Here is a 55,406-nt window from a genome sequence, read left to right on the forward strand (position 1 = left end):
GCTCGCGCTCGCTGAGTCCGACAGCGCGGTGGCGGCGGCATCGGCGGTCGCGGCGCCCGCGTCGGCCTGTGGCTGGCCACGATCGCGGCCGACCAACAAGCACACGCCGCGGTGCACGGGCAGGTCGCCCGCGGCCGCGATCTGAAGACTCTGCTGTTCCGGACAAGCCCGTTGCTCACGGCCGCCATCGGGCCATTGCTGATGATCGGGCTGGCGGCCCTGGGGGTGCTGCCGCTGGTGACCGCCCTCTACCTCGCCGCCGCAGTCGATCTCGCGCTCATGTTCGTCTGGGGGTTCGGTCTCGGGCGCCGGATGGGAGCGGGCCTGCTGGCTGCGCTGCTGTCGGGGCTGGTCAACCTCCTGATCGGCCTGATGGTGGTGGGAGTGAAACTCGTGGCCGGCCACCAGCTCGTGCCGTATCCCGACCGGCGGCGTGGGCAGCCGGCTGATGTGGCCATCGAGCGGAGTCCGGGGATGACCCCGGAACACGCCCCGAGGTCTGCCACGATCGACGCCATGACCGGCGTGACCGGCGTGACCGTCGAGCTGACCCCAGATCGAGGGCGCACGACATGACGACGTTCGTGCTCAGACTCCAGGCTCCTCGTCCGAACTTCGCGCTCGACATGACCGACGAGGAACGCGAGATCATGGGTCGCCACGCGGCCCATTGGCAGCCCTACATCGACTCCGGCCAGATGGTGGTGTTCGGGCCCGTGCTCGACGAGACCGGCTCCTTCGGGCTCGGCGTGATCGATGCCGCCGACGAGGCGGAGCTGCGAGCGTTCGCTGCCGCCGATCCGGTGGTCACCACGGGAACCGCGCAACTGCTGATCGGCACGATGCTGGCCGGGTTCGTGCGGCCCGGTGAGCGGCAGTGTTGACACCCGCCGCACGGCATGGAGGCTGCCTCTGCCGGATCCTCGTCGGCCGAACGTCGGTACAGCCAGCTGCGGTGCGGCGGTATGCGCCTGGTGGCGGCGGTGCAACCAGCGGTAGGTGTCGTCCTCCCCATCGCAGATCAGGAACAGCTCGTCAAAGTCGGGCTGGCCGAGGTCCTGCCTGTTCTGATCGTCGACCGGGTGGGTCCGCGCTCACGTGAAAGGTCCTCCCACGAGCGGGGCTGAGTACCGGGGGTCCTGGTCCGTGACAACCCTCCGGGCGCGGCATCGCGCGGGCCACCGATGCCCTGACGTGGCCTCCTTCGTGGCCTCAAACCGCGTTAACCCGTGGGCTGGGGTGTGCACGGTGTGCCTGATGACGTGCACCGTTGGCCTCACCGAGCACGCCGTTGGTGGTGACGAGAGTTCTTGTAGTGCGTAGCTCAACGCTCGCTGGCTGGCCCCGGGGTGCCCAGCCACTTTCGAAGCTGCCGCTGACGAGAAGGAAGCCTGCCTCGAGTCGAACTGGCAGATGGGCGTTCTGGCCCCGCCGCCGAGAGCACAAGATCGCTCCGCGTGGTGCGGGTCGTGGTGCGAACTGAGGGCTACGAGCGGCTCGTGGAGCCCTCAGGGACACGCGAGCGAGAACAAAGGCCCTGGTAGGAGCCTAGAGACACACCTTCTCGCGTTCTTACAAGCCGTCGGTCGCAGGTTCGAATCCTGCCGCGCCCACGTTGTGGTGTCTCAGGACATCGGCATAGCCCCGAGCCCTCACGGGTTCGGGGTTTCGTGCTTTCTGGGTCGGGTTGGCTGGTGGTCGCGGTGGGGGTCGATGACCAGTTCGCGGATCAGTTGTCAACGGCGGCTGAATCTGGACCCCCTGGCGACGCCCGAAAGTGGACCCCTCTCGGTGGTTGTTGATGTTCAGTCGGTGGTCTTGTCGGCGGTGGGGACGCGGCCGAGGTCGCGGTCTTTGAGTCGGTAGCTGTCGCCCTTGAGGGAGACGACCTCGGCGTGGTGCACGAGGCGGTCGATCATGGCTGCGGCGACGACGTCGTCGCCGAAGACTTCGCCCCAGCGGCCGAAGGGCTTGTTGCTGGTGACGATCAGCGAGGCTTGTTCGTAGCGGGAGGAGACGAGCTGGAAGAACAGGTTCGCGGCTTCGGCTTCGAAGGGGATGTAGCCGACCTCGTCGATGATCAGCAGCGGGACCCGGCCGAGCTTGACCAGCTCAGCCTGGAGCCGGCCGGCGTGGTGGGCCTCGGCGAGGCGGGCGACCCATTCGGCGGCGGTGGCGAAGGCGGTGCGGTGCCCGCCTTGGCAGGCGCGGACGCCGAGCCCGATCGCGAGGTGGGTCTTGCCGGTGCCCGGCGGGCCCAGGAAGACCACGTTCTCGCGGGCGGTGATGAAGTCCAGGGTGCCGAGGTGGGCGAGGGTCTCGCGCTTGAGGGAGCGCTGGTGCTCGACGTCGAAGTCTTCGAGGGACTTGCGGGCGGGGAAGCGGGCGGCGCGGATGCGGCCCTCGCCGCCGTGAGCTTCGCGGGCGGCGACCTCGCGTTGCAGGCAGGCGGCCAGGAACTCCTCGTGGGTCCAGCTCTCGGTCCGGGCCCGTTCGGCGAGACGCTCGACCGCGGCCGCCAGCGAGGGCGCCTTGAGCGCCCGGGTCAGGAACGCCAGCTCCGAGGCCACGTTGCGGCTACTGGTCGCGGGGGCGCCTGCGTTCTTCGGCGGCATCAGACAGCCTGCGCGTCGATGTCGTTGTCGATGTCGTCGACCAGGCCGAAGAGGCGGTCGTAGTCGCCGAGGTCGCGGTAGGCGACCTCGTCGTGCGCGGCCGCAACCGGCTGATCGCGGCGGGCCTGACGCAACCGGGCCGCGGCATCGGCGTGAACTGGGTCGGTGATCGTCTGGTGGCGGGCCCAGCAGCGGTCGTGGCGGGCGACGCGGACAACCTCCCCAGCCGCGGCCCGACCCTCAGCGAGGGTCACCGTCACCTGCTCGAGGTCAGCGCTGACCACCACGCGACGCCCGACCGCGCTCGGGTGCACCGAGTAGTCATTGGCGTCGAGGCGGACGTAGTGATCCCGCGGCAGGCGCAGGCTGGTCGTCCAGCCCGAGGTTGCCCTCGCCGGCGCGAGCGGCGGCAGCGCCACCATCGCGTCTCGGTCGGCCTTCCAGCGGTCGAGCGGGCGGCTGAGTCGACGGTGGTGGCGCTGGTTAGCCCGGGCCAGCCAGACCCCGAGCTGACCGTTGAAGTCGCCCGGCGAGCTGAACCCGCGGCCCGGCAGGAACGAGGTCTCCAGGTACTTGTTGGCCCGCTCGACCAGGCCCTTGGCTTCCGGGTCGCCCGGGCGGCACTGCACGACCTTGATCCCCAGCGCGCCCCGGAACCCGCTCATCGCCTCGATCAGGGCCGGGCGCCCGGCGCGCCAGGAGCCGACCGCGGACTCGTTGTCCCAGACCAGCGCCCGCGGCACTGCACCCCAGCCACTGAGCAGATGCCAGTGCCCGGCCAGCAGATCCGGACCCTGCCGGGAGGGCAACATCCGCGCGGTCATGATCCGCGAGTAGCCCGACACCATCACCAACACCGGCGGCGACCCGACCTGCCCGGCTCCCAGCGGCACGCGCGCCGGCGGGAACCACAAGTCGCACTGAGCGAGCTCGCCGGGTCGGTACTCGGTCCGCGAGGCCGGATCCGGCGGCTGATACTGCGGGCGCAGCTCCCGAACCCGGTCCTTGAGCACCGTCAACGACCGGTCCCAGCCGATCCGCTCGGCGATCACCGTTGCCGGCATCGTCGGCCACTCAGCGAGCAGCTCCCGCACGCGCGGCTCGACATCGTCGACGATCGAGCCCCTCGCCGAACGCTGATACTTCGGCGGCGCGTCCGCGGCCAGCGCCCGACGCACCGTGTTCCGACCGACCCCGAGCTGGCGCACGATCGCCTTGATCGGCATCCCCTCAGCCCGGTGCAACCGGCGGATCTCCGCCCAGTCCTCCACGCTCAGCACCCCTCACTAACGGCAAAGGGGTCTAGATTCACCCGTCGCCACGGGGTCAGCTTTCAGCCGTCGTCAGCATCAGTGCGCCGGTGGTGGCGTTCGACCTTCTGCAGCTCACTCGGAACCACGATCACTCGTGGATGATCACCCCACGAATGAGGCGGCCCTCGGCCGGGTCTTCGTACCCTTCGTTCACCTGGTCGAGCTTCAGCTGGCCGTTGTTCCACAGGCGTCGCAGTCTCACGATGTCGCCGTGCGGGTTGCTGGATCCGAACTGCGCGCCCGAAGTCCGTGAGGTAGCCCCGGATGTGCCGGAGGAGCCGGAATCCCTTCGGACGCGCACCGCTGTGCTCGTCCGCGGAGCGGTGAACGCCGGTCGGGAAGACTCGGGTCGTAGCCTGTGCGTGGGTGGTCGAGATCGTCCCACCGTGAGCGGATGAGGTTGGATGGATGTCCGATCCGAACGAAGGCTTCTCGCAGGACCTCGGCCAGTTCTACGGCACGGCAGCGCAGGTCATCCCGGCGCTCCTGTTGATCCTCAGCGTCGAGACCGGCTTCCTGCGGCTCGCCGTGCGCGCACGGGTGGTCGACAGCGAGCGTCGTGTCGGCCTCGAGGTCGATGGGAGAGAGTGGAGCGTCCCGCGGAGCCGGCTCACGCGCGCCGTCCTGGCGGCCCTCACGGCTGCGGGTGGCGGCCTCCTCGGTGGCGGTGTCAACGCGATCAGGATCTACGTTCTGGTGTTCGCACCGCTGCTGGTCGTCGCGTCCGCTGCCGCGGAGTGCTTGGCGTTCTTCCAGCTCGCGGCGAGCTCGGCCGACCAGGTGGACGCCGGCTTCGCCGTGCCGTTCATCGGCATCGTCATCGGGATCCTGGTGCTCTGCGCCGCCGCCGGGATCTTCCTCGCGGTGCGGGAGGGTCCTGAGGCGCGGGCGACGGCCGCGGACGGCAGCGAGGACCGTTAGGAGGACGGCCCGACCCCGATGACCGTGGTGCAGTGTGCACCGTCGGTGACGCCCACCTGGTGCGCCTTCCGGTGGTACCCCGAGACGTCCAGCGGGTCAGGCCCCGGCCGCGTCGAGTCGCGCGCGGACCGCCTCCATCCGACGGGCCAGTTCCTCCTCGTCGATGACGTTCCGGGTCACCAGCGAGTGCGCCAGCGCCACGAGCTGGTTCTCGGGGTACGGCAGGGCGGTGTACACCTCGCGGGACATCCGGTCCTCGTCGTCGCGGCGAGTGAGCAGGGGCAGCGCGGCGCCCTCCTCGTCGAGCGCGTCGCACATGGCGTCGAGGCTGGACTTCCAGGGCGGCGCCGGATGGGTGACGTGATACCGCGCGGCCATCCGTTCCCACGTCTGTCCGCGCTCGACGATGTGCTCCAGCGTCGGCACCCGGGTGGGGGAGGTGTCGTGGTCGGTCGTCATGTCGGTCTCCCGTGCCCTAGTCGCCGTGGACCGGACGAATCGCGGGATGCACCGGTCGGCTCGCGGTCGACGTCACCCCCGGCCTGGGCAGGGCGACCCCGATCAGGCAGTCGCGGGTGACGATCTCGGCGAGCTGCTCCTCGCTCCACCCCTCCGTCCCGTCCGGCCGGACCGGGAGCACCATGAACCGGTGCTTCGAGTTCGAGTCCTCGACGCGGACCTCGACGTCCTCGGGCAGGTAGAGACCGAACTCCGCGAGGACCTGGCGCGGCCAGCGCACGATGCGACGCCGGTAGTTCGGCGTCCGGTACCACTCCGGTGACATGCCCAGCATCGGGCGGGGATAGCAGGAGCACAGGGTGCAGACGATCACGTGGTGGACCGTCGGGGTGTCCTCGAGCAGCTCGAACGCGGTGAAGTCACTGGGGGTGCCGAAGCCGGTCGGGTGGAGCCAGTCGATGCCCATCTCACGGGACGCGGCGATGGCGTCGTCCAGGGCCAGTCGCTTGAAGTCCGGGTCGAGCCAGGCCCTGGCGACGAACCGTGACCCGGCAGCCGGCTCGAGCTGCTCCACGTGCTCGGTGTAGCGGCGGTGATCGTCGGCGGTGAACAGGCCCTTCTCGATGGCGAGCTCCCGCAGCGCGATCTCCAGCACCTCGAAGTCGGTGACCTCCTCGACCACGGGCGCCGTGCCGGCGTGCTCGTGCGTGCCGTGCCCCGATCCGTCCCGGTCCGTGTCCGCCATCCCCGTCCCTCCTCGTCCCTGTGGCCGCTGTCGGTGGCTAGATCGCCGGTCGGAGCCAGCGCTCCGAGATCTCGGCCTGGAGCGTGTCGTTCGCGCACCCCGTGTACGCCTCCCAGAGGTCAGCCATGCGGAAGCGCACGATGTAGAACCATTCCGATTCCTGGTCCTCCCGATCGAATGCTTCGTCCTCGGGCGCCAGGCTCTCGTAGGAAACCTTGGCCACCGTTCCGCGCGCGCCCCGCAGGTATTCCTGGGTGCGCGTATAGAAGATCGTCGGCAGTTCGCGCACGGACACCGTGTCGCCCACCGCGAACGCGGGCGTGCCCGCCGTGCCGGCGAAGCACTGCGGATCACCCTTGCCGACCGCGTCGAGGTGGTGGCGGTTCCGGGCGACCGCCTCGACGTCCCCGGTCGTGCGGGGCGCGGCGTCGAGGGGTCCGCTGCCGTCGGCGTGACGATCCCGGACCTCGCTGACCCGCTCGATCAGCTCGCCGAGGGTGATGTGCCGCTTCTCCACCAGGACGCGGGCGACCGCCCACAGCCAGCGCCCGTAGTAGGGCAGGCCGAGGTAGTTCGTCCGCCCGAGGTCGACGTTCCCGATCCTCCGGCGTTCCTCCGAGGTCCAGATGCCCCGCCATCCCAGGACCTCACAGGTGACGAACGTGTTGAGCTCCCACTGCTCCTCCTCCTTGTCCTCGAACAAGGCGGGGGCGTCCGGCTCTCCGCCGACGTCGTGCGGGGTCTTCATGTAGGCCTGGTACAAACCGTGGTCGATCTGGTCGGGGTACGGCCAGTCCTGGACGCGGTGCAGCGCCACACGCAACTGGCTCGACAGGTCGCCCATCACTGAGTTGCCCACGACGATCCCCCTGATGACTAGGTAGCGCTAGTCTGAATGGACCAAGAGTAGGGCCACGGAGGCGACCGGGAAAGGGGCGACGCCCCGTTGTCGATCGGGACGATCCGGACCGTCAGCGAGCCGGCCTCACGGCGGCGAGCAGGTGGGCGGTGAGCCGGGCCGGGGCGTCCTCCTGCAGGAGGTGGCCGGCGTCCTCGATCCAGTGCAGCTCGGAGTGGGGCACGTGCTCGTGCAGCCAGGTGCCGTACTCGGGCGGGAGGATGCGGTCGTGGCGCCCCCACAGCAGGCGCACGGGGATCGTGATGTCGCCGAGCATCGGCTCGTAGGGGCGGGTGTCGGCCTCGGCGAGCTGGCGGTACTGCCGGTAGTAGGCGGCCTGGCCCTCGGCGCCGCGCCAGGGCGCGAGGTAGGCCTCGAGGGTCTCCGGGCGCAGGCCTCGGTGGCTGGCGTTGCGCAGGTGGGCGGCGACGAGCGCCTCGTGGGCGTAGCCGGGCAGGGCGGCGAACACGTCGGGGTGCTCGCGCATGAGTGCGAAGAGCCCACGTTCCCAGTGGCCGCCGCTCACGGCGTCGAAGATGGTGAGGTCGCGGTAGCGGGCGGACTCGAGCAGGTGCGCGCGCAGGACGACCGCGCCCCCGATGTCGTTGGCGACCACGCTGGGCTCGTCGAGGTCCCAGTGCTCCAGCAGCCGGGCGAAGCGCCGCGCCTGGGCCGCCAGGGTCAGGTCCTGTCCCTCGTGCTTGTCGGACTGCCCGTAGCCGAGGTGGTCGAACACGTAGACCGTCCGCGTCCGGGCGAGCGCGGGAGCGACGTCGCGCCAGAGGTACGAGGAGTAGGGGGTGCCGTGCACCAGCACGACGGGGTCCCCGCCCTCGCCCAGCCGCGCCCAGCGCACGACGCCGTCGTCGGTCTCGACGGTCTCCGGCAGGACCCAGGTGGTGCCGTCCGGCAGCTCGCGCGTCATGACCCGCCTCCTATACCGATCTGTGAAGTCGGCGCCGACGGTAGGTTCACAGACTTGTGAAGTCAAGTCGTCCTTCGGCCCCCTTCCTTGACCAATGGTCTACGACTTACCATTGGTCAATGACCGCGAGCGCACCCGTCACCTTCATCAACGTCTTCGAGATCGCCCGCGACGATCTCGAGGACTTCACGGCCGAGTGGCGCCGGCTCGGGGCGGTCATGGCGGCCGCGCCGGGCTTCCGCGGCGCCCGGCTCCACGAGGCCGTCTCCGACGAGACCCGGTTCCAGCTGGTCAACGTCGCGGAGTGGGACAGCGAGCAGGCCTGGCGCGACGCCGCCGCGAACCCGGAGATGCGGGACGCGGTCGCCCGGGCCGCCGAGGGGTCCGTGATGCGCCGGGCGGCGCACCACCCCGGCCTCTACCGGCAGACCGCCGCCTTCGAGGCGTAGGACTGCCGTGCGTCACGCCAGCACGGTGTCGAGCACCCGGTCGAGACCGAGCGCGAAGAGCTCGTCCTCGGTCCAGCGCGAGCGCTCGACGAAGCCCGACCCGTCGAGCGTCGGGTAGAGGTCCGCCCGCGCGGCGAGGTACTCCTGCACCCGGCTCAGCGCGGTCGGGTCCTGGGCGCGGCGCCAGGTGCTCTCGGTCACCGCGGCGCCGATGACGAACTGGGAGAGCAGGCTGCCCGCCGCCGCCAGGTCACGTCCGGCGAGACCGGCGCGCGTCAGGGTCGCCTGCAGGAACTCGGTGCGCGCGAGCATGTTCGGCCCCAGCAGCGGCCGTCCCAGCAGGGCGGGGGACCACGGGTGGGCGAGCAGCACCGCCCGCCAGTCACCGAGCAGCGCCCGCACCGCGGCCCGCGGGTCGTCGGCGTCCGGGATCGGGACCTCGCCGAGGACCTCGTCGAGCGCGAGGTCGAGCAGGTCGTCCTTGGTGGCGACGTGCCAGTACAGCGCCGTGGACGTCACCTCGAGCCGCTGGGCGAGCCGTCGCATCGTGAGCCGCTCCGCGCCGTGGACGTCGAGCTCGGCCACGGCCACCGCCACGATGCGCGCCAACGTGAGCGGTTCGGCCCGGCGACTGCCCCGCGGGGTGATGCCACGCAGCCACACGACGTCGCGGCCGCCGTCGTCGGCGGGGTCCATGCGCCGATGCTAGCCGCGGGGCGGCGCAGTCTTCCCCACCACGATCCCCTGCGGACCGTCCTGACGCCGGATGACCTCGTCCGACGTCGGTCTCGACTCCGAGGTCGGTGTCGCCCAGTCGAGGGCGCCGGCGCTCGTCGGCAGCGTCGACGGTGGTGGTCCCCGGAAGTCGGCCATGGCCGCGGGTCTCCGCGCGGTGGCCCGCCCGCCGGTCAGGACCCTGCTCTCGACCGCGCCCGTTCCCCGCCCCGGTCGTCCCTCGCGCCGCCGTCGGTGTCGTCCGAGGCGCGGTGACGCGCGGAGTCTCCGCGCGCGTCCGACGCCGTCGTGGAGCGGGCGTGCCGGCCGGAGGTGCGTTCCGCCGGCTCCGCACGGCGGGCGGAGGCCGGGCGGTCCCCGGACTCGTCGCGCTCCGACGGCTCCGCGGACGAGGTGGCCCGGTCGCGCGCCGGCGTGCTCGGCGCCCGCTCGCGCTCGGTGCGCTCGGTGCGCTCGGTGCGCTCGGTGCGCTCGGTGCGCTCGGTGCGGTCGGTGCGGTCGGTGCGGTCGGTGCGGTCGGTGGTACGCCCCGGCGACGTGGTGCGCGCGGAGGACGAGGCCTCGGCCCGGCCGTCGCGGTCCGGGTGGTCACGCGACGACGTGTCCCGCTCGACGGTCCGCGTGGGGCGGTCGTCGTCGCGGTCGGGCTCGGTCGTCCGGGCCGCGGGGCTCGGCTCGAATCGGGCCCGCCCGTGCTCGATGCGCCACGCGCTGAAGCTCACCGAGCTGGTCGTCGCGACGGTCCGGTCCCGGTGCAGGCCGACCTTGAGGTAGCTCTGCTGTCCTGGGTAGAGCGTGCCGCCCGGGGGGTGGTGGTCCTCGACGACGGTCCGGCCGTCGCGCCAGACGCTGACCTCGGCCTTGTCCGGGTCGGCGGAGAAGCGGATCTGCACCCGCAACTGCGTCCACTCGCCGATCGGGGCGTGCCCCAGCGTGCGGGTGAAGGTCCGGGGGCCCGAGGGATGGCCCTCGCCGCCGTGCAGGACGAGGTCGTCGCCGTCGACCCGCAGCTCGAGGGGCGCGCGTCCCGGGCTGTCGTTCTCCCACCGGGCGATGACCTGCCGGGCGCCGCTGTCCGGGGCGAACGCCCCGTCGAGCCGCACCGCGACCACGACGTCGTGCTGGTCGCCCTCGCGCACGGCGGGGACGGCGGGCTCGATCTCGCTGCGCTGCCCGCGACCGCTCAGGTGGACCGACACCTCGCCACCGTCGACGAGGGGCGGCGCGGCGTCCACCGAGTTCCACGGCGTGCTCCGGAAGGCGTCCCGGCCGTCGGCGACCCACACATCCGGGGCCGGGGCGGCCACCGGGGGCGCGGGATCGGGGGACGGGGCGGCGGCGGGCTGGACGGGCGTCGTCGTGGCGGGCGCCGGCGCGGAGGGCACGCCGGGCGCCGGGCTCGGTGCCGCGGGGAGCCCGCCGGGGGTGGTGTCCGGTCCGGGCGGCTCCTGACGGGACCACGGCGCGACGGTAGTGGCGATGGCGACCCCGCCGGCCAGCGCGCCGACGGTCACGAGGGAGACCGCCCGGGCCCGCGCCGGACCCGGCGGGCGGCGGTGTGAGCGCACCTCGCCCGCGGACACGGGCAGCACGGGACGCGTGCCCGCGCCCGAGTCGCGATGTCGTCCCATGATCGTGCCGGGAGCCCCCTGGTCCTCGCCGTGACAAGAGTTGCGTTGCCGATCGTTGCGCACAGAAACGTCTCTGTGGGGAGCTTGGTGCCGACGAACCAGCAGGTTGCGTTGCCTGCGGACCGCCGGGCCCTCCGCCCGGCGGTCGGGCCCGCAAGGCTCGGCCACCGCACCGCCCGATCGGGTCGCCGACCGGGACCCTGCGCCGAACGCTGCCCGCATGACCCCCGGGCGCGGGGAGCGGCGTCCGCATGAACCCGGGCGCGTGCCGCCGACCGGCGCAACATCGCCCCGCGTTCCCCGGATGTCGTAACCCCGGGCGCCGCTGCGCCGACACGGTGACGAACCGGTCCGCCCGTCGAGAGTGCGGGGGGTGGTCCACGCGGGACGGGCGCCGTGCCCGGCCCTGAGAGACCTGAGGTGGGGGATGGCGGTTCGTCTCGACATCGTGTCGACCGGGTTCACGGTCCGGTTCCGCGGGATCGACCTGGTCGCCGGTTGCGGGCGGGACCTGTTCGTGCCGTTCGAGCGGGTGGTGGGGACGCGGGTGCTCGCGCGGGCCGACGCCCTCGCTTCGAGTCCCCGTCTCGCCTCCCCGGGGCTGTGGTGGCCCGGCCGGCTCCGCACCGGGGCGTGGGGGATCGGCGAGCGCCGGCAGCTCTGGGCCGTCCGGCGGGGGGCCGAGCTGGTGGTGGTCTACCTCAGCGGGCGGCCGTTCCACCGCGTCGTCGTGGAGGTCGAGGAGCCCCGGTGGGCGCACCTCCGGCTCGAGGCGGCTCTGCGGCGCAGCAAGGAGACGGCTCCGCGCCGGTCGCTGGGCGGGGCGGGCACGGCCCGTCGCCGGGACACCGCCACCGATCGGTGGAGCGCACGCTGACGGCAGGACCGGTTCGAGGAGCTCACCGGGGCGTCGCCGGACTCCACCAGGCCGATCGTGGAGGTATCCCGGCCCGCGCCGACCGACACGGTCGGGCGGGCGGTCATGCCCCGCCCGCCGGCGGGACGACGAGGACGGGCCGGTGCCCGTGGTGCAGCACCGCGCGGGCCACGCTGCCGAGCAGCAACTCGCGCACGAGGGACCGGCCGCGCGAGCCGACCACGATGACGCCCGAGCCCCGTGCCGCAGCTTCGTCCGCGAGCGCGTCCGCGACGGCCCGTGGCCCGACGCCGTCGGCCCGCAGCGCCCGCGCTCCCGGCGGGGTCGCGGTCGTGCCCGCTCCCGGCAGCGAGGCGTCGACGTGCGCGGTGAGGTGCGTCCGTCCCGGGAACAGCGCGGCGGCCGCCGCGCGGGCGCGCTCGGCGCCGTCCGATCCGTCGTGGGCGACGAGCACCGGGCCCGCGACGGTGGCCGCGCGTTCCTCGGCGAGCAGCGGGGGCACGACCAGCACCGGGACGGGACTGAGCTTCGCCGTCACGGTCGAGACGCTGCGCAGCAACGCCCGGACGCCCCGCTCGCCACGGGAGCCCACGACCACGGCGGCGGGCTGCATCTCCTCGGCCAGACGCGCGAGCTGGAGGCCCTCGCCGCCGTAGACCCCGGCCACCTGCGGTTCGGCGGTCCATCCGGCCGCCCGCGCCAGGGCGACGCCGCCCGCCGCGATGTTCCTCGCGACGTCGGCGACCTCCCGCTCGACCCGCCGCGTCAGGTCGTCGGCGGTGCGCGCACGGGCCGCGAGACGGCGGTGCAGGTCCGACCCGGCGTCCGGGCGGTTCCACAGGTGGACCACCCGTGCGGTGCGGTCGGGCAGCAGGCGCGCGGCCACGGCGATGGCGCTCGCGGCCTCGCGGGACCCGTCGTACCCGGCGAGCAGCGACCCCTCCCCGTCACGGGCCGGTGGCGGATGGGGCGTCCGCCCGGGCAGTACGGCGATCATCGGGCGACCTCCGCCCGGCGGTCGGGCAGCGAGCCGGGCGCGGTGACGAAGTTGGCGCTGCCCAGGAAGACGAACTCGGCGAAGCCCCCGAGCGCGATCACCGCCGGCAGGAAGATGCCGGCCACGTTCATGTCCCACACGCCGTGGGGGTAGTACACCGCGCCGGACACGAACATCGCCGCGGCCACGGTCGCGGCGATCAGGGCGACGCGCCGCAGCGCGACCGGGCGCCGCAGGGTCACCAGGATGAGCGCCCCGAGCGCGGCGAGGCCCGCGAACTGCGGCAGGCCCAGCCGGATGCCCGCCGCCGTGGCGGTGGCGGTGTCCGCCACCAGCGCCGCGACGACCCCCGCGCCACCGAGCGCCAGGGCGACGGCGCCCTCCACGCCCATCACCATCTGCGTCCGGCGGGTGAACGTCCGGGTCTCGCGTTCCTGCCGCGCGATCGCCTCTGCCTGCACGTCCACTGCCTTCCTCCTCGATCGTGGTGGAGCGCCCGGCCGGGGCGCTCGACGTCCAGGGTGCGCCGGCGGGTGTGCCGGCCCGTTGTACAGGAGTGACAATCTCGGAGGCGGAGCTTGTCGCCCCACCATGGGTAACGGGAGGTCTGGATGATCACCCTGGACCGGTTGGTCAACGTCCTGGCCGGCAGCGGCGCCCGGCTGGTCGCCGGCGCCCGGTCGCGCGACGCGCTCCTGCGGAGCCTGGTGGTCCACGACCCGACGGAGACGCCCACCGCCTCCGGAGACGTCTTCCTGGCCATCGGGGTCGACTCGCCGGCGCACGCGGTCGACCTCGCCGCCCGGGCCGGAGCGACGGCGCTGCTCGTCCGCGCCCCGTCGCCGGTGGAGCCCGACATGGTCGCGGCGGCCGAGGCGGCGGGCATCGCCGTCGTCCTGGCCGACCCCGCGGTGTCCTGGAGCCACCTCACGGGCCTGGCCTACGGACTGGTCCTGGAGGGCCGGGAGACCGAGTCGGGCCGGGGGCCGACCGACCTGTTCGCGCTCGCCGACACCCTCGCCGCGGCGCTCGACGGCACGTCGGTGATGATCGAGGACCAGCTCTCGCGGGTGCTCGCGTACTCCAGCTCCGACGGGGCGGTGGACGCGGTGCGCTCCCAGACCATCCTGGGCCGGCGCCTGCCCGACCGTGCGCGGGCGGTGTTCGCCGAGCGCGGGGTGTTCCGCCACCTCGCCGCGTCCGACGCCCCGTTGTTCGTCGAACCCTCGCCCGCCGACGGGTTCGGCGGCCGCATGGTCGTCGCGGTGCGCGCCGGGCGCGAGCTCCTCGGCTCGCTCTGGGCCGAGACCGGCACCCCGTTCGGCGAGGCCCGCCGCCGGGTCCTCGAGGACGGCGCCCGCACCGCCGCGCTGCACCTACTGCGCTCGCGCGCGTCGGCCGACCTGGAACGGCAGGTGGAGTCCGACATGGTCGCCCGGTTGCTCGAGGGCAGCGGCGACGCCCACGCGATGATCAGCCGGCTGGGGCTGGGGCCGACCGGACTGCGGGTCGTGGCGCTGCAGGCCCACGTGGAGGACGAGCAGCACGCCGGCGTGCTGCTCACCTTCGAGCACGTCACCACCGGCTTCGGCTGGTCCCGGCCGGGCCGCAGCGCCCTGTTCGCCAACACCGTCTACACCGTGCTCCCGGCCTCCGACGACCAGGTGCACCGCGCCCGGGCCTGGGTGGAGTCGGTGCGCGCCGGCCTGCCCGGCCATGTCGGCCTCGTGGCCGGGGTCGGCGGCACGGCCGACGCGGCGTCGCTGCCGGCCAGCCGCCGGGAGGCCGACGAGTGCCTGGCCCTGCACGCCGCCGATCCCGACGGCCCGCCGGTCGCCTACGACGAGTCCTGGGACCGGATCGTGCTGCGCCGGCTGGCCGCGGTGGCCGCCGCCGGCCGCGTGCCCGACCGCGGCCCCGTCGCCGATCTCCGCCGCCACGACCGGGAGCACGGCACCCACTACGTCGAGACGCTGCGGGCCTGGCTCGGCGCCCACGGCGACGTCGCCGCCACCGCGTCGTCCCTCGAGGTCCACCCGAACACCGTGCGCTACCGGCTGCGGCGGATGGACGCCCTGTCCCACCTCGTCACGAGCAGCCCGGAGCAGCGCCTCGCGATGATCGTCGCGCTCGCCGCGCTCGACCAGGACCCGGCCTGACCCACCGCGTCGTTGTCGGGTCACGCCAAGTCGGCGTGACCGGATTGTCATCCGGCGACCACTCACGGCCGCACCGCGCGAGCGACCCTGGGGTCACGGAGAGGACTCCGCAGCGGACGGGTCGGGAGGAGCAGGGCGGTGGTCGCACGCGCGGTGCCCGGGCCTGCGGTGACGGCATCGGTCGTGCCGTCCCCGCTGGTGCCCCGGACGCGGTCGCAGGGCCCGGTCGTCGTCGGCGTCGACGGGTCGCTCGGCGTGCTCACCGCCGTGAGCTGGGCAGCCTGCGAGGCCGCTCGACGGGGCGTCGGGCTGCACCTGGTGCACGTCGGAGCCGGCGGCGAGCAGGGCGCCGGGCGCGGACCGACGGTCCTGCGCCGGGCCCGGCACACGGCGGCGGCCGTCGCGCCCGATCTGTCGGTGTCCGTCGCCCGCCCCGAGGGAGCGGCCGGGCCCGCGCTCGCGGCGCTCTCCGCGCGCGCCGACCGGCTCGTGGTCGGCGGGCGACGACCCGGCGACGATCCCCGGGCGACGCGGGACCACACGCTCGCGTCCGTGCTGGCGAGCGCCCGGTGCCCCGTCGTCGTGGTGCCCCCGCGGCGCACCGGCGCGTGGGCGTCGACGCCCTCGGCCCGCCCGGTGGTGGCGATGCTGCGCGGGACGGCCGGGGACGCGCGCGTCCTCGCCCTCGCCGCCGACGCCGCCCGCCGTCACCGCGTCGCCCTGCTGCGGGCGGTGCCGCGGACGCTCCGCCCGGCCACCGCCGTGGGCGCGCCCGACCCGGTCGTCTGGGACGACCTCGCCGGCGTGCGCCGTCTGGCGCTCGGGGCGCAGCTGCTCGTGGTCGGCGAGGTCGGGCCGCGGTCCGCGGACGAGATGCACGGCCTCCTGCGCCGCGGGCCGTGCGCGGTGATGGTGGCTCCGCCCGACCCGGCCTGAGCCCGGGAGATCCTCGTCAGCGCCGCACGGCGAGGTCGCTGCGGTCGGCGAGGTCGAGCAGCTCCTGGTGCAGCCGCCCCGGGAACTGCAGCGGCAGGAAGTGGCCGCCGAGCAGCGGGACGTACCGCGCGTCGGGGAGCGATTGCGCGGTCCGCTGGAGGTCGTCGGCGGCCGCGAGGTTGTCCAGGATGCCGGCGACGACGGTGACCGGGAAGGTCGCGAAGGCGGTGTCCATGGGCTCCTGGTCGCCCGCGGCGAGCACGAGCTCGGAGTACCAGGCCCACGGGTGGGTGGCGAACTCCCGGATCACGGCGCTGGTGGCCCGCAGTCCCGGCGGCGGACGGAGCCCGGAGAGGGCGAGGAGCGCCTCGGTGCCGTCCAGCACCGGGGGCAGCGTCGCGCTGACGCCGGCGACGACGGGCGGGCCCAGCCACCGCAGGGCCCAGGCGCCCGCCCGGCCGAGGGGTTCGCGCAGCTCGTGCAGCACGCCGGTGGGGCCGAACAGGATGTGGAACGGGTCGCCGGCGCGGCCCCCGACGGCGAGGATGCCGGCGACCCGCTCGGGGTGCCGGCGCGCGAACTCGAAGGCCACGTTCACCCCGAGCGACCACCCGAGCAGCAGCGCCCGGTCCATCCCGGCGTGGTCCATCACCGCCTCGAGGTCGGTGGCGTGGTCCTCGACGGCGATCCGGTCGAGGTCCGCGGGGACCTGCGAGGCGTCCAGGCCGCGGTGGTACCAGGAGACGGCGTGCACGCCGCACGCCGGGTCGGCGAGCAGCGGCCACGCCGACGGCGGCGCCCCCAGCCCGTTGCTGATGACCACCGGCAGGCCCGCCGCCCCGTTGTCCCAGGTCCGGATCCATGTGCCGTCGCTGCTGCGGATCCCGGGAGCCTCGCTCGGGCGGGGGTCGACCAGTGGTGCGGACATGACGATGCGGTGCCCTCCCTGGGGTCCGCGGGAACGCGATGCGCGCCATGTACCGACGAGCGGACCAGCGTGCGGCCCGCGACGGGAGCACCGCTGCCCCGCGACGGGGCGAGCCGCGCGGCTACCGCTCGAACTCCCAGACCAGCACCCCGGGCAGGCCGACGTAGGCGTCGCGGTTCGCGTCCGGGACGAGCTCGGCGGTGGGCGTGGCGGCGGCCTCGGCGGTCAGGCGCGGTTCCTCGTGGCCGCGGACCGTGAGACCCGCGCGCAGGGCCGCCGTGGCGTAGTCGGACGGCAGGTGGGCGTGCAGGCGCATGAAGGCACGGCCCTGGTCGGTCGGGAACTGGGCCTGCCAGCCCAGCATCACCAGGAACGGGTGGACGTCGCTGATGACGATCCGGCCCCCGGGCCGGACGACCCGGGCGAGCTCGCCGATCGCCACCCCGAGGTCCTCGACGTGCACGAGCGCGAGGGCGCAGACGGCCGCGTCCACCGAGGCGTCGGCGAGGGGCAGGCGGGTCAGCTCCCCGTCCAGGAACCGGGCGTCGGGGAGCTTGGCGCGAGCGCGGGCGAGCATGGCGGAGGACTGGTCGACGCCGGTGACCGTGTGGCCGCGGCCGGCCAGGTACGCCGACCACCGGCCCGTGCCGCAGGCGGCGTCCAGGACCGCCCCGGCGGGCAGCGCGTCGAGCAGCCGGCGCATCGGCGGCTCCTCGAGCCCGAAGAGGCGCAGCGGCCGGTCGTAGGTGGCCGCCCACCGGGCGTAGCCGTCGGTGAGGTCGAGCTCGACGCCGAGGCGCTCGGCGGCCCCCCTCTCGAGCACCGCCCGCGTCTCCGCGAGACGCGCCGCGCGCGCCTCGCCCGCGTCGGCGTAGAGCGTGCGGAGCAGGGCCAGGCCCTCGACGCCGACCATCAGCTCCTCGAGGGTGGGCCCCGGATCGGTCACCTCGGAGACGCTACCGGCGAGGACGATCGGCGCTACCGTGCTCCATGCGGATCCTGGTCGCGAGCACGGGCGGGGCCGGGCACGTCACCCCGCTGCTCCCGATCGCCGCGGCCTGCCGGCGGGCCGGCCACGAGGTCTCGCTGATCGGTCCGCCCGAGCTCGCCGCGACCGCGGAGCGCGAGGGCCTGCCCTTCGCGTCGGGCGACGTGCCGGACCCCGCGGAGCTCGGGCCGGTGTGGGCGCGGGTGCCGCACGTGTCCGTCGCCGAGGCCGAACGTCTGGTCGTCGGGCAGGTCTTCGCGACGCTGAACGTCCGCGCGATGCTCCCCGCGGTGCGCGAGACCGTGCGCACCTGGCGGCCCGACGTCGTCGTCCGCGAGCCCGCCGAGTTCGCCGCCGCGGTGGTGGCGGACGAGGAGGGCGTGCCGCACGTCCAGGTCGGCGTCGGGCTGATCTCCGCGCAGCAGCAGATGACGGAGCTCGCGGCGGACGCGGTCGAGGCGTGGCGCCCGGGGCTGACCGCGCGCATCACGGCGACCCCGTACCTGACCTTCTTCCCGCCGTCGCTCGACGCCGGGCACGGGCCGGACCCGTCGCCGACCCACCGCTTCCGGCTGCCCCGGGCCGCACCGGCGCCGTTGCCCGACCACTGGGCCGGCGACGACGGCCCCCTGGTCTACGTGACCTTCGGCAGCGTGGCCGCGGGCGTGCCCACCGCGGCGCCGATCTACGACGTCGCGCTGGAGGCGGTGGCCGACCTCCCGGCGCGCGTCCTGCTCACCACCGGCCACGGGATCGACGACGACCGGCCGGCCCCGCCCGGACCGCACGTCCACGTCGCCCGCTGGGTGCCGCAGGCCGACGTCCTCGGGAGCGCGCGCGTGGTGGTCTGCCACGGCGGGTCGGGGACGACGCTCGGGGCGCTGGCGGCCGGCGTCCCGCTCGTGATCACGCCGCTGTTCGCCGACCAGCCGGCCAACGCGCGCCGCGTCGCGGAGCGGCGCGGGCCTCGCGGTCGGTCCCCGCGACCCCGGCGCCCCGACCAGCGCGATCGACCCCGCCGACCTGCGGCGCGCGATCACCGACGTGCTCGCCGACCCCGCCCCGCTCGCCGTGGCGCGCGGCGTCGCGGAGGAGATCGACGCGCTGCCCCCGGCCGACGACGCCGTCGACGTGATCGTCGCGGCCGCGCGCTGAGGTTCAGCCGATCGCGCGGTCCCGTCCCGCCCAGTGCGGCGCGCGGAGCACCTTCTTGTCGACCTTCCCGAACGGGGTCACGGGGAGGTCGTCGACGAGCTCGACGGACTTCGGGCGCGCGTACGCCGGCAGCCGGCCCCGGCTCCAGGTCACGATCGCGTCCCGATCGGCGGCCCCCGCCGCGACGACGACCGCGTGGACGGCCTCGCCCCAGTCGTCGTGCGGCACGCCGATCACGGCGACCTGCGAGACCGACGGGTGCTCGGCGAGCACGTTCTCCACCTCGCGGCAGTACACGTTCATCCCGCCGCTGATGACCATGTCCGCGTGGCGGTCCCGCAGGTGCAGGTAGCCGGCCTCGTCGAGGAAGCCGACGTCGCCGGTCCGGATCCAGCCGCCCGGGAGGAACTCGTCCGCGGTCGCCGACGGGTCGTCGAGGTAGCCCTCGAGGACGTAGGGGGAGCGCAGGCAGACCTCGCCGGTGTCGCCCGCCGGCAGCGGCGCGAACCGCTCGTCGACGATCGCGACGTCGGCCATGATCGACGCCCGGCCGCACGAGTCGAGCAGGTCGGGGCGGGCCGGGTCGTGGTCGTCCTTCGCCAGGCGGGTGCCCCAGTTCGGGCACTCGGTCTGGCCGTAGAGCTGCACGAACACCGGCCCGAACACCTCCAGGGCGCGGGCGAGCCGGCCGGGCGTGATCGGCGCCGCGCCGTAGACGACGGTGCGCAGGCCGAGGTCCTCCGGGCCGTCCACGGCCCCGACCACATCGAGCAGGCGGTAGAGCATCGTCGGCACGAGGAAGGTCCAGGTGATGCCGCGATCCCGCAGCGCGGCGAGCACCCGGTCGGCGTCGAACCCGGGCTCGATGACGCTCGTCGCGCCGCGGAGCAGCGCGGACTGGGCGAACAGACCGGCCGCGTGGGCCAGCGGGGTGGTCAGCAGCAGCCGGTCGTCCTGCACGATCTCGGCCTCGAGCAGCTGGGCGTACTGCACGGCGACCGCCGAGGCCTGGGTGTGCACGACGCCCTTGGGGCGCCCGGTCGTCCCGCCGGTGAAGTAGATGGCCGCCCGCGCGTCGGAACCGATGGACAGCGCGGGGAGCTCGGGCGCGCCGTCGGTGGCGAGCTCGTCGACCAGGAGCACCGGGACGTCCGGCGGGAGCTCGACGCCCAGCGCCGGGTCGACCACCACGACGCGCGCCCGGGTGGCCGCGACGATGTGCCGGACCGTGTCCGCCGGGAGCAGCGGGTTCACCGGCACCTTCACCGCCCCCAGCCGCGCCACCGCCACGTCGACGACGACGAACTCGGCGCCGTTCTGCAGGTGGAGCGCGACCGCGTCGCCGGGCGCCACCCCGTGGGCCTGCAGCTGGGCGGCGACGGCCCGGGACCAGCGGTCGACCTCGCCGAAGGTCCAGCGGCGCCCGCCCGCCTCGACGGCGACGCGGTCCCGGTACCGGTGCAGCGCGGCCGCGAACTCGGCTCCCAGCGTTCCTCGCACCACGTGTTCCCTTCAGTGCATCGCCATGCCGCCGTCGACGCCGAGCGTGGTCCCCGTGATGTAGGAACCGGCGTCGGACGCCAGGAGCAGCAAGGGCCCGTCGAGCTCGTCGAGGCGCCCGACGCGGCCGAGGGGCGTGGCGGCGTGGACGCTCGCGGCGCCGCGCTCGTGCGCGAGCAGCGGGGCGGTCATCTCGGAGGAGAAGAAGCCGGGCGCCAGGGCGTTGACCCGGATGCCGCGACGGGCCCACTGGCGCGCCAGGTCGCGGGTCATCCCCAGCAGCCCGGCCTTGGAGGCCGAGTAGGCGGCCTGCGGGACGTCGGTCGTCGCGAGGGCCAGCGCCGAGGAGACGTTGACGATCGACCCGCCGTCACCGGCGATCATCGCCCGGCCCGCGGCGACGGCCATCTGGTAGGCGCCGAGGAGGTTGACCTCGAGGAGGCGTGCCGTCCGGGTGAGGTCGTCGCGCTCGCTGCGGCCGCCGTAGCCCGTGCCGGCGTTGTTGACCAGGACGTGCACGCCGCCGAGCTCGCGGACCGCGGCGTCGACGAGGGCGTCGCACTGGGCGGCGTCGGTGACGTCGGTCGGGACGGGCAGGCACCGGCGGCCCTCGGCGACGACGGCCTCGGCGACGGTGTCGAGCAGCTCGCGGCGGCGGGCGGCCACCACGACGTCCGCACCGGCGCGCGCGAGGACCGCGGCGAAGTGGGCGCCGAGCCCGGACGACGCCCCGGTGACCAGGGCGACGCGCCCGTCGAGGCGGAAGTCGGGACCGGTCACGACGAGGCCTCCGCGGCGAGCGGCTCGGAGACGGGCTCGGCGAGGGGCTCGGAGAGGGGCTCGGAGAGGGGCTCGGCGAGGGGCTCGGGGAGGGGCTCCGGCAGTGCGCCGAGCATGGCCCGCATGCTGCCGCCGGCGGCGAGCCCGCCGAGGGCGAGCGCGACGAGCTGGTCGGCCAGGCGGAGGTCGTCCTCCTCGCCGTGCGGGGTGAACCAGTGCTGCATCCAGTCGACCATGCCGACGATCGCCCGCGCGACGATGCGCGGCTCGGCGGCGAGCGAGAACTCGCCGGACGCGGCACCCTCGGCGACCAGGGCCTCGACCGCGGCCATGTACCGGGCGTCCATCTGTCGGAACTCGGCGAACCGGGCCGACTGCTCGAGGCGGCCGAGGTGCTCGAGGTACACGAACGCGGCCGGGTAGTACTCGCTGAAGATCCTGATCTGCATGCGGACCAGCTCGCGGAGCCGGACCGCGACGCCGCTGGCGGTGTCGGCGCGCAGCCGGTCGAGCTGGTCGAGCAGGGCTCGCGCGGGCTGCTCGACCACCGCCAGGAGGAGGTCCTCCTTGCTGTCGACGTAGTTGTAGACGCTGCCCTTGAGGATGCCGACGCGGGTGGCGATGCCCTCGAGGGTGGCGTTCTCGTACCCGTGCTCGCGGAACTCCTGGCCCGCGGCCTGCAGGATCTCCGGCCAGCGGCTGGGACGGGGCATGGGGGACTCCGGGTCGGCTGTGACGTCTTTCAGGGGGTGGAGAACTGCGCCGGGAAGCGTTGCATGCCGCGCGAGAGCAGGACGGGGTGCCATCGCAGCGGCTCGTCGGTCAGCCGCAGGTCGGGCAGGCGCGCGAACGCCCGGGGGATCGCGATCGAGGCCTCGAGGCGGGCCAGGGGAGCGCCCAGGCAGTAGTGCATGCCGATGCCGAACCCGAGCTGGCCGGACTTCTCGCGGGTGATGTCGAGGGTGTCCGGGTCGGCGAACACCGCGGGATCGCGGTTGGCCGACGACGGGCTGAGGAACACGCGCTCGCCGCGGCGCAGGTGCCGCCCGCGCAGCTCCACGTCGTCGCCCATCACCCGCGCGACCGTCTTCGCCGGGCCGTCGAACCGCAGGGCCTCCTCGACCATCCCGCCCACGAGCTCGGGCCGTTCCCGGAGGAGCGCGAGCTGGGAGGGGTGCCGCAGCAGCGCCAGGATCCCGCTGCCGATGAGGTTCGTCGTGGTCTCGTGGCCGGCGAACAGCAGCAGGACGCCGGTGGCGATGACCTCGTCGTGGCTCAGCGCGTCCTCGTCGTCGCGAGCGCTGATCATCGCGGAGATCAGGTCGTCGGCGGGCCGGCGCTCGTGGTCGCGGACCAGGCCCGACAGGTAGGACGTCAGCTCGGCCATGCCCTCGGCGCCGACGGCGTGCCGTGTCGCGTCGCCCATGCCGCCGAAGACGAGCCCGGTGATCTGGTCGGACCAGTCCTTGAACTGCTCGCGGTCCTCGCGGGGCACGCCGAGCATGTCGGCGATCACCGAGGCGGTCAGCGGGTACGCGAAGTCGCCGATGAGGTCGACCGTGCCGGTCCCGCGCGCGACGATCCCGTCGAGGAGCTCGGTGGCGATCTCCTCGACCGAGGCGGTCATCCGCGTGACCGCGCGCGGGGTGAAGGCGCGGCTGAGCAGGCGGCGCAGCCGCAGGTGGTCGGGCCGGTCCTTGAACACCATCCAGCCCTCGAGCACCTCGAACGCGGCGCGCACCCGCGGGTCGGCGTCGGGGCCCTCGAGCTTGGCGCGGCGGTAGGGCGTGATCCGGTCGGAGGAGAACCGCTCGTCGCGCAGGGCGGCGGCGACGTCGCCGTGGCGCGTGATGAACCACGAGCGGTACTTCGTGCTCCAGTGCACGGGGTCGTGCTCGCGCAGCGCCGCGAGCAGCGGGTACGGGTCGGCCACCGCCTCGTCGCCGAGCAGGTCGGCGCGCTCGAGGTCGATGTGCTGGAGCGTCCCTCCGTCGCTGCGCTCGCCCCGGCGGGTCACCGGGCCTCCAGCACCGTCACGACGCAGGAGTTGCCGTCGAGCACCGACACGCCGCCGCCCATGGTCTCGACCAGCCCGAGGCGCGCCCCGTCGACCTGGCGCGCCCCGCACCGTCCCCGCAGCTGCCAGCTGATCTCCGCGAGCTGCGCGAGGCCGGTGGCGCCCAGGGGGTGGCCGCGGGAGAGCAGCCCGCCCGACGGGTTGACCGGGTGCGCGCCCCCGAGCGCGGTGACGCCGCCGGCCGCGGCCTTGCCGCCGTCGCCGGGCGGCACGAGGCCGAGCGCCTCGGTGGTCACGATCTCGCCGATGGTGAAGGCGTCGTGGACCTCGACGACGTCGACGTCGGTCGCGGCGTCGAGACCGGCGGCGGTCAGGGCGTCGCGGGCGGTGTCCGCGACGACGTCGTGGCCCCAGACGTGGGGGGAGCGGTGGTTCCACGGCGCCCCGCTGCGCAGTGCCGCGCTGCGCACCACGACCTCGCCGGCGCCGCCGGTCGCCGCGGTGAGCACCGCGGCGGCGGCGCCGTCCGACGTGGGGCAGCACTGCAGCAGCGTCAGCGGGTCGGCGATCATGCGCGAGGCCAGCACCTCGACGACGGTGTAGCGGCCCGAGTACTGCGCGCGGGGGTTGTGCACGGCGTGCGCGTGGTTCTTCACCGACACCGCCGCGAGCTGCTCGGCCGTCGCCGCGCCGGAGTGCAGGTAGCGGGCGGCGCTCATCGCGTACATCGCCGGCATGGCGAGCCCCGCGCGGCCCTCGGGGTCGGTGGTCTCCGGGGTGATGGCGCCGGAGAACGCCGTGCTCATCTGCTCCAGGCCGAGCGCGAGGACCCGCCCGTAGCGCCCGGTGCGGACGGCCTCGTGGGCCTCGACGAACGCCGTCGTGCCGCTCGCGCAGGCGTTCTCCACGGTGATGATCGGGACGCCGGTGATGCCCATGGCACGCAGCACGCGCTGGGCCACCCCCGCGGGCGCGAACACGGTGCCGACCCAGACCGCGTCGACGGCCTCGACCCCGGCGTCGTCGAACGCCTCGCGCACCGCGTCCCACGCGAGCGCCACCAGGTCGCGCTCGGGCTGGCGGCCGAAGTGCGAGGTACCCACCCCGGCCACGGCGACGGACGCGCTCACCGGTCCACCTCCACCTGCAGGTCGCCGGCGTCCGAGGTGCCGACCAGCCACGCCGGCCGCCCGATCGGTGCCGGCTCGTCGCCGGCGACGTGGGCCAGCACCCGCGGCCCGTCGTCGAGGTCGACGTAGGCCAGCGAGTACGGCGGGGTGTGCCCGGGCACGGCGATCCGCACCACGGTGCTGCTCCAGACGGTGCCGCGGGGGCCGAAGTGCGCAGCTTCCACCGCGGCGGCGCACGCCGGGCACCGCGGCCACGCGTAGGCCACCGGCTCGGCGCAGGCCCGGCAGCGCCGGCCCACGACGACCCAGTCGCCCTGCGCCGTGCGGTGGATCTCCGGGCGCGGATCGCCGCCCGTCGGAGAGGACATGAGAACTCCTGCGTCTCGACTGCCGACCATGTAAGCAAACGATGAGTCGGCTAACAACTCCCACGACGGCAGGTTTCGTGCGGCGTCAGGAGGTTAACGACGGCCTGTCGGTCCGAGTCTTGACACTGCTGGTGAGGCAGACCACAGTGTGCTTCATCGCCGATGGCAAACCTTCGTTTGCCAACCCGCCCCCCGCCCTGCAGAGCGCGCTCGAGTCGACCAGGAGGACGATCGATGAAGTTCGGCTTTTTCACGATGCCGGAGCACCCGCCGATCGAGAACTGGACGTTGTCCTACGACCGCGACCTCGCCGCGATCGTCGAGGCGGAGCGACTCGGGTTCTCGGAGTACTGGATCGGTGAGCACCACACCGGCGGGTACGAGAACGTGCCGGTGCCGGAGTTCATGATCGCCAAGGCCTCGGCGCTGACGCACACGATCCGGCTCGGTACGGGCGTGGTGAACCTCCCGTACCAGGACCCCTTCATGGTCGCCGAGCGCCTGGCGTTCCTCGACCACCTCACGCACGGGCGGCTCGAGTACGGCTTCGGTGGCGGGGGGCTGCCGACCGACAAGGCGCTGTTCGGCCTGGAGCCCTCCGAGGCGGCGCCGCGCACCAACGAGGCCCTGGAGATCATCTGGCAGCTGCTGACCTCCGAGGACCCGGTCAGCTACGAGGGCGTGTACTGGAAGTACGAGGACCGCCAGCTGCAGGTCGGTCCGTACCAGGACGTGCCGCCGTTCGCGATCGCCGGCCTGACCGGCACGCACAACTACGCGAAGTGCGGCGAGAAGGGCTGGAAGCCGCTGTCGGTGCACTTCGCCCCGACCGACAACGGCACGTACATGGACGCCCCGGACCTCAAGGCGATGGGCGCCGCGATGCTGGAGGCCGGCAACCGCGCGGGCATCGCCGAGTCCGTGACCCGCGAGAACTGGCGCGTCGTGCGCGAGGTCTACGTGACCGACAACAAGGACCAGGCGCTCCGCGACATCCGTGAGGGCGTCAAGCTCTCCTACGACTACCTGTTCGGTCTCGGGCTCGGCGCCCTGATGAAGATCGGCGACGGGATGACCGACGCGGACCTGACGCTCGACTGGATGGTCGAGAACATCCCCTGGATCGTCGGCAGCCCGGAGGAGTGCACCCGCCAGATCCAGGAGCTGGAGGAGGAGACCGGCGGCTTCGGCACCCTGCTGATCAACTGCCGCGACTGGGTCACCACCGACAAGTGGAACCGCTCGCTGGAGATGTTCGCCCGCTACGTCATGCCGAACTTCCAGGCGAACCAGCGCATGGCCCGCCGCCAGAGGATGGCCAACGTCGCGCTGGGGATCGCCTGATGGCGCCCGGGATCACGCGCCTCGAGGGCCGCGTCGCCGTCATCACCGGCGGCGTGCAGGGGATCGGGCGTGCGGTGGCCCTGCGCTGTGCCGCCGAGGGCGCCACGGTGATCATCGGTGACCTGCAGGACGACGACTCCACCGCCAAGCAGATCGTCGCCGACGGCGGGCAGGCGTCCCACATCGTCATGGACACCCGCCAGCGCGACGACTGGAAGCGCCTCATGGACGAGGCGATCGGCGGGCACGGCCGGCTCGACATGCTGGGCAACATCGCCGGGGTCACCAACACCTTCGGCCCCGACAACGTCGTCGACCTCGACGACATCGGCTGGGACCACGTCGTGGGCACGGACCTGCGCGGGGTCTGGCTGGGCATGCAGGCCGCCATCCCGCGGATGCTCGAGCACGGCGGCGGGAGCATCGTCAACATCGGCTCGATGGCCGCGCTCAAGGGGCTGGAGAACCTCGCGGCCTACTCCGCGGCCAAGGGCGGCGTCGTGAGCCTGACCCAGCAGGCGGCGATGGAGTACGGGCCCCGGGGCATCCGCATCAACTGCATCTGCCCGGGCACGATCGACACCCCGATCCTCGCGGGGATCACCGACAGCATGAAGAAGAACTTCGAGGCCGCGCACATCATCCCGCGTCTCGGCAGGCCCGAGGACATCGCGGCGGCCGCGGCCTTCCTGTTCTCCGACGACGCCGCCTTCTGCACCGGCGAGATCCTCCCCGTCGACGGCGGGTGGAACACCAAGGGCAGCGCCGGCTGACAGCCGGCGTGAGCGTGGGGCCGGCGCCTCCCCCCGGCGCCGGTCCCGCGCGCCGTCGTGACGACCCGAAGGAGTCAGCGTGGACCTGTCCGGTCGGACCGCCCTGGTCACGGGCGCCGGCAGCGGCATCGGCAAGGGCATCGCGAGGGCGCTGCTCGAGGGCGGTGCGAACGTGGTCGGGCTCGAGATCGAGCCGGCCAACATCAAGTCGGCCGGTGAGGAGCTCGCGGGCGGCGATCGTCTCGCCTGGTCGGAGGGCTCGGTGACCGTCGCGGCGGACGTCGAGGCCGCGTTCGACCTCGCCGAGAGCCGCTTCGGCACGGTCGAGCACCTCGTCAACAACGCCGGTACCGCGTCGCTGTCGCTGGTGATCGACACGAGCGAGGACGACTGGGACCTCATCGTCGACACCTGCCTCAAGGGCACGTTCCTGTGCACCAGGGCGTTCGCCCGCCGGGCACTGGCCGCCGGTCGGGGCGGCTCGGTCGTCAACATCTCGTCGCTCAACGCGATCGCCGCGACCGACGGCCTGGGGCACTACTGCGCCGCCAAGGCCGGCGTCATGAACTTCACCAAGGTGTGCGCCGGGGAGCTCGGGCGCCACGGCATCCGGGTCAACGCGATCGGGCCCGGCACCGTCAACACGCCACTGGGCGCCGGCTTCACCGTCGGTCGGATCGGCCAGGAGTTCCTCGACCGCACGATGGTCGGTCCGCCGCGGCACCAGGAGCCCTCCGACATCGCCGACGTCGCGCTCTTCCTGATGTCCCCGGCGGCCGGGCGGATCACCGGCCACTTCATCCCCGTCGACGGCGGCCAGCACGTGCGCGGTCTGCACTCCTACTGGGACGTCGCCGAGGCGCAGGGCATCGTCGCGCGGCCGGCGCCGTGACCACCGAGGCACGGCCGCAGGCGGTCGCCGTCGACGACCGCGGGTTCCCGCGCTTCTGGGACGCCGAGCGCGAGACCCGCAACCCCGCCGAGCGCGACCGCATCGTCCTCGAGCGCATGCAGCACCAGCTGCACTACGTCTACACCGAGCTCCCGTTCTACCGGCGCCTCTACGACGCCCACGACTTCCACCCCGACCAGGTGCGCTCGCTCGAGGACTTCACGGCGAAGGTCCCGGTGATCACCAAGAAGATGCTCATCGCCGACCAGCGCGAGCACCCGCCGTTCGGCAGCTACACCCCCGAGTTCGCGCCGGGCCAGATCGCGCGGATCCACGGCTCGTCGGGCACCTCGGGGACGCCGACGATGTACGCGGTCTCCCACGGCGACTGGCAGCGGGCCGCCGACGTGCACGCCATGGCGCAGTGGTGCGCGGGCATCCGGCCCGACGACCTCGTGCAGGTCGGCTTCCCGTTCGGGCTGTTCTTCGGCGGCTGGGGCGTCGTGCAGGGCGCCGAGCGGATCGGCGCCACGGTCTTCCCGCTCGGGGTCACCGACTCCGAGCGGCACCTCGAGCTGATCACCGCGCTGGGCTCGACGGTCTTCAGCGCCACGCCGTCCTACTGCATCCACCTGCTCTCGGTCGCCGAGCGCCTCGGCATCGACCTGGCCGCGAGCAGCGTGCGGCGCATCCTGGTCGGGGGCGAGCCCGGGGGCAGCCTGCCGGGCACCCGGAAGATCATCGAGGAGGGCTGGGGCGCGATCGCCAGCGACGCCGGCTCCACCTCGGAGATGTACCCGTTCCAGACCAGCGTGGGCTGCGAGGCCGGGACCGGCACCCACCTGATCACCGACGAGGTGTTCACCGAGGTTGTCGCCGTCGACGACCTCAACACCGCCGTCCCCGTCGGCGAGCGCGGCGCGGTCGTCTACACCCACCTCTGGCGCGCGTCGCAGCCCATGATCCGGTTCGCGCCCGGGGACGAGACGTACCTGGCCACCGACCCGTGTCCGTGCGGGCGCACCTACCCGCGCCTGCCCGAGGGGATCCTCGGCCGCCTCGACGACATGCTCGTCATCCGCGGCGCCAACGTCTTCCCCAGCGCCGTCGAGACCGGCCTGCGCACCGTCCCGGAGCTCGGTCCCGAGTTCCGCATCCTGGTGACCAAGGCGGGCGCGCTCGACGAGATGACCGTCGAGGCCGAGCTCACGCCCCGTGCGGCGAGCGAGGCGGTCGACCGCGAGGAGCTCGTCGGCCGGATCGAGGACGCCCTGCGGCGCAGCGTCCACATCCGCGTGCCCGTGACGCTGCTCGAGCCCGGGACCCTGCCCGAGACCACGTTCAAGGCCCGCCGCGTCGTCGACCAGCGACCGCGGAGCTGACCCGGAAGGAACCGAGACGTGATCGTCCAGCTGTCCGCGGACGCGGCCCGCGTGGCCGAACCCGACGACTGCACCAGCCTCCACGTGGCGACGGCGCTGCCCGCCGACGCCGTCGACGCCGCCCTGCGCGGGACGGGGACGGGTCACCTCCAGACCGACGACGCCCTGCTCGACGTCGAGACCCTGCGCACCCGCGCCCGGGCCGGCGCCGACGCGCCGGACTGGGACGAGCGCTGGGCGAAGATGATCGACTACGCGCGGTCGAAGGGCTGGCTCACCGCGGACGACGCCGCCGTGCGGGCCCACGTCGAGTACGACGGAGGGCGCGCGTGACCGGCCCGGCGCGGGTCCGGGTGCCGCTGGCCGCCGACGACCTGCGCCAGGTCTACGGTCGCTTCCCGACCGGCGTGGTCGCCGTGTGCGCCGAGGTGGACGGCGCCCCCGTCGGGCTCGCGGTGAGCACCTTCGTCCCGGTGTCGCTCGACCCGCCGCTGGTCAGCATCTGCGTGCGGACCGCGTCGACGACCTGGCCCGCCCTCCGGCGGGCCCCGCAGCTCGGGATCAGCGTCCTCGGGGCGCACCACGAGGGCGTGGCCCGCGCGCTGGCCGGCCCCGCCGAGCACCGCTTCCGCGACGTCGCCACCGAGCGCCGGGACGGGGCCGCGCTCTTCGTCACCGGCGCCCCGCTGGCCCTCGCCGTGAGCGTCGTGGACGACGTCGTCGCCGGTGACCACCTCATCGCCGTGTGCCGGGTGAACGAGGTCCTCGTCGACGACGAGCACGGCCCGCTGGTGTTCCACCGCAGCGCGCTGCACCCGTGGGCCGCCTGAGGGAATCGTTGTCGCGCCGCGACCCCTCGCTGTCCTCGGAGCGCCCAGGCTGGCCCCCCGACCGAGCCCGAGGGGGGAGCCATGAGCACGCCGCACCAGTCGATCAGCCCGTGGACCTGGCAGGACCAGTTCGGCTTCGCCCAGGCGGTGGCCGCCGCACCCCCCTCGCGGTGGGTCTTCTGCTCGGGCCAGGCCTCGTCGGGCCCCGAGGGCGACACCCTGCACGTCGGCGACATGCGCGCGCAGGTGGCCCAGGCGTTCGACAACCTCGAGGCCGTGCTCGAGAAGGCGGGCGCCGACATGTCCCAGGTCGTGCGGCTGAACTACTTCACCACGGACGCGGACGCGCTCCTGGGCGCGTGGGACCTGGTCGTCGAACGCCTCGGCAAGGCCGGGATCCAGCCGGCCAGCACCTTGCTCGGCGTCGCCCGCCTCGCCTTCCCCGACATGCTCGTCGAGATCGAGGCGACGGCCCTCGTGCCCTAGTGACCGCGTCACCCCGCGATCCCGGCGGACGTCACCCTCCCGGTCACCTCCCGCAGGGTGGCCAGGAACCGTTGGGGTGCCGAGGTGCCGCTCTCGCGCCGGGAACCGGTCACCGTCAGGATGCGGGATCCGACGTCGACGGCGGTCGCGAAGATGCTCACGCCCGCGGTGTGCCCGTGCGACAGGGTGAGGTCGGGGACGATGGCCGCCCCCAGTCCCGCGGCCACGAGTGCCAGCATCGTCTGCGATTCCGTGCAGATGTGCTGGTGACCGGGTCGGATCGCGTACTCGCGACAGAGCCGGTCGAGCATCTGGCGCGTCGGTCGGTCGTTCGGTGACGTGACCCAGGTGCCGGCGAGGAGTTCCTCGATGCTGCCCGGGGTCGCCCACACCCCGGGCACGGCGATACGGAACTGTTCGCGGAACAGCTCGTCCTCGACGAGACCGGGGTACGGCGTCGCCGGGCTGGTCCGGTCGACGTAGCGCTCACCGATGAGCAGGTCGAGCTCGCCCGCGCGGAGCAGGTTGACGCCCTGGGTCTCGTTCACCTCGATCACCTGCACGCTGAGTGCCGCGTCGGTGATCGCGAGCTGCTGGAGGGTCGGGACGACGAGGTGGTGCAGCGCGGTGGCGAAGCCGCCGATGCGCACCGTGCCGGACGTGCCCTCCCGCAGGCGCTCGGCCTCGCGCTGGGCCTCGGCCAGGGCGACCGCGACGTCGTCGGCACGCTGGGCGAGCGCCAGACCGGCCTCGGTGAGCCGGACGGTCCGCCCGCCACCGCGCTGCGTGCGGTCGAGCAGGGTCAGTTTCGCCTCGGCCTCGAGCCGCACCAGGTGCTGGGACACCCCCGACGCCGTCAGGTGCAGGGCGGTCGCCGCCGCGTGCACGCTGCCGGTGCGGTGCACCGCGCGCAGGACGAGGAGGCGGTGCGGGTCGATCGGCATGAAGTGATGCTGAACCAGGACTGGAGCAGCTGTCACTGCCGTCGACGACCAGCGTCGTGCAGAATCGGTGCCGTCGGAGGAACGGTCGCATTCCCGTCTCCGTGGAGAATTGTCCTCTCGCCCTTCGCCGGTCCTTTCCGGACGGGGCGGCGATTCGACCCGGCCGCGATCGCCGGAACGGAGTCAGGGCGGATGGAAATCATCGCCTCGGTCATGACCTGCCCCGACGAACCGTTGGAGACGGTCACGCTGGAACTGTCGGATCCGCGGCCCGACGAGGTGCTCGTGCGGCTCGCGGCCACCGGCATCTGCGCCTCCGACGCGCACACCCACACCGGGCGCATCCCGTCGCCCGCACCGTGCGTGCTCGGCCACGAGGGCGCCGGTGTCGTGGAGCGGATCGGGGCGAACGTCACCCACGTGGCCGTCGGCGACCACGTCGCGCTCTCGTGGATGCCCAGCTGCGGGGTGTGCCGCCACTGCGTCTCGGGACGGCCGGTCCTGTGCAGCGCGGCGGCCCCCGCCCTGCTCGCCGGGACGCTGCTCGACGGCACCGTCCGCCTGCACCGTGGCACCGAGCCGGTGAGCCACTACTCGTTCCTGTCGACCTTCGCCACCCACACCGTGGTGCCCGGTTCCAGCGCCGTGCCCATCGGCCGCCACGTCCCGCTGGCCGTCGCGAGCCTGGTGGGCTGCGGCATCCTCACCGGCTACGGCGCCGTCGTGAACAAGGCCCGGGTCACCCCCGGCAGCTCGATCGTGGTGTTCGGCGCCGGCGGCGTCGGGCTGAGCGCGGTGATGGCGGCCCGCGTCAGCGGGGCCGGACAGATCATCGTCGTCGACCCGGTCGCGGCGAAGCTCGAGGAGGCGGTGGCGTTCGGGGCGACCGACGGGCTCGTCCCCTCCGACGACCTCGTCGAGCGCCTCCGCGACCTCAGCGGCGGCGGCGTCGACTACGCGATCGACGCCGCCGGGGGAGAGGGCATCCTCGGCCAGGCGTTCGGCGCGACCATCCCGGGCGGCACCATCGTGTGCGTGGGTATGCCGGACGTCGCCGCCCGGCCCTCGCTGCCCGGCCCGGAGCTCGTGCGCGACGAGAAGATCATCACCGGCAGCCTCTACGGGTCGTCCCGGCCCAGCATCGACATCCCGTCGATCCTGCGGCAGTACACGGCGGGGACCCTGCCGCTCGACCGCATGATCACCAAGGCGTACGAACTCGACCAGATCGACCGTGCCTTCGCCGACATGCGGGAGGGCCGGCTCAAGCGGGGCGTGGTCGTGTTCGACGAGCACCTGGCCGGGCTCGCGGGCCCGGCCGTCACGCTGGCGGCGTAGGCGACGTCGGCCCCGGCCGGAGAGGATCTCGAGGACCGGCCCGGGCAGCCCCGCCGCCACCACCACCACCACGCGACCAGCCCGCCCGTCGCACCTGCCCCGGCGAACACGGCGCACGGTGACCTGCGTCATGATGGCGCCGCGGACCTTCTGGATCGATGACGGGAGCACGGGCGGATGCGCGTGGGTGTGCTGACCGGTGGCGGCGACTGCCCCGGTCTCAATGCGGTCATCCGGGCCATCGTCCGGCGTGGTGTCCCCGAGTACGGGTACGAGTTCCTCGGCTTCCGAGACGGCTGGCGCGGTCCGCTGGAGGCCGAGACCCGGTCGCTGGACATCCCGGCCGTGCGCGGGCTGCTCCCGCGCGGCGGCACGATCCTCGGCTCGTCGCGGACCAACCCGTTCGCCATCGAGGACGGCGTCGAGCGCATCCGGCGCAACCTCCAGTCCCTCGGCGTCGACGCGCTGGTGGCCATCGGCGGGGAGGACACCCTGGGGGTCGCGAGCGAGCTCTACGAGAAGGGCGTCAAGGTCGTCGGGGTGCCGAAGACGATCGACAACGACCTCTCCGGCACCGACTACACCTTCGGCTTCGACACCGCGGTGAACATCGCGACCGAGGCGATCGACCGTCTCCACACCACCGCCGAGTCCCACCACCGCGCGCTGATCGTCGAGGTCATGGGCCGCCACGCAGGCTGGATCGCGCTGCACTCGGGCATGGCCGGCGGAGCGAACGCCATCCTCATCCCCGAGGTCCGGTTCGACCTCGGGCAGGTCTGCGCCTGGGTGGAGAGCCGCTTCCGGTTGGACTACGCGCCGATCATCGTCGTGTCCGAGGGTGCGATGCCCCAGGGCGGCGAGGCCGTGCTGGCCTCGGGCGGGAAGGACGAGTTCGGCCACGTCCGCCTCGGCGGCATCGGCGACTGGCTGGCCCACGAGATCGAGTCGCGCACCGGCAAGGAGGCCCGCACCACCGTGCTCGGCCACGTGCAGCGCGGGGGGACGCCCAGCGCGCGCGACCGCTGGCTCGCCACCCGCTTCGGCCTGCACGCGATCGACGCCGTCGCGAGCGGGCAGTGGGGCCAGATGACCGCGCTGCGCGGCAGCGAGATCACGATGGTGCCGCTGCGCGAGGCGACCGAGCAGCTCAAGCTCGTCGACCCCGCCCTCTACGCCGAGGCGGCGGTCTTCTTCGGCTGACCGACTCGTCACTCGGTCCCGACCAGGACCGGCCAGCCGACGCCCTCGGAGTGGAGCGTCACGCAGTCCGCCTCGGTCGGGCGGGGGAGCGGGCGGGTCCCGAGGGCCCGCAGGACGAGGCCCACCACCAGCCGCGAGCCGGGCAGCGAGGCGTGCGGCGTCCGCGCCGCCGGGCAGATCGCCTGCAGGCGGACCGCCGCGACGCCGGGCAGCGCCGCGGAGTCGGGCGGCACGACGACCTCGTCGGCGTCGGTCCACACCGAGAGCCACGGGACGGCCGGCCGCGGCCGCGTGGCGAGGTCGGTGAGCAGCGCGCTCCCCGGGGCGAGCTGGCGGCAGGCCTGCTCGCACGTCTCGGGGGCCAGGACCGTGGCCGCGGCGGCGACCTGTGTGCCCCGCAGCGGGGAGCCGAGGGTGACGACGCGGCGCACCGCCGGCGCGGTCCGCCCGGTCGCCAGGTACTGCCACACGGCGACGCCGCCCGAGGAGAAGCCGATGAGGTCGACGGTGGTGGCGCCGTGGCGCAGCAGGTCGCGGACCGTGCGGTCGATCGCGGCCGCCTGGGCGCGCAGGTCGCCGGTCCCGTGCTCCGGGAGCGTCATGACGACACTCGGCCGGCCCACGATGCGCAGCCGGAAGGCCAGGCCGTTCAGGACGTCGCGGGCCCCGCCGTGGCCGGGGACCAGGACGACCGGACCCTTGTCGAGCGGGTCCGCGGCGGCGGGCACGCCCCACTCGCGCACGACGACGCCCGTCACGAGCGTCGCCGTCACGAGCACGACCGCGGTCACCGCGAGGAGGAACCTCCGCCGCCGTGGCGAGCGGTCGGAGAACGGTGCCCACCGCATCCCGGCGGCCGGGGAGTCAGCCCGAGCGCGCGGCGTCGGCGTCGGCGGCGAGGGTCCTCACGATCTCGGCGGCGGGCCGGACGTCCGACACCAGCGAGCAGGACTCCCCGGCGTAGAGCACCGAGGCGTCCAGGTCGCCCTCGAAGCCGTCCATCGGCATGAAGATGCTGTAGCGCGGCAGGTCGACGGTCTGCCCGCCGACGGGCATCTTGCCGGTGACTTCGCCCTCGCCGGCCCGCTGGCCGCTCGCCGGCGACCCGGCCTCGAGCCACTCCTCGACGATCCGGTTGCGCAGCACCCGGTGCGCCGCGTCGGGCCACTCGACGTCGAACAGCTTGGTGTGGATGGTGTCGGCCCCGGTGGCGGCGACCACCCGGTCCTTGTACGCCGCGCGGGACTCGTCGCTGCACAGGAACCTCGTCCCGAGCGACACCGCCTGCGCCCCGAGGGCCAACGCGGCGGCCACCCCGCGGCCGTCGCCGATGCCGCCCGAGGCCACGACCGGCAGCGGCGCGACGGCGTCGACGGTGGCGGGCAGGACGGTCGCCAGCCCCTCGACGCCGCGCACGTGACCGCCCGCCTCGACGCCCTGGATCATCACCGCGTCCACGCCGGCGTCGGCGGCGGCGCGGGCCTCGTCGGCGGACCCCACGTGGGCGACCAGCCAGGAACCGGCCGCGTGGGCGCGCTCGACGTAGGGGCCCGGGTCGCCCCAGAACAGGACGAGCACCGAGACGCCCTCCTCGAGGCAGCACTCGACCGGGGCGTCGTCGGGGAGCAGCGGCAGGATGAGGTTGGCGCCGAGGGGCCGGTCGGTGAGCGTGCGCGCCTCGCGGAGCTGCTCGCGCACCACCGGCTCGGGCAGCCCGCCCATGCCCAGCACGCCGAGCCCGCCGGCGTTCGACACCGCCGCGGCCAGGGCCGGACCGGCCAGACCACCGCCCATCCCCGCATTCCAGATCGGGAGCTCGACTCCCAGGGTCCGGCAGAGGTCCGTGGTCAGCATGCCGACGCTCCCGCCCGTGGTCTGGAGGTGGTCCACCAGCACTGTCGCGCTCGGGCGGAAGCACCGTCAACGGCCGGACGGACGCACCGGGCCTGTTCAGGCGGTCGTGGTCAGGGCCTCCGTGAGCAGGGCGACGAGCGCCGCGTGCTGTGCGTCGGTCGAGGTCCCGAGCTCCTCGTCGGACCCGTCGAGGGCGACGGCGGCGAGGTTGGCCTTCTCGCCGAGCAGGTCGGCGATCCGGGCGTCGATGGTCTGCGCGGCGAGGATGCGCCAGGCCGTGACCGGCTGGGTCTGGCCGATGCGGTGGCAGCGGTCGATGGCCTGGGTCTGCTCCGCGGCGGTCCAGGGCAGCTCGGCGAGCACGATGTCCGAGGCCACCTGGAGGTTGATGCCCACCCCGGCCGCGGTCAGCGAGCACACGGCGACCGCGACGTCCGGGTCCTCGACGAAGGCGTCGATGTTGCGCTGCCGGACGGTGGGGGTCTGGTCGCCGCGGATCGAGGAGTACCGCACGCCCTGCTTGGCGAACAGATCCTCGGCGGCGTCCATGACGTCGACGTGCTTGGCGAAGAACACGACCTTGCCCGAGCTGCGGGCGAGCTGGGCGGCGTAGTCGGCGGCGAGCGTCGCCTTCGCCTGCCCGATGCGGCGCATCATGCTGAAGACGTTGTCGCCGTTCGACGCGCCGGCCGCGTCCTTCTGCTCCCAGGTGGCGACGCGGGCCACGAGGTCGTGGTCGATCCCCTCGACGGGGCCGGAGTCGCGGGCGGCGAGCGCGTCGGTGTAGCGCTGCACCATCCGCTGGGCGAGGTCCCGCTCGGCCGCGCGGATCGAGCGCCCCGTCGGGCCGTCGAGCTCGACGGGGAGGTCGGCGATGCGGCGGGCCGGGATGTCGGCGGCCACGTCGATCTTCCGGCGGCGGACGACTCCACGGTCGACGACGGCCCGGCGGGCGGCGGGGTAGAAGCCCCGGTCGGCAGGGGTCAGGCCCGTCTCGGTCAGGGCGTCCATGAGGGCTCCGACCGGCTTCTTCACGTCGATCCAGCCGAGGAACTCCCAGATGGCGAGGAAGTCCTCGATGTCGTTGATCAGCGGCGTGCCGGTGAGCGCCATGAGCAGCGGGTCCGCGCTGAACGACCGGATCTTCTCCGAGAGCGCCAGCACGTGCTGCGATCGCTGCGAGGTCTTGTTCTTGATGAAGTGCGCCTCGTCGACGACCATCCCGCGGAAGCCGAAGTCGCGCAGCCACCCGACGTGCCGGTCGAGGACCTCGTAGTTGACGACGACGATGTCGGCGAAGCCGTCGACGTTCTCGCCGTCGCCCTGGATCGCGGTGGCCTTGCGCCGCGTCGACCACAGGCCGGCCTCGCGCACCCAGTTCGTCTTGACGACGTTGGGGGCGACGACGAGCAGGGGATATGCCTTCGCCGCCTCGGCCGCGAGCAGCGCCTGCGCGGTCTTGCCCAGCCCGGGCTCGTCGGCGAGCAGGAAGGTGCGGTGGCCCTCCGCGGCGGCCGCGACGACCCCCGCCTGGTGCGGCATGAGCTCCTTGCCGCCGGCCGCCTTGCGGGAGCCGGACGTCGGCAGGGCCATGCAGGCCGCGCCGTCGCCGGCGCGCTCGAACGAGCGCAGCAGCGGGTCGAGCAGCTCCCAGCCGTCGAGGCGGGTCGGGCGGGCCGCGGTCGGGCGCGCGGCCGAGAAGTCGGGGGCCAGGAACGGGTTGGCCATCTGCCGGGACACGACCGACTGCGGCACCACGCCCTGCTTGGCGGGCGCCGGGGCCGGCTCCTCCTCCTCGGCGGGCGGGGCCTCCTCGCGCGGCGGCGTGATGCCCGCGCGGCGCATCATGTCGCGCTCGAGCGAGCGGGCCTCGTCGGAGACGACGGCGTCCTCGCCGAGCAGGGCCAGGAGCGCCTGGTCGCGGACGGCCGTGCGGGCCAGCGACGTCGCGACGTCGTCGAGCTTCTTGAGCCGCTCGGTGCGACGGGCGTCGCTGAGGTCCTCGTTCGCCCGGATGCGGGCGCGTTCGTCGCGCAGCAGCAGCGCGACCGCCTGGAACTTGGTGCGGGTCGCTGCCGTCGCCCGGCCCTTCTTGAGGGCGGCGCCGATCTCGTCGACCGCGCGTGTGAGCACCGAGACGACGTCCTCGCGCCGACGGCCGTTCTGCGGGCGACCGGGGTTGCCGCGGCGGCCCCGGGACTGGGGCTGGCCTCGACGAGCCATGTGCCTCCTCCGGCACGACGTGCAGACGTCGTGCGTGATGGACCCGCGGAGAGCCGGGGTGGCCCCCTGCGGCGCGAGCCGGACCGCGGGTCCGCGGCGACGCCGCGTGTTCCCGGACGGCGCGTCGGATCCGGCGCCATCGGTCGGGCTCGCTGTGCCACTGCCCGAGAACGAGCAGCGGACGGCGTGCCGTCTCGACCATCGTACTCCCGACACCGCGCGGACGTCCGACCGACGCGCCCGTGATCGCCGCGGACGTCTCTCCGCGCGGAGCCCCGTCGCTGATCTGCGTCCGAACGGTGGCCCCGGGGAGGGGTCGGCGTCCCTATGGTTGCCCCTTCCCCGGGAGAGCGAGGCTGTCGATGACCCTGCTGCAGTTCGGGGACGAGGGCGCCCGGCGGATCGAGCGCGTGTACGCCACGCCCGACGTGATCGGGCAGCGCGAGCAGGTGCTCGAGTTGCTGGCCCCGCTCGCCGGCGAGGAGGTCCTCGACGTCGGGTCCGGACCCGGGTTCCTGCTGCGCGCGATCGCCGAGGCGGTGGGTCCGGCGGGTTCCGCGCGGGGCCTGGACCCGAGCCCGGCGATGAACGCGGTGGCACTCGCGCGCTGCGCCGACGTCGCCTGGGTCGGCATCGACGAGGGCGGCGCGGAGGCCCTGCCCTACGCGGCCGGGTCCTTCGACGCGGTGGTGTCGACCCAGGTCTACGAGTACGTCGTCGACGTCGCGGGGGCGCTCGTCGAGGCGCGGCGGGTGCTGCGGCCGGGCGGGCGCGTCGTCGTCCTCGACACCGACTGGGACTCGGTGGTCTGGCACGCCGCCGACCGCGAGCTGCACCGGCGCGTCATGGCGGCGTGGGAGGAGCACCTGGTCGACCCGCGCCTGCCCCGCGTCCTGCCCGGCCTGCTGGAGCGCGCCGGGTTCCGGGTCACCGACCGCCGGCTGATCCCGGTGTTCAACCCGGTGTACGCCGAGGACACCTACAGCGCCGGGACGATCGACACCATCGGCGCCTTCGTCACCGGCCGGCAGGGCCTCACCGAGCAGGACGTGGCGCGCTGGGCCGCGGACCTGCGCTCCCGCGGCACCGACTACCTGTTCAGCCTCAACCGGTACTGCTTCGTCGCCAGCGCGACGGGGGAGCCGCCGTGATCAGCGCGTGAGCTCGTCACGGTCTGGAGGCGCGTAACTGCGGCGCGTCACGGACGATGTGGCGATGGCCGAGACCGGAGCGGGCGAGCAGACGGCGCCGGACACCAAGCTCGCGCGCAACGTCGGCGCTGTCCTGCTGTTCTTCTTCATCGTGGGCGACACGCTCGGCGCGGGGATCTACACCCTCGTCGGCACGATGGCCGAGGACGTCGGCGGCGTGCTGTGGCTCCCGCTGGTGATCGCGCTCGTGGTGGCGCTGCTGACCGCGGGCACGTACGCGGAGATGATCAGCAAGTACCCGCACGCCGGCGGCGCCGCGCGCTACGCCGAGCGCGCCTACAGGACACCGTTCCTCACCTTCATCGTCGGCTTCTTCATGCTCTCGTCGGGGATCGTCACCGCCGCGCTGCTGGCCAACGCCTTCTCCGGCGACTACTTCACGACGCTGGTCGCCCTGCCCGCCGACGTCCTCGGCAGCGGGGGCGGCGACGCGTCGCGCATCCTCACGCCGTCGCCGGACCAGCCCCTGCTCACGGGCGCCTTCGCCGCGTCGGTCGTCGCGTTCTTCTCGTTCCTGGGCTTCGAGGCCGCGGCGAACATGGCCGAGGAGGTCAAGCAGCCCAGCAGGGCCTACCCGCGGGCGCTCTTCGGGGCGGTCGGCACCGCCGGTCTCGTCTACCTGCTGATCGCGCTCGGGTCCGCGATCGTGGTCGACCCGAACGTGATGGCGCAGTCCACCGGTCCGCTGCTCGAGGTGATCACCGCGTCGGGGCTGCCGATCCCCGGCTGGGTGTTCTCCCTGATCGCTCTGGTGGCGATCGCCAACGGTGCGCTGCTGTTCGTCGGCACCATCAGCACGCTCGCCGACACCACCGTGCTCCTGCTGCTGTTCGTGCTCATCTCCACGAACGTCTCGTGCCTGGTGCTCAAGAAGGACCGGGTGCCGCACGACCACTTCCGGGTGCCCGCCGTCGTGCCGGTGCTCGCCATCGTGGCCAGCATCGTGCTGCTCACCCAGCAGTCGGTCGAGATCTGGCTGCTCGGCGCGGGCTTCGTCGTCGTCGGGACGATCCTGTTCCTCGTCGCCCTCCTCGGCCGGCGCCGCGAGACCGCGGCCGCCTGACCGCTACTCCCGCTCGACCGTCCGCAGGCCTCGCGTCGGCGTCCACCACTCGACGACGAGGAGCGTGGCCCGCGGATCCAGGTGGGTGTGCACGACCTCGGTGACGTCGGCGCGGAACAGGTCGCCGCCCGTCCCCTCGGTGACCTCGCCCGACACGACCGCGCGCCCCGCGATCTTGGCCTCGCCGGGCCACTGCGCCTCCTGGCCGTCGACGGGGTCGACGGTGGCGCTGTGCAGGGCGAAGCGCGGGTCGCGGCGCAGGTCGGCCCCCTTGCGGGCCGCGGGCATCGAGCCGAAGGTCAGCTCGCCGTCGTCGAACGCGGTCTCGATGCCGGAGATCCGCGGCGAGCCGTCGGCGCGCAGCGTCGCGAGCGTCTTGTGGCGGTGGGCGTCGAACAGCGCGCGGACCCGTGCTGCGAACTCCGGCACCGCGCTCTCGACATCGCGCCAGCTGGTCATGCGCCGATGATGGCGCCGGGGTCCGACACCGCCGGCGCTTGTCCCCGTTCGGCCCAGCCGCCACGATGCGAAGCGTGACGACCGGGGGATCGCGGGAGCTCGGGGTCGTCTACGATGTCGACGGGGTCATGCGCATCGCGCCGATCCGCCGGCAGTGGGGCCGGCTGAGGGCACTCGTGGCGCACGGACCGCGCGACCGGCGCTCCCTGCTCGGCATGCAGCGCGTGCTCGCGGTGCTCGCCGAGGACGACCCGCCCGCCGAGGTGTACTTCCTGACCGCCCTGCCCGACAAGCTGGTCCGTCCCCTGCGCGCGGCCCTGCGCCACGACCAGTACCCGCGCGGCACGCTGCTGATGGCCGGACGGTCGTTGTTCTCGGGGTGGCTGTTCGGTGCCGGCCTCGACCGCAAGCGCGCCACGCTCGACCGTCTCGCCGAGCAGCGCCCCGACATGTCCTTCGTGCTCGTCGGCGACGACGCCGGCCACGACCCGGCGCTCTTCACCGGCTTCGCGGACGCCCACCCGGGGCGGGTCGCCGCGATCGCCATGCGCCGCCTGCTCGGGGTCGCGGACGCGTCCACGTGCACCGACGGCGACGGCCCGCCGGTCGTCGAGGCCCCGAACGGCGAGGAGATGCTGCCCGGCCTGCGCGAGGTCCTGGGCCTCGGGCGGGACGCGCGGGAGCCGCGGATCGACGACTGGTTCCTCACCGAGGCCCAGCGCGGCAACCCCGCCACGCGTCTGCGCCCGTGGACCGAGGGCAACGACGTGCGCCTGCGCGTGCACGGCACCGCCTACTACCGGGTCCTCGCCGAGCGCCTCGCCCGCACGGGACCCGGGGACCAGGTGCTCTTCCTCGGTTGGCGCGGCGACGGCGACCAGCGGCTCACCGAGGACGGCACGACCGTCGCCGACGCGCTCGTGGACGCGGCGCGCTGCGGGGCCCGCGTGTGCGGGCTGCTGTGGCGCTCCCACCTGTCGGCGTTCGGCTACCACGTCACGCAGAACCGCCGCCTCGCCGCCGCCCTGCGCGCCGTCGGCGCCGAGGTGCTGCTCGACCAGCGCATCCGCCCGCTCGGCAGCCACCACCAGAAGCTCGTCGTCGTCCGCCACGACACCGACCCCCGCGACGACGTCGCCTTCGTCGGCGGCATCGACCTCGTGCTCGGCGCCCGCGACGACATCGCGCACCGCGGCGACCCGCAGTCCAGCGCGGCCGCCGACGCCTACGACCGCGACCCCCGCCACGACGCCCAGCTCGAGCTGCGCGGGCCGGTGGTCCGGGACCTCCACGAGGTGTTCTTCGAGCGCTGGGTGGACCCGACGCCGCTGGTCCGGCTGCCCTGGCACGTGGTGCCCGACCTGGTCCACCGCCTGCCCCGGCACGGGTCCCTGCTCCCGGCGCCGACCCCGGACCCGCCGGCGAGCGGCTCGTGCGCGATCCAGGTCCTGCGCACCTACCCGCGCCGCACTTCGCCGACCCCGTTCGCGCCGTGGGGCGAGCGCAGCGTCGCCCGCGCGTTCATCAAGGCGCTGGGACGGGCCCAGCGACTGGTCTACGTCGAGGACCAGTACCTGTGGTCCGCGGACGTCGCCCGCGTCTTCGCCGCCGCCCTGCGCCGCGCCCCCGGGCTGCACCTCGTCGCCGTCGTCCCGCGCCCGCACCGCGACGCCGGCCCGAACCCGGCCATGATCGGGCAGGCCGAGGCCATGGCGATGGTGCACGAGGCCGGCGGCGACCGCGTGCAGATCCTCGACGTCGAGAACGACGAGGCGAGCCCGGTGTACGTGCACGCCAAGGTGTGCGTGATCGACGACGTGTGGGCCACGGTCGGCAGCAACAACTTCAACACACGGTCCTGGACCCACGACTCCGAGCTGGTCTGCGCGGTCCTCGACGAGGAGCGCGACGGGCGGGCGCCCGCGGACCCCGGCGGCCTCGGCGACGGCGCCCGGACCTTCGCCCGCCGGCTGCGCCTCGAGCTGATGCGCGAGCACCTCGGGCTGGCCGACGACGACCCCATCCTCGACCCCGACGACGCCGCTGCGCTCGTGCGGTCGCGCGCGGCCGCGCTGGACTCCTGGCACGGCGCGGGGGCGCAGGGACCGCGGCCGCCGGGCCGGCTGCGCCGCCACACGCCCGTGCACGAACAGGTGGAGATCACCTTCCGGCGGCGCTGGATCACCGGCCCCGCCTACCGGATGGTGCTCGACCCCGACGGGCGCCCGATGCGCGCGCGCCTGCAGCGGACCTATTGAATGGGGCCATCGGGGAGACGACGCGCCTGCGGGCCATGAGCTTCAACATCCGCGGCTTCTCCACGCCCATCGACGGGCGGAACCGGTGGTCGCGGCGGGCCGCGGCCAACGTCGCGACGGTGCGCGAGCAGGCGCCGGACGTGCTCGGGGTGCAGGAGCTCCAGCAGGCGGCGCTCGCGACCTACCGCGAGGAGCTCACCGGCTACGACATGGTCCTCGGCCCCGCGGCCGGCCTGGGCGGGCGCCACGAGTACAACGCCATCCTCTGGGCCCGCGACCGGCTCGAGCTCCTCGACACCGGCGGGTTCTGGCTCAGCGAGACCCCGGAGGCGTCGTCGGCGTCCTGGGGCACCCGCAACGTCCGCGCCCTGAACTGGGCGAGCTTCGCGGTCCGCGGCACCGACGCGACCTTCCGCCACGTCAACGTCCACCTCGACCACTGGAGCGACCGCGCGCGGGAGGAGAGCGCGCACCTGCTCCTGCGGCGCCTCGGCGACCCCCGCCCGACCGTGCTGACCGGCGACTTCAACTGCCCGCCCGGCTCGCCGCCGCACCGGACGCTGCTCGAGCACGGGTTCGAGGACACGGCGGTCCGCGACGAGGACACCTTCCGCGGGTTCGGCCGGGTCGACGCCGCCGTGGCGCGCCGGTTCCACGGCGGGCGGCTGCGCCTCGACTGGATCCTCGTCGGCGGTCAGCCGGGCCGCTGGGACGTCGAGGACTCGTGGACCGTGCGCGACACCGGGGCGAGCGACCACGACCCGGTGGTCGCGGATCTCCGGCTGTCCGGACGTTGACGGTTAGAGTGCTGGCCGGGGTGATGCGGGTGGACCCGGACGACCACGAGGGCTACGTCGACCGCTGGTCGCGGGCCCACGGCGGTTACGACGTCCGCTCCTCGCGACCCGCCCGCGCCTGGCTGCGGATCGCGCACTTCCTCGGCGCCCCGCTGGCCCGCCGCGGCGTGCCGCCGACCCGGGTGACGCTGGTCGGCGGACTCGGCGCGGTCGCCGTCGGGGCCGTCGCCGCGCTCGGCGGGCGCTGGCCCCTGCTCGCCGCGGTCCTCGTCGTGGTCGTCGCGGTGCTCGACGGCGTCGACGGGGCGGTCGCGGAGCTGACCGACTCGGCGACCGCCTGGGGCCGCGTGGTCGACCAGCTCGTCGACCGCGTCGGCGACCTCAGCATGGTCGCCGGGCTGTGGGCCCTCGGCGCGCCCGGACCGCTGTGCGCCGCGGCCGCGGTGCTCACCGTGCTCGACGAGGCGATCCGCGGCGGGGCGGCCGCCGAGGGCGTCGGCGGGGTCGGGCTGGTGAGCTTCCCCGAGCGCCCGGCGCGCCTGGTGATCGGCGGCCTCGCGCTGCTCGCGGCGGGCGTGGTCCCGACGGCCGCCGCCACGGTGGTCTCCGTGGCCGCGGCGATCTGGACCCTGCTGGCCGTCGTCGCGACCGTGCAGCTCGTGGTCAACGTCCGGCGGCAGCTGCACGGACGGCCGCACCGCGTGATCGGGGACGCCTGACCTACCCCGGGTCGACGATCTTCCAGTAGGAGTCCTTGCGGACGACCTTCCCCGCGCGGAACTCCCAGTGGTCGCACCCCCGGACACGCACCTCGTCCCCGTCGGGGGTGGTGCCGGTGAGCAGCCACTCCGAGACGCCGAGGTCGCCGCTCACCCAGTGCCGGTCGTCGCCGTAGTGGACGTCGGGCAGCCCCGCGAAGCGGCTCGCCAGGCCCTCCCGCACCGCCGCCCGGCCGACGAGACGCCGCCCCCAGGGATCGGGACCCCGCGGCATGTCGAGCGAGCAGTCCTCGGCGAAGAACTCCATGATCGCGTCCAGGTCGTGGGCGTTGAACGCCGCCGTGACGGCCTCCAGCGTCTCCCGGTTCGACGAACTCCCCTTAGACTCCATGCCGCCATGGGACGCCCCCGACCCGGCGCCGCCCGATACGTACTTCCCGCCCGGACGGCAGGCGGTCAGGACGCCGGCGCGAGCTCGCCCACCTCCGCGTAGAACGCGCGCAGCAGCGCGTCGAGGCGCATCTTCTGCTCCTTGCCGGCGATGACGTGCGAGGCGTCCCACCACGTCTCCTCCCGGGCGTCGGACAGGAGCTCGGCGAGCAGGCCGGTGTGGTCGACGGTGGTGATCGGGTCGCGGCCGGCGTGCAGCACGAACGCCGGGACCTGGATCGCACCGAGGCGCTCGCGCGTGTCGTGGCCCAGGCACGCCTCGACGAGCCGGCCGTGGGCGTCGGCGTGCCCGGCGAGATCGCCCCACGCCCCGGCCGGACCGAGCAGCCGGTCGCGGTGCCGGTCGTAGAACGCCGGGGCGAAGCTCAGCGACGCGCACAGCATCTGGAACGCCGCGAACCCCAGCTCCTGGTGCACGCGGCGCAGCATCGTGAGCTGGTCGGACAGGGCGGCGTCGGCGTACGCCCAGGACCCGGTCATGAACAGCGAGCGCACGAGGTCGGGGCGCCGGATCGCCAGCTCCTGGCCGATGCAGGCGCCCATCCCCACCATGCCGAGCACGTGCACCGCGGTGTCAGACCGTCCGCCGAGGTGGTCGAGCAGCGCGGCGACGTCGTCGGCGTACGAGCCGGTGGAGGCCTCGGCGTCGGGGCGGTCCTCGCTCTCGCCCAGCCCGCGGTAGTCGAGGACGACGACCTCGAAGTCGGCGACCGCCGCGCGCGGGAGGTCGCCGAGGCGGCCGTGGCAGTAGGTGCCCCAGCCGCCCATGGCGACCATCCGCGGACGGTCCTCGCCCGCCCCGTGCACCTCGTAGTACAGACGGCGCCCGTCGACGACGATCTCAGGCACCGGCGATCGCCTCGAGCCCCGCGACGGCCTCGTCGACGCCGATGACGTCCGCGTAGCGGCGGCCCACGTCGGCGAGGTTCGCCCGGTGCGCCTCCTGCTGCTGGTCGCCGCAGCACTCGCCGACCACGATCGTGCGCAGCCCGTGGGAGAAGGCGTCGACGATCGAGGCGCGGATGCAGCCCGAGGTCATGCAGCCCAGGACGACGACGGTGTCGACGTCCCAGTAGCGCAGGATCGACGCGACCGGGGTCCCGAAGAACGCCGACGGCGCCTTCTTGATCACCAGCTCGTCGGTCGGGTGCCAGACCTTGGGGTCGATCTCCGCGCCCGCCGAGCCCGGCGTGATCTTCCCGAGCTCGGGCATCTTCCAGCGCCCCAGGTCGGCGGGGCCGTCGAACGCGACGGCGGTGTGCAGCACCGGGACCCCGAGCGCCCGGGCGCGGTCGAGCAGCGGGCCGCTGCGCTCGACCGCGTCGCGCACGGACGGGCTGCGCCCCAGCGCGAACTCGCCCTCGGTCAGCGCGCGCTGGAAGTCGACGACCAGCATCGCGGCGCGCCGCCCGAAGCCGATGTCGTGGCTGGAGTAGCCGGCGGCGTCGAACTCGTCGGTCACGGTGTCCACTCCTAGATGACGTCCGCCGCGCGCAGCTCGCGCACGGCCTCGGGGGTGTAGCCAAGGCGCTCGGTGAGCACCTCGTCGGTGTGCTCGCCGAGCTCGGGGCCCAGCCAGCGCACCTCGCCGGGCGAGCCCGACAGCCGCGGGAACACGTTCTGCATGGGGAACTCGCCGAAGCGCGGGTCGGCCATCGACAGGATCGACTCCCGTGCCCGGAAGTGCGGGTCGGCGAGCATCTCCTGCGCGCGGTAGATCGGCCCCGCCGGGACGCCGTGCTCCTCGAGGTGGGTGAGCACGGCGTCGGCGGTCCGCGTCGAGGTCCACGCGGCGACGATCGCATCGAGCTCCTCGGCGTGGGCCCCGCGCGCGCCGTGGGTGGCGAAGCGCTCGTCGTCGGCGAGCTCGGGGCGCCCCATGGCGCCGGCCAGGCGGCGGAAGACCGTGTCCATGTTCGCCGCCACGAGCACGCTGCCCCCGTCGCCGGTGGGGTAGACGTTGCTCGGGGCGACGCCGGGCAGTGTCGCCCCGGTGCGGGTGCGCTCGTGGCCGGCGAGCACCCACTCCGGGATCAGGGACTCGGTGACCGCCAGGACCGACTCGTAGATCGACGCGTCGACCACCTGCCCCAGCCCGGTGCGGCGGCGGTGCTCGAGCGCGGCCAGCGCGCCGAGTGCGCCGAACATCGCGGTCAGCGTGTCGCCGAGCGAGATCCCGCAGCGCCCCGGCGGCCGGTCGGGCTCGCCGACGAGGTGGCGCAGCCCGCCCATCGCCTCGCCGATCGACGCGTAGCCGGCGCGGTGGGCGTAGGGGCCGGTCTGCCCGTAGCCGCTGATCCGCACCATGATCAGCCCGGGGTGCTCGGTGGCGAGCGTCGCGTGGTCGAGGCCCCAGCGCTCGAGGGTCCCGGGGCGGAAGTTCTCGACGACGATGTCGGCCTCGCCGGCCAGCTTCCGCGCGATCTCGCGACCCTCGGGAGTGCGCAGGTCGCACGTCACCGACCGCTTGTTGCGGGCGACGATCGGCCACCACAGCGAGCGGTCGTCCGCCTTCTGGCCCCACTGGCGCATGACGTCGCCGCGCTGCGGGTCCTCGATCTTGACGACGTCCGCGCCGTGGTCGGCCATCAGCTGCGCGCAGTACGGGCCGGCGAGCAGCTGCCCCATCTCGAGGACGCGGACGCCGGCGAGGGCGCCGGCGGCGGGCTCGGCGGTCTGCGGGTCGGCGACCCGGTCGTCGGCGGCGTACGCCGTCATGCACGTGCTCCTGTCTGCTGGTCGATGGCCTCGGTGTCGATAAGGTCCCGGGCCGTGGAGCTGCGGTGAACCGCGCCGACACGGCCTATCGCCGGCTGCGGCGCGAGATCCTCGAGGGGGTGCTCCCCCCGGGGACGCCGCTGCCCGAGGTCGAGTCGGCGGAGCGGCTCGGGGTCAGCCGCACCCCGGTGCGCGAGGCGCTGGGGCGTCTGGCGGGGGAGTCGCTGGTCGAGGTGTCGCCGCGCCGGGCCGCCCGCGTGGCCCGCTGGCGCCCCGAGATGCAGCAGGAGATCCTCGACCTGCGCGTCGTGCTGGAGTCGCACGCCGCCGAGCTGGCCGCCGGCAGCATCGGGCCCGACGACCTGGCGACGCTCGAGCAGCTCTGCGACGAGGGGGACGCGGTGGTCGCCGCGTCGACGGTCGACCTCGTCGCCTTCGCCGAGAACGCGCGCGTGTTCCACCTGGCGCTCGCCGCGGCGACCGGGCGGCCGCGCCTCGAGGCGATGGTCCACGGGCTGCTCGACGTGCCCGCGGTCGCGGCGCGCTACAGCGCCTTCCGCCCCGAGGACTTCGTGCGCAGCGCCGCCCACCACCACGAGCTCGTCGAGGCGCTGCGGGCGGGCAACGCGCCCTGGGCGGGCCACCTCATGCGGGCCCACATCCTGGCGGCGCGGGCGGCGATGCGGATCGACGGTCACGGCGACGCCACCGACGAGGCCGAGAGCTCGGGACCGGGCGAGCCGGCCGGGTAGCGCGGCAGGCGGCGCAGCATCGCGACGCCCGCCACCGAGGCCAGGCCGCCGAGCACGAGCGCGATCGCCAGGGGCACCGACGAGCCGCCGAACGTCTGGACCAGCGCGAGCGCCGGCAGCGGCAGCAGCGCGCCGCCGATGACGTTGGCGAGGGCGAAGGACACCGCGACGCCGGTGTAGCGCAGCCGCACGGGGAACACGTCGCTCATCAGCGACGGGAGCGCGCCGTTGCCGAGGCCGTAGGGGATCACGCCGATCGCCATGGCGAGCCACAGCAGCGCCGGCTCGCCGGTCGCGACCAGCCCGAACGCCGGGAACGCCCAGACGACGGTGAAGATCCCGGCGACGAGGACGAGCCGCTCGCGCGACACCTTCTTGGCCAGCAGCGCCGCGCCGATCGTGTAGGGCACGAGCAGCAGGCCGCACAGGACCAGGCCGATCTGGACGTCGTGCGCGTCGACGCCCTCGACGTAGCTCTTGGCGTAGGCGAGCAGGCCGGTCATCAGCGCGTAGACGACGACGATGATCGCGAGCCAGGAGAGGGTCACCGCGAGGATCGGCCGGCCGGCCTCGCGCATCGTGGCGGCGAAGGTGGCCGGGACCTCGTCGCGCGTCTGCTTGAAGTCCGGCGTCTCCTCCAGCCGCAGCCGGACGACCATGCCGAGCGCGACGAGCACGAACCCGGCGAGGAACGGCACCCGCCAGCCCCAGGACAGGAACGTCTCCTCGTCGACCGCCGACGCCACGACCAGCAGGGACGCGGCCGCCAGCGCCAGACCGAGCACCGAGCCGACCTGGGGGAGCGAGCCGTAGAGCACCCGGCGCGACGGGGGCGCGTGCTCGACGGCCACCGCGACCGCGCCACCCCACTCACCGCCGACCGCGAGGCCCTGGACGAGGCGCAGGACCACCAGGAGCACCGGGGCGGCCACGCCGATCGCGGCGTAGGTGGGCAGCAGGCCGACGCCGGCGGACGCGACGCCCATGAGCGAGAGCGAGAGGACCAGCGCGCCGCGACGCCCCCACCGGTCGCCGAGACGCCCGAAGACCCAGGCGCCCAGCGGCCGCACGAAGAACGCGACGGCGTGGCTGGACAGCGCGGCGAGCGTCCCGAGCCAGGGCTGCGCGCCGGGGAAGAACAGCGGCCCGAACACCAGCGCGGCGACGAAGGTGTACAGGATGAAGTCGTAGATCTCGACCAGCGTGCCGATCATGCACACGAACGCGGTGCGGCCCGGCGAGAGGCCGGTCCTCGGCGGTGCGGACGTGGGCGCCATCTGCTCGGTCGGACGCATGTCCCCGCCTCTCCCGTCCCGCCGCGCGCGGGCTCCTGGGAGGACAGCGTGCAGTGATCCGGGTCATCAGCACAAGGGCTCTTGTATACCCGAGGGCACATCCCCGCGCCGCACATGCAGCGAGGGGCGAGGAAACCCGCATCTTGCATACACGAACGCCTCGTGGACGCCGGGGTCGGGTCCCCGACCGGCGTCCACGAGGGCATGGCCGACCACCGAGATCGGTGGCTGAGCCCACGATGCCGCCCCCGTCCGGGTTGACCTAGCGTGGACGGCGGCTCCTGACAGGAGACGTACGACGGCACGGGGAACGGGAACGATGAGCGAGGACCGACGGGTGCTGTTCCTGCAGCACCAGGACGACTGCGGGCCGGGCCACCTCGGCGATCGCGTGCGGGAGCTCGGGCTGCCGGTGGAGGTCGCCCACCTCTCCCACGGCGATCGCCCCGCGGACCCGCGCCGCTACGCCCTCGTGGTGGCCCTCGGCTCCGACGACTCGACGCTCGACGCGGCGGTCCCCTACCTCGCCGACGAGCGGGCGTTCCTGTCCGACGCCGTCGCCGCGGAGGTCCCGGTGCTCGGCGTCTGCTTCGGCGCGCAGCTGCTCGCCACCGTCCTGGGTGCCCGCGTCCGCCCGCTCGACCGCCCCGAGATCGGGTGGCTCGACGTCGACAGCGTCGCCCCCGACGTGGTCGGGCCCGGGCCCTGGCTCGTGTGGCACCTCGACGCGTTCGACTGCCCGCCCGACGCCGAGCTGCTCGCGACGACCGACGTCGCCGTGCAGGCGTTCCGGCAGGGCCCGCATCTCGGCGTCCAGTTCCACCCGGAGGCGACGCCGGAGAGCGCCGGGGCGTGGGCGGCCAAGTACGCCGGGGCCCTCACGTCGGTCGGTGTGGATCGGTCGGCCCTGCTCGCCGAGACCGACCGGCGGCAGCCCGAGTCCCGCGAACGGGCAGCTCAGCTGGTCGATCGGATGGTGAACGGCGTTTCCTCAGCGGGCGCGCGGACTACTCTGGGCTCGTGACCTCTGCGACCGACGACCCCGGGGCGGCGGAGCCCGGCGCCGTGCCGGAGGAACCGACCGCCCCGGGTCTCGGTGAGCTCGAGCACGTCATCGCCTCCCGCACCCGGGAGTACCGGATCGCCAAGGGCCTGACGATGACGTCGCTGGCGCGCCGGGTCGGCATGTCGAAGGCCATGCTCTCGAAGATCGAGAACGCGCAGACCTCGTGCAGCCTCTCGGTCCTCTCCCGCCTGGCCGCGGCTCTGGAGATCCCGGTGACCGCGCTGTTCCGCGGCATCGACTCCGATCGCGAGGCGGTGTTCACGCCGGCCGGACGCGGCGCGGAGATCTCACGCCGGGGCAGCAACGTCGGGCACGTCTACCGGATGCTCGGGGCGCTGCGCGGCCAGCACAAGCGCCTCGAGCCGCTCCTGTGCACGCTCACCGAGGCGAGCGAGGTCTTCCCCCTCTTCCAGCACCCGGGCACCGAGTTCCTCTTCATGCTCGACGGGGTCATGCGCTACGTGCACGGCGACGCGCAGTACGAGATGCACGCGGGCGACTCGCTGATCTTCGACGGCGAGGGTCCGCACGGCCCGTCGGAGCTGGTGCAGCTCCCGATCACCTTCCTGACGGTCACCGGCTTCGGCCACATGCCGCCGGTGCCCTGAGGAGGCCCCTGAGGAGTCATCAGCGGCGCTTCGCCGCCCGCTCGGCGGCGAGCACCGTGTTCTGCACCAACCACACGTCGGTCACCGGCCCCACCCCGCCCGGCACGGGTGTCGCGGCACGGGCCACGGCCGCGACGGCGGGGTCCACGTCGCCGACGAGTCGAGTCCGCCCGGTCACCGGGTCGCGCACCGGGTTGATGCCGACGTCGAGGACGACCGCGCCGGGCGCGACGTGCTCCACGCCGATCAGCCCGGGGACGCCGGCGGCCACGACGAGCACGTCGCCGAGACGCGTGTACTGCGCGAGACGCCCGGTCCGGCTGGCGTTCTCGTCGCACGTGACGACGACGGCGCCCCGCTCCGCGGCGAGGGTGGCGGCGGGCTTGCCGACGTTGTTGCTCCGCCCGACGACGCAGATGGTCGACGCGCCGTAGAAGGCCTCGCCCTCGACGCCCACCTCGTCGAGCCACGCGTCGAGCAGGTGGAAGACCGACGCCGGGGTGGAGGGCACGAAGCGCGGCGTCCCGAGCGCGAGCAGCCCCGCGTTCTCGGGGTGGACCGCCTCGATGTCCTTCGCCGGGTCGAGCGCGGTGAAGATCTCGCCCTCGTCGAGGTGCGGGGGGAGGGGCCGGAGCACGAGGATCCCGCTGACGGTGGGGTCCGCCCCGAGCCCGACGACGAGCTCCAGCACCTCCTCCCGCGTCGTGTTCTCCGGCAGCGGGTGATGGCGGTGCACGATGCCGACCGCCGACGCGGCGCGGGCGAGGCGCCGGGCGTAAGCCTGCGCCGCGTAGTCGGACCCCACGAGCACGGTGGCCAGCCCGCAGCGCACGCCGAGGCCCGCGAGCCGCTCGACGTCGAACGCGACCTGCAGCTGGAGCGACCGCGCCCGTGCCCTCCCGTCGATGACGGCGGTGGGGGACGACCTCTCGACCATCATCGCCGTGCCGCCCCGTCAGCTCCCGGCCGCGGCGAGCAACTGGCCGATGATCACCATGACCACGCCGCCGCCCAGCACGAGATAGGGCCGCACGCCGGCGCGCCGGGGGAGCGCGACGGCCCCGCCCTGTCCGCTCTCCTTCGGCAGGTCGTCGCTGAACGAGGGGGGGAAGACGCCCTTGTCGACGACCTTGTGGCGGTAGTAGAAGACCGGGACGATGATCGCGGCCGCGACCAGGCCGGTCACGAAGGCCCCGCCGCCGAAGACGTCCGCGCCCCAGCCCAGGAGCAGGGCGTTGACGAAGGCGAGCACGGTGCCGATCGCGATGAGCGCCGTCGGCGCGCGGTAGGGCCGTGGCGCGTCCGGGTTGTCGACGCGGTGCATCCAGCCGGCGTTGAGGTTGAGGAAATTGAAGATCATGTAGCAGACGGTGGACGTCGCGAGCACGAACACGATGTCGCTGAGCAGCAGCAGCACGAGGTTGAAGACGAGGTCGGTCCACATCGCGCTCGTCGGCGCTCCGTGCCGGTTGGTGCGCGAGAGGAAGCGGGGCAGCCACCCGTCGCGCGACCCCTGGTACAGCGTCCGCGACGAGCCGGCCATCGTCGTCATGATCGTCAGCAGCAGCGCGAGCACGAGCATGACGATGAGCAGGTTCGCGATGACGGGACCGCCGCCGACGAGCACCGTCATCGCCTGGCCGACCCCGTTGCCGTCGACGATGTCGTCCTGGGTCAGGCGGTCAACACCGAGCACGCCCTGGAAGGCGAAGGGCACGAGCGTGTAGATGACGAGGCACGCGATGCCCGCCGAGAGGATCGCCCGCACCGTGTCGCGGCCGGGGTTCTTGAACTCGGCGGTGTAGCAGATCGAGGTCTCGAAGGCGTACGCCGACCACGCGGCGAGGAAGAGCCCGCCGGCGAAGAGCGTCCACCCGCTCACGTCCCAGGCCCCGGAGAGCGGGACGAACGGCTGGAAGTTGGTGGCGACCACGTCGCCGGTGATCAGGGGCACGACACCGATGACGAGCAGCGGCACGAGGACGGCGAGACCGATCACCGTCTGCACCCGTGCCGCGCGCAGGATGCCGCCGTGCTGGAGGGCGAAGACGAGGAGCAGGAACAGCGCCGCGATGATGAACTGGGCGTTCAGGCGAACCTCGAGGTCCTCCTGGATGAAGCCCAGCGGGAGCAGGGTCATCGACCAGGTGTTGATCGTCGCCTCGGCCGGGAAGAGCGCCGTCAGGACGTAGCCCGCGGCGAGCCCGGACCCGATGGTGAGCACCGGCGACCAGGCCAGCCAGTTGCACCACACCGACAGGGGAGCGACCGGCTTCGCGTACCGCACCCAGGCCATGGCCCCGTACACCGAGGCGCCACCGGACTTGCTCGGGAACAGCCCCGCGATCTCGGCCCAGACGAACGACTGGAGCAGGCCGAAGATGATGGACACGGTCCAGACGAGCGGCGACGGGGCGCCGACCGTCGCCGCGATCGTGCCGATGGAGAAGAGGACCAGGGCCGGGACGCCGCTGGCGATCCAGAAGGCCCCTTTCCAGTCCAGGGTGCGGTGCAGGCCGCCGGGGTCGTCCGTGGTCGTGCCCGACGAGCTCGGCGTGCGATCCGGTTCCGGGTCCCGCGTCGTCTCGGTCATCGCCCGTTCCTCCGTCCTGCGCGATGCGTCAGTCGGTGCTGTGGGCGTCTCCGGACCCTCGCGCCGCTGCCCCGTCCCACCCGACCCCGGACGAGGAGCCCGGTGCGGATCGAGTCCCGGAGCGACGTCGAACAGCGTGCGGCAGTCTCGGCCGCGAGCCGTCGGATCTGCCCTTCTGCGGATGTTCGATTCGGGCCCCCGCCGCCTCGTGCGGCGCTGCGGGAGCGGGTATGAGTTCGGTGTGTGGCAGTAGACCGCGTTTCACCAGGCGAGACAACTGCCGGGCCGAGATCCGCCGAGATCGACGCCCGGACACGGGGTCCGCCGCATCAGCGCAGGTCGGGACGGACACCGGAAGGATTCCGGTGTCCATCCACCCCGCGGGACCGATCGCCCCGCCGAGCCCGACCCGCGCCGTGCCGGATCAGAACGTGAACGTCTTGTCCCACCGCTCCACGGTGGGAGGAGTCCAGTTCTCGCCGACGGTCGCCGATCCCTCCAGCCACGGCCCGAGCTCGGGCTGGGGGAACTTCGCGTGCTGGTGCTTGAGCCAGATCCCGTAGGAGTTGCCCTCCTGGAGGTGCTTGATGAGCACCTTGCGCGCGAACTCGTCCTCGCGCCCCGACGGGATGTCGAAGTGAATCTTGAGGAAGGCGTTCGTGTAGCGGTCGAAGACGGCCGGGATGCCGTCCTCCTCCATGAGGTGGATGTCCTCGAGCCAGTTCAGGTCGTCGCCCGGCGTCGCGGCCAGCAGGTCGATGTCCTCGACCAGGCCCGGATCGAACTGGTACGGGAAGGTCCGTCCGGTCAGCTCCTCGGTGTCGATGCCCTGGCGGGTGGTCAGCCGCCGCTGCGACAGGTCGAACTGCTTCTGGGGGTCGTGCTGCGCGGCGGAGCCCGCGGTCCCGTCAGACATCCGAGCCTCCTCCGTCGTTGGCGACGTGCTTGGCGAGCAGGGTCTTGATCTCCTCGAGGGTCTGCGACTCCGTGACCCCCGGGATGTAGCTGGTGCCGGCCAGGGGCACCCGGGCCATCGCCGACGCCTCGGTGGTCAGCGCCGCGAGGTCCTCGGGCTCGAGACTGTGGACGTCGGTCTTCCCGCAGGCACGGGCGAGCATCTGGACCTCGAGGGTCAGGGTGTGCAGGAAGTTGTAGACGCGCGTGGCGCCCTCGTCGACGTCGAGGCGCTTGCGCAGCTCCGGGTCCTGCGTGGTGATGCCGGCCGGGTCCTTGCCGGTGTGCCAGTGGTAGAACTCGGCCGCCGAGACGCCGAAGGTGCCCTGGTAGTCGGCGCCCTCGACCTCCTTGTTCGAGCCCAGGGCCATCAGCGCGGCGCTGCCGATCGCGATGGCGTCCGCGCCGAGCGCGATGCACTTCGCGACGTCGCCGCCGTTGCGGATGCCGCCCGCCACCACGAGGTCGATCTCGTCGGCGAGGCCGACGTCCTCGAGGGCCCGGCGGGCCTCGGGGATCGCGGCCAGCAGCGGGATGCCGGTCTCCTCGGTGGCGATGTGCGGGCCGGCCCCGGTGCCGCCCTCGGCGCCGTCGAGGAAGATGACGTCCGGCCCGCACTTGGCGGCCATCCGCACGTCGTCGTAGACGCGGGAGGCGCCGAGCTTGAG

56 protein-coding genes and 1 pseudogene (1 of these 57 running past the window's edge) are annotated in these 55,406 nt (G+C 73.8%); 25 read left to right on the forward strand and 32 right to left on the reverse strand.

The features are described 5' to 3' along the window. The first annotated feature begins 111 nt into the window (after positions 1 to 111). Positions 112 to 576, forward strand: a complete 465-nt coding sequence (locus PHK61_RS24245) for a hypothetical protein (RefSeq protein WP_274283593.1) — start codon at positions 112 to 114, stop codon at positions 574 to 576. Beyond that, positions 573 to 884 carry a YciI family protein gene (locus PHK61_RS24250; RefSeq protein ID WP_274283594.1) on the forward strand — a complete coding sequence of 104 codons (312 nt, stop codon included), beginning with the start codon at positions 573 to 575 and terminating at the stop codon, positions 882 to 884. Before PHK61_RS24245 ends, PHK61_RS24250 begins: the two co-directional genes overlap by 4 nt. 921 nt (positions 885 to 1,805) lie before the next feature. On the opposite strand, the gene istB is transcribed toward PHK61_RS24250, so the two are convergent. Both istB and istA read right to left on the reverse strand, forming a co-directional pair. Next, positions 1,806 to 2,615, reverse strand: a complete 810-nt coding sequence (gene istB, locus PHK61_RS24255) for an IS21-like element helper ATPase IstB (RefSeq protein ID WP_274283595.1) — start codon at positions 2,613 to 2,615, stop codon at positions 1,806 to 1,808. Next, positions 2,615 to 3,895 carry an IS21 family transposase gene (istA, locus tag PHK61_RS24260; protein ID WP_274283596.1) on the reverse strand — a complete coding sequence of 427 codons (1,281 nt, stop codon included), beginning with the start codon at positions 3,893 to 3,895 and terminating at the stop codon, positions 2,615 to 2,617. Before istA ends, istB begins: the two co-directional genes overlap by 1 nt. A 441-nt stretch (positions 3,896 to 4,336) precedes the next feature. Between istA and PHK61_RS24265 the strand changes: the two genes are divergently transcribed. Beyond that, on the forward strand, positions 4,337 to 4,849 hold the full coding sequence (locus PHK61_RS24265) for a hypothetical protein (RefSeq protein WP_274283597.1): 513 nt from the start codon (positions 4,337 to 4,339) through the stop codon (positions 4,847 to 4,849). 96 nt (positions 4,850 to 4,945) lie between these two features. On the opposite strand, the gene PHK61_RS24270 is transcribed toward PHK61_RS24265, so the two are convergent. The 4 genes from PHK61_RS24270 to PHK61_RS24285 all read right to left on the reverse strand — a co-directional run bounded on the left by PHK61_RS24270 (position 4,946) and on the right by PHK61_RS24285 (position 7,876). Next, complete coding sequence (locus PHK61_RS24270) at positions 4,946 to 5,308, reverse strand: SH3-like domain-containing protein (protein WP_274283598.1); 363 nt, start codon at positions 5,306 to 5,308, stop codon at positions 4,946 to 4,948. A gap of 16 nt (positions 5,309 to 5,324) precedes the next feature. Continuing rightward, complete coding sequence (gene scnC / locus PHK61_RS24275) at positions 5,325 to 6,053, reverse strand: thiocyanate hydrolase subunit gamma (RefSeq protein ID WP_274283599.1); 729 nt, start codon at positions 6,051 to 6,053, stop codon at positions 5,325 to 5,327. Between the two features lie 37 nt (positions 6,054 to 6,090). Further along, complete coding sequence (locus tag PHK61_RS24280) at positions 6,091 to 6,912, reverse strand: SH3-like domain-containing protein (protein WP_274283600.1); 822 nt, start codon at positions 6,910 to 6,912, stop codon at positions 6,091 to 6,093. A gap of 112 nt (positions 6,913 to 7,024) precedes the next feature. Next, on the reverse strand, positions 7,025 to 7,876 hold the full coding sequence (locus tag PHK61_RS24285; RefSeq protein ID WP_274283601.1) for an alpha/beta fold hydrolase: 852 nt from the start codon (positions 7,874 to 7,876) through the stop codon (positions 7,025 to 7,027). Between the two features lie 119 nt (positions 7,877 to 7,995). On the opposite strand from PHK61_RS24285, the gene PHK61_RS24290 reads away from it, so the two are divergent. After that, on the forward strand, positions 7,996 to 8,325 hold the full coding sequence (locus PHK61_RS24290; RefSeq protein ID WP_274283602.1) for an antibiotic biosynthesis monooxygenase family protein: 330 nt from the start codon (positions 7,996 to 7,998) through the stop codon (positions 8,323 to 8,325). Positions 8,326 to 8,337: 12 nt separating this feature from the next. Here PHK61_RS24290 and PHK61_RS24295 read toward each other — a convergent pair whose 3' ends face one another. Beyond that, positions 8,338 to 9,021: a TetR/AcrR family transcriptional regulator C-terminal domain-containing protein gene (locus PHK61_RS24295; RefSeq protein ID WP_274283603.1), complete on the reverse strand. Its 684-nt coding sequence runs from the start codon at positions 9,019 to 9,021 to the stop codon at positions 8,338 to 8,340. A gap of 212 nt (positions 9,022 to 9,233) precedes the next feature. Continuing rightward, complete coding sequence (locus PHK61_RS24300) at positions 9,234 to 10,643, reverse strand: heparin lyase I family protein (protein ID WP_274283604.1); 1,410 nt, start codon at positions 10,641 to 10,643, stop codon at positions 9,234 to 9,236. 475 nt (positions 10,644 to 11,118) lie between these two features. Between PHK61_RS24300 and PHK61_RS24305 the strand changes: the two genes are divergently transcribed. Next, on the forward strand, positions 11,119 to 11,568 hold the full coding sequence (locus PHK61_RS24305) for a hypothetical protein (protein ID WP_274283605.1): 450 nt from the start codon (positions 11,119 to 11,121) through the stop codon (positions 11,566 to 11,568). 103 nt (positions 11,569 to 11,671) lie between these two features. Here the strand turns inward: PHK61_RS24305 and PHK61_RS24310 are convergent, their stop codons facing one another. Both PHK61_RS24310 and PHK61_RS24315 read right to left on the reverse strand, forming a co-directional pair. Beyond that, positions 11,672 to 12,565, reverse strand: a complete 894-nt coding sequence (locus PHK61_RS24310; RefSeq protein ID WP_274283606.1) for a universal stress protein — start codon at positions 12,563 to 12,565, stop codon at positions 11,672 to 11,674. Continuing rightward, on the reverse strand, positions 12,562 to 13,032 hold the full coding sequence (locus PHK61_RS24315) for a hypothetical protein (protein WP_274283607.1): 471 nt from the start codon (positions 13,030 to 13,032) through the stop codon (positions 12,562 to 12,564). Before PHK61_RS24315 ends, PHK61_RS24310 begins: the two co-directional genes overlap by 4 nt. Before the next feature lie 144 nt (positions 13,033 to 13,176). Between PHK61_RS24315 and PHK61_RS24320 the strand changes: the two genes are divergently transcribed. Further along, positions 13,177 to 14,724 (forward strand): PucR family transcriptional regulator, encoded by a 1,548-nt coding sequence (locus tag PHK61_RS24320; RefSeq protein WP_274283608.1) that lies wholly within the window; start codon positions 13,177 to 13,179, stop codon positions 14,722 to 14,724. Between the two features lie 138 nt (positions 14,725 to 14,862). Continuing rightward, on the forward strand, positions 14,863 to 15,660 hold the full coding sequence (locus tag PHK61_RS24325; protein ID WP_274283609.1) for a universal stress protein: 798 nt from the start codon (positions 14,863 to 14,865) through the stop codon (positions 15,658 to 15,660). A gap of 16 nt (positions 15,661 to 15,676) precedes the next feature. Here PHK61_RS24325 and PHK61_RS24330 read toward each other — a convergent pair whose 3' ends face one another. Further along, on the reverse strand, positions 15,677 to 16,588 hold the full coding sequence (locus tag PHK61_RS24330; protein WP_274283610.1) for an alpha/beta fold hydrolase: 912 nt from the start codon (positions 16,586 to 16,588) through the stop codon (positions 15,677 to 15,679). Between the two features lie 121 nt (positions 16,589 to 16,709). Continuing rightward, positions 16,710 to 17,534, reverse strand: coding sequence for a class I SAM-dependent methyltransferase (locus PHK61_RS24335; protein WP_274283611.1), 825 nt, complete (start codon positions 17,532 to 17,534; stop codon positions 16,710 to 16,712). 44 nt (positions 17,535 to 17,578) lie between these two features. Between PHK61_RS24335 and PHK61_RS32135 the strand changes: the two are divergent. Then, positions 17,579 to 18,523, forward strand: a pseudogene (locus PHK61_RS32135) (glycosyltransferase); the annotation flags it as partial. A 211-nt stretch (positions 18,524 to 18,734) separates the two neighbouring features. On the opposite strand, the gene PHK61_RS24345 reads toward PHK61_RS32135, so the two are convergent. From PHK61_RS24345 to PHK61_RS24370, 6 genes are read right to left on the reverse strand one after another with little or no spacing between them, the layout of a single operon-like run. Further along, positions 18,735 to 20,231 (reverse strand): class I adenylate-forming enzyme family protein, encoded by a 1,497-nt coding sequence (locus PHK61_RS24345; RefSeq protein ID WP_274283613.1) that lies wholly within the window; start codon positions 20,229 to 20,231, stop codon positions 18,735 to 18,737. A 12-nt stretch (positions 20,232 to 20,243) separates the two neighbouring features. Continuing rightward, on the reverse strand, positions 20,244 to 21,011 hold the full coding sequence (locus PHK61_RS24350) for an SDR family NAD(P)-dependent oxidoreductase (RefSeq protein WP_274283614.1): 768 nt from the start codon (positions 21,009 to 21,011) through the stop codon (positions 20,244 to 20,246). Further along, positions 21,008 to 21,724, reverse strand: a complete 717-nt coding sequence (locus tag PHK61_RS24355; protein ID WP_274283615.1) for a TetR/AcrR family transcriptional regulator — start codon at positions 21,722 to 21,724, stop codon at positions 21,008 to 21,010. The genes PHK61_RS24350 and PHK61_RS24355 overlap by 4 nt, the downstream gene beginning before the upstream one ends. A gap of 29 nt (positions 21,725 to 21,753) precedes the next feature. Then, the gene (locus tag PHK61_RS24360) at positions 21,754 to 23,028 is read right to left on the reverse strand and encodes a cytochrome P450 (protein ID WP_274283616.1); all 1,275 of its coding nucleotides are present in this window, start codon (positions 23,026 to 23,028) and stop codon (positions 21,754 to 21,756) included. Then, positions 23,025 to 24,158, reverse strand: coding sequence for a thiolase family protein (locus PHK61_RS24365; RefSeq protein WP_274283617.1), 1,134 nt, complete (start codon positions 24,156 to 24,158; stop codon positions 23,025 to 23,027). Before PHK61_RS24365 ends, PHK61_RS24360 begins: the two co-directional genes overlap by 4 nt. Continuing rightward, positions 24,155 to 24,526 (reverse strand): Zn-ribbon domain-containing OB-fold protein, encoded by a 372-nt coding sequence (locus PHK61_RS24370; RefSeq protein WP_274283618.1) that lies wholly within the window; start codon positions 24,524 to 24,526, stop codon positions 24,155 to 24,157. Before PHK61_RS24370 ends, PHK61_RS24365 begins: the two co-directional genes overlap by 4 nt. 234 nt (positions 24,527 to 24,760) lie before the next feature. On the opposite strand from PHK61_RS24370, the gene PHK61_RS24375 reads away from it, so the two are divergent. From PHK61_RS24375 to PHK61_RS24405, 7 genes are all read left to right on the forward strand, one after another. Next, a complete protein-coding gene (locus PHK61_RS24375; protein WP_274283619.1) occupies positions 24,761 to 25,870 on the forward strand; it encodes an LLM class flavin-dependent oxidoreductase in 1,110 nt (369 codons plus the stop codon). Further along, positions 25,870 to 26,643 (forward strand): SDR family NAD(P)-dependent oxidoreductase, encoded by a 774-nt coding sequence (locus PHK61_RS24380; RefSeq protein ID WP_274283620.1) that lies wholly within the window; start codon positions 25,870 to 25,872, stop codon positions 26,641 to 26,643. The genes PHK61_RS24375 and PHK61_RS24380 overlap by 1 nt, the downstream gene beginning before the upstream one ends. A 79-nt stretch (positions 26,644 to 26,722) precedes the next feature. Then, positions 26,723 to 27,535 (forward strand): SDR family NAD(P)-dependent oxidoreductase, encoded by an 813-nt coding sequence (locus PHK61_RS24385; protein ID WP_274283621.1) that lies wholly within the window; start codon positions 26,723 to 26,725, stop codon positions 27,533 to 27,535. Further along, positions 27,532 to 28,917 (forward strand): phenylacetate--CoA ligase family protein, encoded by a 1,386-nt coding sequence (locus PHK61_RS24390; RefSeq protein ID WP_274283622.1) that lies wholly within the window; start codon positions 27,532 to 27,534, stop codon positions 28,915 to 28,917. The genes PHK61_RS24385 and PHK61_RS24390 overlap by 4 nt, the downstream gene beginning before the upstream one ends. 18 nt (positions 28,918 to 28,935) lie before the next feature. After that, positions 28,936 to 29,250: a hypothetical protein gene (locus PHK61_RS24395; protein WP_274283623.1), complete on the forward strand. Its 315-nt coding sequence runs from the start codon at positions 28,936 to 28,938 to the stop codon at positions 29,248 to 29,250. Next, positions 29,247 to 29,747 carry a flavin reductase family protein gene (locus PHK61_RS24400; RefSeq protein WP_274283624.1) on the forward strand — a complete coding sequence of 167 codons (501 nt, stop codon included), beginning with the start codon at positions 29,247 to 29,249 and terminating at the stop codon, positions 29,745 to 29,747. Before PHK61_RS24395 ends, PHK61_RS24400 begins: the two co-directional genes overlap by 4 nt. Positions 29,748 to 29,828: 81 nt before the next feature. Then, positions 29,829 to 30,233, forward strand: coding sequence for a RidA family protein (locus PHK61_RS24405; RefSeq protein WP_274283625.1), 405 nt, complete (start codon positions 29,829 to 29,831; stop codon positions 30,231 to 30,233). An 8-nt stretch (positions 30,234 to 30,241) separates the two neighbouring features. On the opposite strand, the gene PHK61_RS24410 is transcribed toward PHK61_RS24405, so the two are convergent. Beyond that, complete coding sequence (locus PHK61_RS24410; RefSeq protein ID WP_274283626.1) at positions 30,242 to 31,177, reverse strand: LysR family transcriptional regulator; 936 nt, start codon at positions 31,175 to 31,177, stop codon at positions 30,242 to 30,244. Positions 31,178 to 31,369: 192 nt separating this feature from the next. Between PHK61_RS24410 and PHK61_RS24415 the strand changes: the two genes are divergently transcribed. Continuing rightward, positions 31,370 to 32,515: a Zn-dependent alcohol dehydrogenase gene (locus PHK61_RS24415; protein ID WP_274283627.1), complete on the forward strand. Its 1,146-nt coding sequence runs from the start codon at positions 31,370 to 31,372 to the stop codon at positions 32,513 to 32,515. A gap of 177 nt (positions 32,516 to 32,692) precedes the next feature. Further along, complete coding sequence (locus tag PHK61_RS24420; RefSeq protein WP_274283628.1) at positions 32,693 to 33,718, forward strand: 6-phosphofructokinase; 1,026 nt, start codon at positions 32,693 to 32,695, stop codon at positions 33,716 to 33,718. Between the two features lie 8 nt (positions 33,719 to 33,726). Here the strand turns inward: PHK61_RS24420 and PHK61_RS24425 are convergent, their stop codons facing one another. The 3 genes from PHK61_RS24425 to PHK61_RS24435 all read right to left on the reverse strand — a co-directional run bounded on the left by PHK61_RS24425 (position 33,727) and on the right by PHK61_RS24435 (position 37,795). Beyond that, a complete protein-coding gene (locus PHK61_RS24425; RefSeq protein ID WP_274283629.1) occupies positions 33,727 to 34,509 on the reverse strand; it encodes an esterase/lipase family protein in 783 nt (260 codons plus the stop codon). A 73-nt stretch (positions 34,510 to 34,582) separates the two neighbouring features. Next, positions 34,583 to 35,572, reverse strand: coding sequence for an NAD(P)H-dependent flavin oxidoreductase (locus tag PHK61_RS24430; RefSeq protein ID WP_274283630.1), 990 nt, complete (start codon positions 35,570 to 35,572; stop codon positions 34,583 to 34,585). A 96-nt stretch (positions 35,573 to 35,668) separates the two neighbouring features. Continuing rightward, positions 35,669 to 37,795: a DEAD/DEAH box helicase gene (locus PHK61_RS24435; RefSeq protein ID WP_274283631.1), complete on the reverse strand. Its 2,127-nt coding sequence runs from the start codon at positions 37,793 to 37,795 to the stop codon at positions 35,669 to 35,671. Positions 37,796 to 38,157: 362 nt separating this feature from the next. Between PHK61_RS24435 and PHK61_RS24440 the strand changes: the two genes are divergently transcribed. Continuing rightward, a complete protein-coding gene (locus PHK61_RS24440) occupies positions 38,158 to 38,946 on the forward strand; it encodes a methyltransferase domain-containing protein (RefSeq protein WP_274283632.1) in 789 nt (262 codons plus the stop codon). Between the two features lie 64 nt (positions 38,947 to 39,010). Then, a complete protein-coding gene (locus tag PHK61_RS24445) occupies positions 39,011 to 40,069 on the forward strand; it encodes an APC family permease (RefSeq protein WP_274283633.1) in 1,059 nt (352 codons plus the stop codon). A 3-nt stretch (positions 40,070 to 40,072) separates the two neighbouring features. On the opposite strand, the gene PHK61_RS24450 is transcribed toward PHK61_RS24445, so the two are convergent. Beyond that, the gene (locus PHK61_RS24450; RefSeq protein ID WP_274283634.1) at positions 40,073 to 40,528 is read right to left on the reverse strand and encodes a pyridoxamine 5'-phosphate oxidase family protein; all 456 of its coding nucleotides are present in this window, start codon (positions 40,526 to 40,528) and stop codon (positions 40,073 to 40,075) included. A 74-nt stretch (positions 40,529 to 40,602) separates the two neighbouring features. Between PHK61_RS24450 and PHK61_RS24455 the strand changes: the two genes are divergently transcribed. The 3 genes from PHK61_RS24455 to PHK61_RS24465 are packed head-to-tail and all read left to right on the forward strand — an operon-like array spanning position 40,603 to position 44,302. Continuing rightward, on the forward strand, positions 40,603 to 42,786 hold the full coding sequence (locus tag PHK61_RS24455) for a phosphatase domain-containing protein (RefSeq protein WP_274283635.1): 2,184 nt from the start codon (positions 40,603 to 40,605) through the stop codon (positions 42,784 to 42,786). 35 nt (positions 42,787 to 42,821) lie between these two features. Further along, positions 42,822 to 43,583: an endonuclease/exonuclease/phosphatase family protein gene (locus PHK61_RS24460; RefSeq protein WP_274283636.1), complete on the forward strand. Its 762-nt coding sequence runs from the start codon at positions 42,822 to 42,824 to the stop codon at positions 43,581 to 43,583. Positions 43,584 to 43,612: 29 nt separating this feature from the next. Next, positions 43,613 to 44,302: a CDP-alcohol phosphatidyltransferase family protein gene (locus PHK61_RS24465; protein ID WP_274283637.1), complete on the forward strand. Its 690-nt coding sequence runs from the start codon at positions 43,613 to 43,615 to the stop codon at positions 44,300 to 44,302. Position 44,303: 1 nt separating this feature from the next. Here PHK61_RS24465 and PHK61_RS24470 read toward each other — a convergent pair whose 3' ends face one another. The 4 genes from PHK61_RS24470 to PHK61_RS24485 form a co-directional block, all read right to left on the reverse strand. Next, the gene (locus PHK61_RS24470) at positions 44,304 to 44,693 is read right to left on the reverse strand and encodes a nuclear transport factor 2 family protein (RefSeq protein WP_274283638.1); all 390 of its coding nucleotides are present in this window, start codon (positions 44,691 to 44,693) and stop codon (positions 44,304 to 44,306) included. 65 nt (positions 44,694 to 44,758) lie between these two features. Next, positions 44,759 to 45,601: an alpha/beta fold hydrolase gene (locus PHK61_RS24475; protein ID WP_274283639.1), complete on the reverse strand. Its 843-nt coding sequence runs from the start codon at positions 45,599 to 45,601 to the stop codon at positions 44,759 to 44,761. After that, positions 45,594 to 46,214, reverse strand: coding sequence for an isochorismatase family protein (locus PHK61_RS24480; protein WP_274283640.1), 621 nt, complete (start codon positions 46,212 to 46,214; stop codon positions 45,594 to 45,596). The genes PHK61_RS24475 and PHK61_RS24480 overlap by 8 nt, the downstream gene beginning before the upstream one ends. Positions 46,215 to 46,225: 11 nt before the next feature. Then, a complete protein-coding gene (locus PHK61_RS24485; RefSeq protein WP_274283641.1) occupies positions 46,226 to 47,470 on the reverse strand; it encodes a CaiB/BaiF CoA transferase family protein in 1,245 nt (414 codons plus the stop codon). Positions 47,471 to 47,535: 65 nt separating this feature from the next. Between PHK61_RS24485 and PHK61_RS24490 the strand changes: the two genes are divergently transcribed. After that, positions 47,536 to 48,222 (forward strand): GntR family transcriptional regulator, encoded by a 687-nt coding sequence (locus PHK61_RS24490; protein WP_274283642.1) that lies wholly within the window; start codon positions 47,536 to 47,538, stop codon positions 48,220 to 48,222. Here the strand turns inward: PHK61_RS24490 and PHK61_RS24495 are convergent. Next, a complete protein-coding gene (locus PHK61_RS24495) occupies positions 48,165 to 49,517 on the reverse strand; it encodes an MFS transporter (protein WP_274283643.1) in 1,353 nt (450 codons plus the stop codon). The genes PHK61_RS24490 and PHK61_RS24495 overlap by 58 nt on opposite strands. Positions 49,518 to 49,836: 319 nt before the next feature. On the opposite strand from PHK61_RS24495, the gene PHK61_RS24500 reads away from it, so the two are divergent. Next, complete coding sequence (locus PHK61_RS24500; protein ID WP_274283644.1) at positions 49,837 to 50,541, forward strand: type 1 glutamine amidotransferase; 705 nt, start codon at positions 49,837 to 49,839, stop codon at positions 50,539 to 50,541. Then, positions 50,538 to 51,191 carry a helix-turn-helix domain-containing protein gene (locus PHK61_RS24505; RefSeq protein ID WP_274283645.1) on the forward strand — a complete coding sequence of 218 codons (654 nt, stop codon included), beginning with the start codon at positions 50,538 to 50,540 and terminating at the stop codon, positions 51,189 to 51,191. Before PHK61_RS24500 ends, PHK61_RS24505 begins: the two co-directional genes overlap by 4 nt. Positions 51,192 to 51,210: 19 nt before the next feature. On the opposite strand, the gene PHK61_RS24510 is transcribed toward PHK61_RS24505, so the two are convergent. The 4 genes from PHK61_RS24510 to PHK61_RS24525 all read right to left on the reverse strand — a co-directional run. Continuing rightward, complete coding sequence (locus PHK61_RS24510) at positions 51,211 to 52,131, reverse strand: bifunctional 5,10-methylenetetrahydrofolate dehydrogenase/5,10-methenyltetrahydrofolate cyclohydrolase (protein WP_274283646.1); 921 nt, start codon at positions 52,129 to 52,131, stop codon at positions 51,211 to 51,213. 15 nt (positions 52,132 to 52,146) lie between these two features. After that, the gene (locus PHK61_RS24515; protein ID WP_274283647.1) at positions 52,147 to 53,784 is read right to left on the reverse strand and encodes a trimethylamine N-oxide permease; all 1,638 of its coding nucleotides are present in this window, start codon (positions 53,782 to 53,784) and stop codon (positions 52,147 to 52,149) included. A 424-nt stretch (positions 53,785 to 54,208) separates the two neighbouring features. Further along, positions 54,209 to 54,700 carry a hypothetical protein gene (locus PHK61_RS24520; RefSeq protein WP_274283648.1) on the reverse strand — a complete coding sequence of 164 codons (492 nt, stop codon included), beginning with the start codon at positions 54,698 to 54,700 and terminating at the stop codon, positions 54,209 to 54,211. After that, a protein-coding gene (locus tag PHK61_RS24525) for an FMN-binding glutamate synthase family protein (protein WP_274283649.1) crosses the window boundary here: on the reverse strand, positions 54,693 to 55,406 show its 3' portion. It continues 696 nt past the right edge of the window; the window shows 714 of its 1,410 coding nt (coding positions 697–1,410); its start codon lies beyond the right edge, outside the window; its stop codon occupies positions 54,693 to 54,695. The genes PHK61_RS24520 and PHK61_RS24525 overlap by 8 nt, the downstream gene beginning before the upstream one ends.

Source organism: Actinomycetospora lutea, from assembly GCF_028737205.1.
In the GTDB taxonomy this organism is placed as follows: Bacteria; Actinomycetota; Actinomycetes; order Mycobacteriales; family Pseudonocardiaceae; genus Actinomycetospora; species Actinomycetospora lutea.

Bases quoted from the DNA above. Each gene is read 5' to 3' on its own strand.
- PHK61_RS24250 (WP_274283594.1), top strand. From the start codon at position 573: ATGACGACGTTCGTGCTCAGACTCCAGGCTCCTCGTCCGAACTTCGCG.
- istB (WP_274283595.1), bottom strand. From the start codon at position 2,615: ATGCCGCCGAAGAACGCAGGCGCCCCCGCGACCAGTAGCCGCAACGTG.
- PHK61_RS24265 (WP_274283597.1), top strand. From the start codon at position 4,337: ATGTCCGATCCGAACGAAGGCTTCTCGCAGGACCTCGGCCAGTTCTAC.
- PHK61_RS24270 (WP_274283598.1), bottom strand. From the start codon at position 5,308: ATGACGACCGACCACGACACCTCCCCCACCCGGGTGCCGACGCTGGAG.
- scnC (WP_274283599.1), bottom strand. From the start codon at position 6,053: ATGGCGGACACGGACCGGGACGGATCGGGGCACGGCACGCACGAGCAC.
- PHK61_RS24285 (WP_274283601.1), bottom strand. From the start codon at position 7,876: ATGACGCGCGAGCTGCCGGACGGCACCACCTGGGTCCTGCCGGAGACC.
- PHK61_RS24290 (WP_274283602.1), top strand. From the start codon at position 7,996: ATGACCGCGAGCGCACCCGTCACCTTCATCAACGTCTTCGAGATCGCC.
- PHK61_RS24295 (WP_274283603.1), bottom strand. From the start codon at position 9,021: ATGGACCCCGCCGACGACGGCGGCCGCGACGTCGTGTGGCTGCGTGGC.
- PHK61_RS24305 (WP_274283605.1), top strand. From the start codon at position 11,119: ATGGCGGTTCGTCTCGACATCGTGTCGACCGGGTTCACGGTCCGGTTC.
- PHK61_RS24310 (WP_274283606.1), bottom strand. From the start codon at position 12,565: ATGATCGCCGTACTGCCCGGGCGGACGCCCCATCCGCCACCGGCCCGT.
- PHK61_RS24320 (WP_274283608.1), top strand. From the start codon at position 13,177: ATGATCACCCTGGACCGGTTGGTCAACGTCCTGGCCGGCAGCGGCGCC.
- PHK61_RS24330 (WP_274283610.1), bottom strand. From the start codon at position 16,588: ATGTCCGCACCACTGGTCGACCCCCGCCCGAGCGAGGCTCCCGGGATC.
- PHK61_RS24355 (WP_274283615.1), bottom strand. From the start codon at position 21,724: ATGCCCCGTCCCAGCCGCTGGCCGGAGATCCTGCAGGCCGCGGGCCAG.
- PHK61_RS24370 (WP_274283618.1), bottom strand. From the start codon at position 24,526: ATGTCCTCTCCGACGGGCGGCGATCCGCGCCCGGAGATCCACCGCACG.
- PHK61_RS24375 (WP_274283619.1), top strand. From the start codon at position 24,761: ATGAAGTTCGGCTTTTTCACGATGCCGGAGCACCCGCCGATCGAGAAC.
- PHK61_RS24380 (WP_274283620.1), top strand. From the start codon at position 25,870: ATGGCGCCCGGGATCACGCGCCTCGAGGGCCGCGTCGCCGTCATCACC.
- PHK61_RS24405 (WP_274283625.1), top strand. From the start codon at position 29,829: ATGAGCACGCCGCACCAGTCGATCAGCCCGTGGACCTGGCAGGACCAG.
- PHK61_RS24410 (WP_274283626.1), bottom strand. From the start codon at position 31,177: ATGCCGATCGACCCGCACCGCCTCCTCGTCCTGCGCGCGGTGCACCGC.
- PHK61_RS24415 (WP_274283627.1), top strand. From the start codon at position 31,370: ATGGAAATCATCGCCTCGGTCATGACCTGCCCCGACGAACCGTTGGAG.
- PHK61_RS24420 (WP_274283628.1), top strand. From the start codon at position 32,693: ATGCGCGTGGGTGTGCTGACCGGTGGCGGCGACTGCCCCGGTCTCAAT.
- PHK61_RS24430 (WP_274283630.1), bottom strand. From the start codon at position 35,572: ATGCTGACCACGGACCTCTGCCGGACCCTGGGAGTCGAGCTCCCGATC.
- PHK61_RS24435 (WP_274283631.1), bottom strand. From the start codon at position 37,795: ATGGCTCGTCGAGGCCAGCCCCAGTCCCGGGGCCGCCGCGGCAACCCC.
- PHK61_RS24440 (WP_274283632.1), top strand. From the start codon at position 38,158: ATGACCCTGCTGCAGTTCGGGGACGAGGGCGCCCGGCGGATCGAGCGC.
- PHK61_RS24445 (WP_274283633.1), top strand. From the start codon at position 39,011: ATGGCCGAGACCGGAGCGGGCGAGCAGACGGCGCCGGACACCAAGCTC.
- PHK61_RS24450 (WP_274283634.1), bottom strand. From the start codon at position 40,528: ATGACCAGCTGGCGCGATGTCGAGAGCGCGGTGCCGGAGTTCGCAGCA.
- PHK61_RS24460 (WP_274283636.1), top strand. From the start codon at position 42,822: ATGAGCTTCAACATCCGCGGCTTCTCCACGCCCATCGACGGGCGGAAC.
- PHK61_RS24470 (WP_274283638.1), bottom strand. From the start codon at position 44,693: ATGGAGTCTAAGGGGAGTTCGTCGAACCGGGAGACGCTGGAGGCCGTC.
- PHK61_RS24485 (WP_274283641.1), bottom strand. From the start codon at position 47,470: ATGACGGCGTACGCCGCCGACGACCGGGTCGCCGACCCGCAGACCGCC.
- PHK61_RS24495 (WP_274283643.1), bottom strand. From the start codon at position 49,517: ATGCGTCCGACCGAGCAGATGGCGCCCACGTCCGCACCGCCGAGGACC.
- PHK61_RS24500 (WP_274283644.1), top strand. From the start codon at position 49,837: ATGAGCGAGGACCGACGGGTGCTGTTCCTGCAGCACCAGGACGACTGC.
- PHK61_RS24510 (WP_274283646.1), bottom strand. From the start codon at position 52,131: ATGATGGTCGAGAGGTCGTCCCCCACCGCCGTCATCGACGGGAGGGCA.
- PHK61_RS24515 (WP_274283647.1), bottom strand. From the start codon at position 53,784: ATGACCGAGACGACGCGGGACCCGGAACCGGATCGCACGCCGAGCTCG.
- PHK61_RS24520 (WP_274283648.1), bottom strand. From the start codon at position 54,700: ATGTCTGACGGGACCGCGGGCTCCGCCGCGCAGCACGACCCCCAGAAG.